A 57671-nucleotide genomic window follows, 5' to 3' on the forward strand; every position below is an offset into this window, starting at 1 on the left:
AAGGGCATTAACGAGCAGAGCCAGTCCAGCAAAAAGAGGCAGCAGCGTGGTGATGAACAGGCCTTCCCACTGGCTCAAAAAGCCCAGACCGATCGCGGCCCCCAGGCTGGCAAGGGCGGGAAAACACGAGGCGCAACCTATGGCGGAAACCAGCACGCCGACAGAACCGGCTTTGTCACCGATCCGCGTGAGCAGATTGAAAGAATTTGCCATTGGAATGCCCGCCTATTGCTTGACGCTGGACGGGTAGCCGGCGTCCTCAGTCGCCTTGGTCAGCGCCGGGGCATTGGTCTTGGTATCGTCGAAGGTGACGGTGGCCTCGCGGTTCTCGAAGCTCACCTCAGCCTTGGTCACGCCATCGACCTTGGTCAACGCCTTCTTCACCGTAATCGGGCAGGCGGCGCAGGTCATGCCGGGCACCGACAGGGTAACGGTCTGGATGGCCGCCCAGACAGGTGTGGCGACGAGAGTGGCAAGGGCGAAGGATGCGAGCAGTTTTTTCATGGCGAACTCCTGATCAGTAGAACAAGGGAAGGATGTAAGGGAAGCCGAGCGCGACCAGCGCCAATGCCGCAACCACCCAGAAGAGCAGCTTGTAGGTGGTGCGTACCTGAGGGATGGCGCAGACATCGCCCGGCTTACAAACTTGTTGCGGTCGAAAAATGCGCCGGTAGGCAAAAAAAAGCGCGATCAACGCCCCGCCGATAAAGATCGGGCGATAAGGTTCCAGCACGGTCAGGTTGCCGATCCAGGCCCCGCTGAATCCCAGTGCGATCAGTACCAACGGCCCAAGACAGCAAGTCGAGGCGAGAATCGCAGCAAGCGCCCCGGCAACAAGAGGGGCGCGCCCGTTTGATGGTTCAGACATGCATTTCTCCTTTCGAGCATTTGATCGATGGTTTAAGGTTAATCCCGTAGTCATGTACGGAATCAAGCGGTATGAAAAACAATGTGGAAAGCCTGACCATCGGCGCCTTCGCCAAGGCGGCCGGGGTCAACGTGGAAACCATCCGGTTCTATCAACGCAAGGAGCTGTTGCCCGAACCGGACAAGCCCTACGGCAGCATTCGCCGCTACGGCGTGGCGGATGTCGCCCGGGTGAAATTCGTAAAATCCGCGCAACGGCTGGGCTTTAGCCTCGAAGAAGTGGCCGGGCTATTGAGGCTGGATGACGGCGCTCACTGTGATGAAGCGCGCGTGCTCGCCGAGCAGAAGCTCGAGGACGTGCGCGGCAAGCTCGCAGATCTGCGACGGATCGAGTCAGTTTTGGAGCAACTGGTTCACGACTGTTGTGCGAGCCACGGGACTGTCTCCTGTCCGCTGATCGTTTCGCTGCATAGGAACAAAGAGCCGCGCTGACCTACGATCAGCAGTTTCGTAAGGCACCCCTGTTTGTCGGCTGGAGCTTAAAAAAAAGCGGCGCTCAATGAGCACCGCTGAATGGCCAAAGGAGCACTTGCAGAGGCCACAGATGGGTAATCTGACATTTACGCTCACGCCTTATCAGGACAAACTCACGCTGAGTCTGGTCGAGCGGAGCGTGGAGCGGTCGCTCATGTACTACCTTGCAGGTGAACAGGCGGGCTGCTCCTCGACACGGCTAGCCGCCGTGGCCCCTCGTTGCTCAATCTTCACCACCAAGGCCGCCTCAGCCTTGTCGTGCATAGAAGCGGCCCGCTCAATCGAACGATCGCTCCCGCCCTCGGCCCATATGGTGGATGACAGCAGAGTCGAACCCACTATCAGTAGCAGTCTTAGGTATTTCATAACAGCCTCCTCTCGGGTTTTCTACCCACGAGTCGACTCTATCTCCGTAGTTAAGTACGGAATCAAGCAGATGATAGAGTTGGAGTACCTGGACTATTGCGCTGAGAGGAGATGGCAGGGCTTAAGTGCACTTTCTGTTCCGTTGCTCCTCAGCCCCCAGGCTCAGATCGGCAACCCCGCTGCCAGCATCTTGTCCCGCAGCTCAGCGGCGCACCGGATCGAGCGCGTTGCTAAACAGCGCCTTGATCTCATTGGGTCTGGCGTCGAACTGATCTACCAGATCCTTGATGCGGTAACCGTGGCGCGTCAGGGTCGGTTCCAGATCATCCAGTTGACGCGACAGCACTGATTCCACCAGCTCCGCCGAGACCGGTTTCTCGCCAGTCAGGTATCCAATCAACATGGCTTTGTCCAACTATTCAGTGAGAGTCCAGTGTAGTCGGATATTGAAATCTGGAGACTGTAGCTGGATGTCAGCAATGCGGGTTTGCGCGAGGGTTGCCTGCTGAGAGACGGCCGTCCAACAAACCCTGGTTTATTGGACGGTCTGAGCGAGGGGCGTTCAGTTGCAGAAAGCGTGAGCCCATTGAGATTAAATGCAAGCCGGCGCGGCTGAATGCAAGCTCGCTCGCAGCTAATGTGAGCCCGAGGGCTTCGTCAGCCGCAGTTAATCTGAGCTGGAAATTGCATCGATTGCGAGCCCGGCCGTTTTCAAACGCGAGCCGTTACACCTAGTGGTTCTAGGTACCGCCTTTGCTGCCCCGATCTTCGGCCTCTGGCTTCTGCGCCAGAAGCTCACTTTCCAAGTGTGGGCCAGTGCAGCGCTGGGGATATCTGTTCTATCCGGGACACCTGCTTGTCCTGCAAATACTCCGGGTTGTAGCTTAGCTGCCCCCTACACAGGGCATCCAAGACCGCCGGTAATGGCACTCGATCCGTATAGATCGCGCGTTAACTTTCAAGAAACGGGAGATTCTCATCTCGAATGAGGCGAGCAGCCTCATCGTATAGAAATGGCAGGAACATATAGCGGCGACCTTTGGTTACAGGAGTGGCTTCGTGCAAAAGAGAGCACGAAAACACCACAGCCCCTCCAATTGGGGCGCTGTACTGGACTTTTCCAAACTCTGGAAAATGCAGAAAACCGCCTTCGTACTGTCCCGAATTAAGAAACAAGGAAACGGCAAAACGGCGGTGAGCCGTACCCTTCGTGGTGTTATCCCTATGGGGCCGAAAATGCCCGCCTTCCTCGCTGTTGTAGCAGGCCACCAGATAGCGCTCCATCCGCGTGGCATTGAACTGGAACGCTTTATGTAGCTCTGGAAGCAGGCGGTTGGTTATGCGCAGCGAGCATGCTTTGGATAGAGCCTCGTCCTCAATCGTGCAGTCGCGACGCTGTTTGTGGCTGTGGTCAGCGATGTGGACGGTTTTACCAGATCTATCCACCATAAAGCCGGACTCTTCCCCGCCACGTTCGCCGTAATAGCTTATTAGTGCTTTACACAGTGCAGGCTCAAATACGCGGGGAATCACTAGGACTGGTGCGTGTGGAGTGGCCACATGTGACGGCGCCAGTGCGGGCAATCTATCCAGAAAGCGCATTAGCGAGGGCACATGGTTATCAACCGGCTCCTCTATCGGGACGATGGCCAGGACGCGTAGCGCAGGATCTAGCACATAGGTCATTGGCTTGATGCTGCCGTCTAGCTGCAATGTATCGTAGAGCGCACTAACTGACCGATCAAAATCCCAGATGAAGCGCATGCCAGGTATCGAATCTTTTACCCGCTCTAGCTTTTCATCCTCTGGATCTACGGAAACACCAAAGAAACAGACGTGATCGTCATCGAACCGCTGGCGATGAGCCTGCACTCCCTCCAAAACTTTCATGGATGCAGGATCAGCCGCAGACCCCAAAAAAGAAAGCACTACATACCGACCGGCAACAGTGTCGAAACAAAAGCGCTCTCTTAGTTGAGTGCGGCAATAGAACCAAGGGGCAGGTTCACCGACTGAAAATGCTGTGGCGCGCATAACAACTCCTTGCCGGCGGGCAGTGGATTATTATTAGAAATAGATCCAAGGGACACATGCCGAGCACCGCCTCTTCTCCAAAGATGCTGCGTACAAATGGGTTTACGACAGCCGCTAGCTGCGATGCCGAAGCAGGGAGGCTTCCAAGCGGGCGACGCTCGTATGTAAAGCTAGTTCAACCAAAAAAAACGTCAATCAAGTAGCGTGCGTCCCGCCCCAGCGTACAGTGTGGCGGAAGTTCACTAGCTGATCTCGTGGCCTTGGGTGCAGTAAAGAATCGCCGGCCTGCCCCGTGGAACCCGGTCTTTCCAGCTGAACAGCGACTCCGGGGCGAGCCACCCCGCTCCAGGGATTTCCGCTGTATCGGCGAGCCCCTTACGCTCGAAAATCAAAACTCTTCGACCAACTACTTCAGCAGAGTGGAATGCAGTCTACGATGCAGCTCTGAGACTCAATGACTGGTCAAGTCGAATGCAAACAGATGGTCAGATGCAATGCAAATGGGCGGTCAAGTGGGGAGCAATTTCCCATACACAACCCGACTCGATCAGCTTTGGACTGTCAAATGCCAATAGGGGCTATCTGCCGGGCTTCTGAGTCAGAGCGACAACCTTTCCGCTGGAGACCGCTTTTAACTCAACCATTTCGAATAGCAGACGCTGGTTTACAGAAGCAATTCGGGCAAGCTCCTCTAAAAGTTGGTCGTTTTCCGCACGGAGCGCCCTGTTTTTTTCCTTCTCACTCATCAGCGCCTGGTGCTTCGAATCACGCTGGGCCCGCACCGACTTGCCCATGAGATTGCGAATTTTCTCTGCCACCGCTGGGTAGGTATTATGAATAAGACCGGGCGTAACACCTGCTGCTCGGGCAACAGCAGCGATGGAAAGCTTTTCGTTGCCTGCGACAAGACTATCAATGACCTTATCAAGCGCATTGAGGGTCTTCGATCTCGAACGAGCTGGGGCCTGATCATCAGTGGGCTTATTCGCCATTTACAGCCTCGTCCGTATCGTCGTTTATGGGAGAGAGACCCAAGCTTGTGATGACGTCGAGTGCGACTTGCAAATCGCGCTCTGCTCGCTGCCTCACGGCAGGGCCAGCGTCCTCGATTTTGATCAGCTCTTGCTGTTGGATGTAAATGTCCTGCCAGGTGCCAGCGAAGAATTCATCGATCACCGAATTTTTGCACCCTGGGCACCGAGTGGCCTCGTATAGGCCTGCGCCTCCGCAGCCCCGCTCCGTTGCAATGCACCAGCCGTGTCCAGTCGCACGGATGTTGGCATGTGGGGCCGTCTGGGCAAGTAGAGCGGCCCTATCCCTGATTGGAATTGCCCGCAATTCCACAATCTTTTCACCAGCTCCGCCTGCCAATGGCTGATCATCTAGCCATGATTCGATCAGGTCGATTTTAAACTCTGTCATCTGCTGCAAGATCTCATCGAAAAGGGTGAGGTCTTGCAACGGATTGGACGCATAGAGTTGGGTCATGCTCATGCTGCTGTGTTTGAACTGCCATTTGAGATAGATCAGTGACGTACGCCCCATGCGGGATTCTACAAAGCATCTTGCATATGTTCGCCTGCATTGATGCGTCCTCAATGGCCAATCGCTTCCAGCGGCTTTAGCTATACGATCAAAAGCGGCATTGGATGCTTGCCCGCTAAGCGCCTCAACATGTTTATCCTGAAGTTTACCGCCTTGGGCGTGCCGCCCCAAAAATAGTTTCTTCGAATCCTTGCGAGCCTTTTCCAACCTCAGAAGGTGTTCGGCGGGATTACTGGGATCGATAGTTCTTGCAAGATTTCTAATCTCTAGTTCCAGTTCATTTCTAATAGTAACCGAATATTTGGCCAAAAGATCCAGCGCATCCAGAGTCAACTCTGGAACAAGATATTCTACCCGCCCCTTACCCGTCTTATGTTCTATTGTGGATACCCAGCAAAATTTAACTCCATTTGTGACCTCTCTGCGCCAAGCGCCAACCTCAACCCCAATGGCCTCGTCATTGCGCATGCCGCTAGTGATTGAAACTATATACAGCACAGCATCTCTGCATCGAATTGACATTCGTTCATCACTAGGATGATATCCTATACCACTGACCGCTAACTCGGCTTTCATCTCCCGAACGATACTTTCGCAATAATTGAAAATTTTGGACTGTTCATCAGGAGGGATAATATCCGTCCGCCCGACGTTTTTATTGGCAGCATCCAACCCTTTTACTTTGCCAATTCCGCAAATCCGCCATAATGTCGAGTCACCCCAAGGATAACTCTGAAGGGAAAACATCGTATCAGCAGTAAATACCCAAAGGAAATCAATAACCCGCAACCGTCCATAGAGCGGGAGTGGCCTTAACTTTAACTCGTCCTTGCAATGATAAACATAATTACTGATATGGATCGGACGGACATCCGCAAACCTTGAAACTCCCAGATTGTTCAACCAACGGATAAATGGCATCACGCTTGCAACAGCGAAAGTAGTGATACCCCGTGCGATAGGAGGCTTGGAGCTAGGTAGACCTCGCTTAAACCATGCGTAAGCAACAGCTTTGCAGTCATCAATGAGCGCCCGAGGCATGCTCATATCCCAATTGATAAATTTATAGGAATGGGCAACATTGGCCTGATCAAAAAACGGACGAAGATCCCACTGCGCATCGCCAAACCTGCTAAGAACCAGCGTTTCGCCAAGTTCATTAACGATGGCACTTATCACAATAGCATTTCGTTCTGCGGGACTCAGGCCATTGGCTGTCACCGGTTGTGCGATGAGGACATCATATGCCTTCAACACCGCATTCGTGCTTCTTATGTTCAAATCCCGCCGCCCATTTTTTTCTTCATGAACTCGATCTTTTTAGCCCAGAACAAGTGCGGAGATGATTCAGCCTTGGCCTTTGCTCGCTTAACCAAAGCGGCATCAAATTTTCGTGAAGTGAACTCATTGATCAGGTTAATATAGTCAAACTGACGCTTACGCCATGCCTCCCACTCATCAGTGAGAAAATATTCGACTTCGGCGTGAAGGAACTGCTGGTAACTGAACAGCCGGTATAAGTCCTCCAATGTGCCTACAATCGCATAGCTAGGGCAACCGAGGCAGTGAATAAACTCAGAACAGTGATTTACGCCATCCTTAGGCGCCCGACTACCATAAAGGCTATCTTTGCAGCCGCCTGGCGGGGTCGGTGTGACGTGGATGCCCCGTAGCTTGCCTGGAAAAGCCTCCCCGACAAAAGTTGCCCCTTCGGTCTTAATCTCATCATTGATTTTTAAGTAGTGATTATCCGCAACTCCCGGCGTATGGCCCATAACGGAGGACACTTCTAGAATGTCTCCACCGCTCAGCTTCCACAAACGGCTTTCCATTGTCTTCCGCAGACGACTAAGCGTGACATGTAGTCGATTACCTAGATCGTCCTGGAGTGCGTGACGCTCACAAATACTTTTGGTAGACACGTATAAAGCGCCGGGTGTAAGGGTAACAATGTTGTTCGCGCCACCCCGTTGCCCTGAACGATACAACCATACATATGAACAAATCTCCTCGGATGCCAGCGCCACAAGCGGCTTGCTAATTTCAAGGGCCTTATTCAAGACTGCAACCCCATCGAGCGGAATGGCGCTGTACTCATCTAGCAGATTAGTTTGACGTATTGTTTTACTCTGCGCACCTTTGCCCCGACGCTTGATAGTAGTTATCAATCTGAGATTTGGCACAAACGGGTGAGGCTTTAGGGCATCTCTCGTCATTTCTAAAAGTGGCGTGGTATTAATACCTGACCTCGCCGCCGTGATTAGTAGCATCACTGCCATTGCCTCTGCCCCATTGCCAAGGAACGTGCCCTTATGGATAGCAACAAGGTCGGACTTTAATGCCCCGAGTAGCCTTTGCATTTCCCCCATGGTGAGCGGATCTGCGTCTTTCGTATTCTGCGCATTGTTGGGGAATGGATTTGGCGGCAAGAGATCGTCAGTATCGGTTTCTACAAATCCATAATCAGCCAGAACAATGACCAATGACTTAAAGCTGGTGTAGTAGTTCTTGGCCGTCGAGCCGTTAGGGTACTTTAGCTTTAGCCAAGAGACATAACGCTCCAAATGGCGTTTGGTCAGGCCGTTCGGCGTTGCGGGTGGCGACTCGACCGAACCTCCACCTAAGAAACTCAGAAAGAACCTCAACCCGTTCACAGAGTAACCAATCAAAGTGGCCACAGACAAGTTTCCTCCTTGCAGCAACGCCCTGATAACGTAAATACTTTGAATTGCCCAAGCGTCGAAGCCCAAACCTAGGTATTGAGAATGGTCGAGTTGCCTATGATTTCTCGGGTTTCTCGGCAAATCAATCTTGATGCTGTCTTCGGCCGCCTCGAATCCTTTCGTGACGGATTGCAGGGCCGCCTTATAGTTCTTTTGCCGGGCCAACTTAACTACCTCAGGTGCGTTTAGTGGAGTCAGCCATGAACATCATGTCAATTTCGTCCTCATGCGCAAGAACGGATTGAGCCTCCAGCTGGTTGATGAGATGCAAGTAAATCATCGTTGTTTGAACATCTGAATGCCCCAGCCTGTCTCTGACGTACAATAGCGGCTCACCTTCAAATTCTTTGCTTTTTCGAAGAGCAAGCAAAGTATAAGTCCCATAAGTGTGGCGTAGCATATGAGCCCGAACATAGAAGCCGCACTTTCGCTCATAGGACTTCATAACGTCCACTACGGAATCCTTTGAATAATGCCTGCCTTCATTAGTTAGCAGCAGCGCAGTAACACTTCCATCACCATTGGACTTACGAACCTCTCGCTGGTGAAGGGAATAAGACCACATTCTCTCCATCAGCGACCATGGCACATCGATAGTCCTGGGCCTGTCGTACTTGATATGCATGTCTAAAGGATCAAGAGCAACGCTGATCATTTGCCCTGGGCGCAGTCCCTTTTTCAACCTAGGGTTGAACACATATTTGAGAGGAAAAGACCTGGCCTCACAGGAGCGAAGCCCTGTACGCACCATGAGGTGGAACAATATCTGGTGGCTTGGATCAGTATCCAGAGCAAGGCATACCTTGACTTGATCCTTGGTCAAGAATTTGGTCAGGCGCTTTCGGTCACGCACCATCACCGAAGCCTTCGTGCTCTCGACTCCGGGTTGAGCGACATGACTGAGAAGACCGGAATGTGGAGCCACCCTGACCCTTTTCTCCCTGAAGGGCAGCACGGTTATCAGGTTGCGCTGCTTGGCCCATCGGTAGAACCTCACAATCAGGGCCAGGCGACTGTTCACCGTTTTGGGATCAAGTGCTAATTCTCCGCTAGACCAATCCCTGTACCTCGACAGGATGCTCAGACCATGGGCCGGGCTTTCCTCGTTCCAGACCAAACCATTGGCCTCCAGGAAGGCGAAGTAATCGTACAGACGCCGCCCATAGGCTTCCCAAGTCAAATCGCTTAAGGCCTCACCTGACTCGATGAGCGTGTGCCAAAGGAAGGATTGCGCTGGCTCGACTGGCCACCCCTCTGACCCGATCAGCAAAGGAAAGCCTTCAAAGGATCGACCTGCCAATGCTAGGTCTTTTGTTGCGAATACCAGCCTCATGCCGCTGCCCTAAACCATCACCTAAGGATTGCCTTTTGAAGCTGGAAACGGCTGTTCCAGAGGAGTTCAGAAGGTGGCGCGGACTCTACAGGATTTACTAACGATTTCCCCCCCTCAGATCGTTATTGCTGAGAACCACGATGGGCACCTTGGCCAGGTCCGGACGGAAGACGCGCTCGCAGCTCGCATAGAAGCTGTTGCAATCGATAAGGGCGAAGACTGGATCCAGCTTAGACATGGCTGCGCACGGTGTTGGTGATCACCCCCCAGATTGAAAGCTCGTCGCCTTCCAGGATGTAGCGCGCCGGATACTTCGGGTTTTCCGATAACAGGATGACCTATTTCCCACGCTTGCACAGGCGCTTACAGATCGGGTCATTGTTCAGCAAAGCCACCACGATGTGCCCGTGGGATGGCTCAATAGAGCGATCCACAACCGCCAGATCACCCTCAAAAATCCCCGCCCCCTGCATGCTCTCGCCGGTGATAGCGATCAGGTAAACGTGGAGCGCCCTGATATTTAGAACCTCATCCAATGAAATGTGCTGCTCGATGTGATCGGCTGCCGGCGATGGGAATCCGGCCGGTACCCGGAACGAGCAGAAAGGCAGCTTCGTGCCGCCTTCGGATATTGGACCTAGAATTGTAAAGCTCATGGCGAAGCCTTTTACATGAACTGTATGGATGCACAGTTAATGTTATAGGCAGCTTGCGGTCAATTTTCTGTAGGAAATTTCGACAGGCGGAGAGGTGCATATGTGCGGGAGGATTTCGCAGTTCAGCGACATTCGAGAGTATGTAGCCACGCTGGGCATGAAAGGCGCCCTAGTGAATTCCGTGGGTGACGCACCACTTGAGCGCTACAACGTGGCACCCACAACCCAAGTCGCCCTGCTCCACCTCCAGAATGAAACCCTGCATGCAGACCTGGTGCGGTGGGGTTGGCGGCCGCACTGGGCCAAGGATAGAGCAGCCCCGATCAACGCCCGCGTGGAGAAAGTAGCCCACGGGCCATTCTTCAGGGCGATCTGGCCGCACCGGGCAATCACGCCCGTGGATAACTGGTTTGAATGGGTCGATGAAGGCGGGCCGAAGAAACAGCCCTATCTGATCCGGCGGCGGGATGGCGCGCCGGTGCTGTGTGCGGCCATAGGCCAACTACCCGACGCAGATGAAGGCCCGGGCGAGCATGACGGCTTTGTGATCATCACCGCCGACAGCGCCGACAGCGCCGGCGGCATGGTGGACATTCACGACCGGCGGCCCGTGGTGCTAACGCCGGAGCTGGCCAGGGAATGGCTGGACCCGGCCACGCCCAAGGAGCGTGCCGAGCAGATGGTACTGCACCAGAGCGAGCCGGCCGAGGCTTTCGAGTGGTTCAAGGTCGCCATGACTGCGGACGTGTCCGGACCACTCCCGACTGCGCCCAAAGCAAGACTCAAGAGCATTAGTCAATTTTAATTGAATCAATGCTTTCCGGATCAAACTTTCCAGCCGCGGGAGACTTATTAAGTTTTTTTAGTACATAAGGGGCAATAACATTTTGAGCCAAGAACAATGATGCAATAGGTGTCAGATGCCCATAATCAAATGTTACCAAACCCAGCATTCGATCTTTTCCAAGATATGTTAAACACCCTTCCTCATTGCAAAAAGCATCTCTAGCCGACAGATAATCAAATCCTCCGGATCCACTACCATACTGCTGCTTAAGGCGCTCATCCACACTAAGTACGTCGGGAACAAAATTGGTACTTATCCTCCTAGGCATTCCCTCCCAGTACTTACGCAGAAGCAATTTATACAGCTCCGGGTCATACTGGGGGACCGGACCTAAAACCAACACATGTTCAACACCATCCGACTTGAGCTCAGCTGCAATCAACTTCAAATCATTATCTTTATCAAGGTTACTTACCTGAGCAATAATTACGACCGCCGGCTTGACCAACTTAATGGTACGCAGAGCAAACTCATTAGATTTTCTGCAATATTCTTTTATAGCAACATCTTCCCCCGGAATTCTAGCCATACATCCAGCGCCTGCAACTTGCAGAACTGAGATATCATTAGGCAGGCTTCTGCGAACACCAAAATACAACTGCTGCGCGTGAGAGTCCCCCCAAATCATCACTGAGGTTTTTGAGTTAGGCGTATAGCAAGATTCGGATATACCCGCTAAAGGCTTATCCGTTTGATGTCGAGCCCGATAACTTTCCAAATCAAAAAAATCACAATCAGTACGATATTTCTGAAAAATCCCCATCCTTTCAAAATACGACCAGCCGGGCAATGAATTTTCATAATACTGAGCAAAGCTTTCACGATCAGCCATTCTAAACGGATAACCGTTCTTTGAGTAGACTGTATAGCCGGCACAGGCCAATAGTAGTGATAACACTACCAAAGATATGCTTCCGCCGACTTTCGGCATGCCCCCTCGAAACCGTTTCTCGATCAAGATGTACGTTAGCCAAGCAAGCACAACGCTAAGCAATACGGCCAACAAAATATCAGTCTGGCTAGGAGTATCAGCACTTATAATTTTCAAGAAAGAGAGAATAGGCCAATGCCATAGGTAGAGTGGATAGCTAATCAACCCTAACCACACCATCGCTCTGGATGAGAAAAGATGACGATTGAGCCACGCAGATGGACCGGAAAGTATAATCAGAGCCGAACCAATGACGGGAGCGAGTGCCCAACTTCCAGGAAATGGCCTCCCTTTGTAAATAGTTACAAGAGATGCTACCAGCAGTAAGAAACCTAATAACGACCCTAGATCACGAACAATCTTAGAAATATAACCAATTGAAGAATTACTTAATGCAAGCTTTCCACCAATACGGGCCAGACCAATCTTATTATATAAGCTTTCATATGCGAGCAGGCTTCCCACCAATAACTCCCACGCTCGCCCTGCCGGTAAATAGAATGCTGCCTCAGGAGAGACTCTAACTTCGTAAACGCTTAGAGAAAACGACAACAACACAACCAGCAAAAGAAAATATAGTGCAAAAGACCGAACACGCCAAAGAAGCAACGCCAACACTGGAAACACCAGATAAAACTGCTCCTCAATCCCAAGCGACCATAAGTGCAGCAGCGGCTTCAACTCAGACGCAGTATCAAAGTATCCAGACTCACCAAACAAAATTATGTTTTGAACAAATCCTACTCCTGCCGCTACGTGTTTGCCGAGCGACTGATACTCCACCGCCATAAGTGAAAACCAACCGACGATCAAACAGCTTATCAGAACCAATATCAGCGCCGGAAAAATCCTACGGATTCGTCGGGCATAGAACTCAGTAAAACTAAACCCACCCTTATCAAGACTCTTAAAGATAATACTAGAAATTAAATATCCAGAAATTACAAAAAAAATATCAACCCCAACAAACCCACCACGTAATGTAGATGGGAACGCATGGAAAATCACAACTGCCAGAACAGCAAAAGCACGCAACCCGTCTATGTCAGCCCGATAAGTTATATGCTGATTGTGAGGTATGGCAACAGAAACTTTTTCTTCGCCTCCCTTTATTCCGCTAGCTCTAGCACTTACATTCATCTAAGAAAGCTCTCTAATACAAAAATAATGATTCACAAGCGATTTTTATAGTATGCGGCAAGAAATCCTGGCGCATAGTACGGACTGAACGAGATAGGTTCAACACTCATAACTAGTCTCCGTTGCGAAACGATGTCGAAACCTCAGGCAGGCTGCTGCCCTGATCAGGATTCACGCTCATAGGATCGGCAAAAACGAAGTACGATTCGACTCCAGCAGTCTTCGTCCAGGCGAAGTGGCTTCTATCGGCAAAAGATAATAGCGGCCAACAGAACGCGCTCATACCCGATTCGTTGCCGGCGTTCGGCAAGAAGCGCCCTCACCTTTAGCTCCAAGCTGTCTGACTTCCTCAGATCTGCCGTGGCCCAAAGTGGTAGCGCCACGTCACTCGTCTTACACGGCACCAATACTGGCACCTCCACACGGACGGTACGCACCTCGGGGTCTCGGGCGGCACACCCAGTCAGGATCAGTGGGAAACAGGCCAGGAATAATTTCTGGAATATTTTGCAGTGAGTTTTGTCGTTCACAGCCCCAACTCCTGATCAATGATTGCCGACGCGGCCTGAGCCGGATCGCCACCAATTCGCTCCTGCAATAACCGATTGGCAGCGGTGTAGTCTGGCCGAGACTCTTCACTAGCCTTAGCTTGGGCCCGCGCGGCATCCTGCTCCCGCTGCTCTCCAGCCTGCACCATCTCGCCCAGCTTCTTGCCCTGCTCTCCCGCTAGCGCCTCCAGGTTGTTACGCGCCACTTTTACGCTGGCCATGTCGGTGTTCGCGGTATCGAGCAATGGCCGGTAATGTCGGGCTGCCAACCAAACACCGCCGCCGGTGCCCAGTACTAGCAGTAGAAGAACTACCAGCCCAAGGCTGGCCAGCTTCTGCACGGGCGTCATCACGGCACATCCTTGAAGAAAATGTGGCGCCCGAGCCGCAACGTCTGCTTGGCCTTCGCCGCCCAGGCCGGGGCCTTGGGCATCATGGTTGCGTAGTAGTGCGTGGCCCCGCCGGTTGGATCCGGTACCGCGCCGGCCATCACCTGGTCAGCAGCGCGCTGGGCCTGGGCGAGCTGCGCGGCCGGGATCGGCTTCGCACCGCTGAGGTAGGCGTAGTTCGGGTCGTTCTGGTTCCAGCAGCTGAACTGCCACGGCTTCAAGCACACGCCGGCGTAGCCCTCACCCCACCAGGACTTGGCCTTGCCGTCGAATACGCGGTTGCGGATGGTCCAGGCCACGGCGATCTGGCCGGCCAGCCCCTCGCCACGGGCTTCACCCCACAGCGTGCGCGCCAGGATGTCCCGGTCTTTATCGGAAGTGGTCATACTTTTCTCCAGACGAAAAAAAGCCCGCGCGTGGCGGGCTTGACGTTTTGATTGGGTGCAATTAGATGACCTGGTTATCTAATTCACGATATGCGCGGAACTTCATCTAGAAGAAACGCAAGTTCACCGAGGCTCTCGATCAACCTGGAATCGAGCATCTGGCTTGTAACCGCCTCCCATTTTCAGGCCAGGGAAAACCCGCTGTCTGACCTCGTTGTAGATTATCTGACCGCCCTCGATCTTGGCGTGCACATCGTCATACCGCCACTTCTTCGGCTTCTTGTCGGCGAGCAGGTCGTATAGGTCAATGAGCTGGCAGTCGTACTCCTGAGATACCTGCTTTGCGACGTTCAGGTATCCATTCACAAAGTCCGACTTTTGCGGGTGGTATTGGCTAGGCGTGGCGGTAACCAGGACTATTTCAGCGCCAGGCTTGAGCGCCCTGACCTGCTGCACAAACGATTCAAGGTTGGCCTTGAACGTATCAAGCGGAACGCTCAGCGCCATGTCATTGGCGCCGATCTGGTAGAACACCAGGTCCGGCTTGTACTGGCCGACCATATTGTCGAAGTCTGCAAGCACCTGGTGGCTTGTCCACCCGCCATGACCGGTCATGTGGATCGAGGGGCCCGAAAGAGACACCCCTATCAGCTGAACTGCGGCCGGCGTTGCGCCACCATCTACCGGCACAATGTTCTTGAGGACTATGCTGCCGCCAGCACTTACCGGAATGCCATCAACGTTCAGTTGGTAACGCCCGCGGTAAAACCCATCATCCCCTTTCAGGCTCACCGACCGACGAAAGACGCCATCTGAATAGATGTCGAACCGGGCAATGTTGGTGAAGTCAGAAGCGCCCGTGAAGAACATGAGCCGTGCGGCGCCGGCTGTCCGCCCCCCTATACCCTCGATGGTGATGGTTCCGTTCTTGTCGGGAACCATAAACGTAGTGAGTCGACCGTTGAACGGCGCGGAGTACAGCCCGTTAACGTTGCTGTGCGTCGTTATTCCAGGTGTGAGCTGATAACTCATCGAGTCGCCGAGCAGGAAGCCCTGGCCAACTGCATAGAAGGTGTCACGGACCATATGGCCCCAACTGGCGAGGCCATAGGGGTTCTTGTAGGCATAGTCCGCTGGCAGGAGCGGCGCGGTACTGTCGAACTCGAAAGCGTTAAACGATAGAGAGTCACCGCCAATCACCACGCTGTAATCCCCAGCGTTTTCAGTTGGTTTCAGTAAACGACTGGGGGCCTGATGCAGCACGTAATACAGGCCGCCAATAGCGATAACGCTGGCGACCATTGCGAAAAAAAAAGTCCGTGAAAGCCTTAAATGCATCTGCCTGAAACCCGTCCAATCATCCGAAGCCACCCCAGCAAAGGGGTGGGCCTCGGCAATAGTATCCCGGCAAGGCCTGATCAATCACCCAAAAACAACGACCATATACGAACCAGCCAGAGTGGCCTTGCTCGTAACCAGTACAGGAGGAATCGCTAGCGCGTTTATGGTGGCGTACCGCATGGCTCCAGCCACAGCACATAAATTCCATTTCTAAATGGTGATTACTAGCCTTCACAGCGCACCAGGGATCATTCAGAACAAAATTCAGGAATTATCCTACAAATAAACTTATTAAAATTCGGGAGGCCGCTCCGCGATTGTAGGAGGGCTGATTGATCAGGGCCTCAAGCCTCTTACTTGAGTAGGTGACGTTTTGGTGGAGCATTTTCTCGCAATGAGCCCCCGCACTCTCAACGTCAATCTGACGGAGCCTTCCGAAAAATGTTTTCAAAGGAATCACAAACTCAATTAGGCGGCAGAAGAAGCTGTAGCGGGATTGAATTCTTCGAGTCAGGGCTAAATAAATAAATCAAAATATGCCGATCAAACGTTATCGACAATACTGGACAGGTAAGAGTTTACAAAACCAGTACTCATAACGGCATAGTCATAATAGGCACAAAAATTTAACGGTACTCTTAGACAGGGGGGTAATATTTCAGGACTCTGTAAACTATCCCCCTATCCGACAGGATGAACACCTGGCTCTGGGCCCAGTAAGTCATGCCCGGTAGACCGCCGAGGTGTCACGCAGCAGCGACAAGGCATCAGCCTTGCGCTACTGGTTCAGGTTGCAGATGAAACGCTGTTCCGTACCTACCGCCCTTCCCATCCAAAACCCTGTTTCGCTAGCGCCATTCATAAACCAAAACTGCTTCAGCCAGCTCGATATCGCCGGCTGTGCCCGCCTTATTCTGAGTACGCAAAACCTCGAATGCAGCCTCCAAGCTTGCACCTCGAATAGCGCCATCACTCGCGACGAAAGCTGCAGCATCATTGCGAGCTGCAACTACCTTTGGGTCGCCTTTTTTTGAACTATTCCGGCTACTTTCTTGACTGTCTTCAGTCAGCGTAACGGGGAAAAGAGTCACGGCAAGACTTGATGAAACAACCGCTCCAAAGGCCGAGACTTTGACCGGCCTGCCATCACCCGCGATTACAGGAAAACTGCACGAAAAACCGAGCATGAGTACAACAATCAGTTTGCGCAAAATTCCACCTCCCACCCCAACACTGCTCACCCTATTCCCCCCGACGCCCCAACACCCTGCAAGCTCGTGAACTCCAGAGCGACCGTAAAACGTTGCTGCTCAAGTATCACATCAATCTTCCAACCCAATTTTGCACATAACTGGCGCATCAACTGCAAACCCAGGCCGTAGCCGAAATCGCTGGATTCCTCCCCCGGCTTGGCTTCCCTGATGTGATTGGCAATCAGCAACCGGGGGTAGGTGAAGTTGATTTCTACCTGGCCTTCTTCCGCGTATTGCAGTGCGTTACGCAGGAAGTTACCGATCACGATGCGGCATGCTGTGGGAGGTAATCGGCAGGGCTCGCTGTGGATGTCGACAAGCAGTTCGATATCCCGGTTGCCGATCAGGTAGCGATGTTTGTCAATCAACTCACCCACCAACGCACTCAGGTCAATGTCTTCCTCCGGCAAGGGTTCGGGACTCTCGCGGCTCATCCACAGCAAGGTCTCAGCGATAAGCTGCATGTTCAGTACCGAGCGCTCAATACGTTGCAGGGGGGGTGGCAGGACACCACCAGACTGCAGGGTTAACAGTTCTATATTGGCCTTTAGCACCGCCAGCGGAGTTCGCAGTTCATGGCTGGTGTAGCGCAACAGGCGGCCTTCGCGCTGGCTGGCGGCCTGCACTTGCTCAACACTCTGGGCCAGGGCGTCGGCCAGCGTATTGAACTCTTTGAAGCTGAAATCAGGGCGCCCGCCGGCCATTGCGTCCGGGTTTTTCAGCGTGCTGGACCATTGGGCCAGGCGCCCCAGCGGCCGTACCAGCCACCAGACCAACAGGGCGATGATGATCAGCGCCGGCACGAACACTGCCAGGCTGATGAACGTGACGCCCTGCAGCACCTGGTCAAAGTAGGCATCGGACAGCGGCGTTTCCACCTCGCCACCCTCTTCGTGATCATGGTCGATGTCATACATGTAAAGGGTCTTGCCGTCGCCCAGAGGCTGGGAGAGGACCGCCCGGACTTCAGCGTCTTCGTCATCGGAGTCGATATCACCGAAGACCTGAACCGCGCCGAAGGACATGCTCGGCGGTGCCTTGAGCATCTCCCGCACGCTTGCCGGCAAGGCTTCCTTGCCGATGACGGCCTCGAAGAAGTAGTTGTGCGGTGGTGGCGTGGTTGGATCCTTCTTGTAGTGCCTGACGAAATACTGCGCCTCTTCTTCCATCATCGCGCTGGCGGTGTAGAGCAGGCCGCGCACGGTGTATAGCGGCAGCAACTGGCTGTAGATCAGTAACACCACAGCAATCAGGAACAGGAAGCTGCCACTGATCACCCACTTCAGGCTCAGGCCGTTACGCATGGGGTTTGACCTGAATACCGACCCCAGGCAGGGTGTGGATCAACGGCCGGTTGAAGGGTTTGTCTACCGCCTTGCGCAGCCGATGCATGTGGACTTTGAGCGTATTGCTGTCCGGTGGCTCGTCACCCCAGATGGTGGTTTCCAAGCGCTCCCTGGGGACCGGTTCAGGGCTGGCACGCATCAGGTATTCCAGCAAGGTCCAGCAGATGGGCGACAAATGCAGCTCCTGCCCGGCGCGGCTGACTTTGCGGGTGGTCAGTTCCATCACCAGGTCGTCTACCTGCAAGCGACTGGTCTGGCTGCTGCGGCGCATGCTCAGGGCGCGGATCCTGGCCACCAGCTCGGCCAGCTCGAAGGGCTTGACCAGGTAATCGTCGGCGCCGGCTGCAAAGCTGGCGAGCTTGTCCGAGAGAGCGTCCAGTGAAGTGAGCATCAGGATGGGCGTCTGGCTGCCTTGCTGGCGTAAGCGCTCGCACACTTGCTGGCCGTCGAGGCGCGGCAACATGATGTCCAGGAGAATGACGTCGTAATGATGGGCGAGTGCCAGGTTAAGACCGGCCTGGCCATTGCTGACGTGGTCGCAGACCATGCCACTGATCTCCAGGTACTCGATGACGGTAGTGGCCAGATCAAGGTTGTCCTCGACCAGCAGCAGGTGAATATGCACGGGAAAGCCCCCTCGGGCACAGGTTGCGCAGAGGTTTGAAGGATATCGGAAGTCGAGCGATTTTCCGTGGATGTTTACCTGGCGTTAACCCGGCACTGTCTAGGCTGGGCGCTTCCTATCCATGGGTCATCACCGTCATGAACCTTTATTCGATAGTCAAAGGGCTCCTGCTGGCCTTGATTTTTTTCACGCTGATGACCAACGTCCTGCCGTCTCGGGGGCAATTGGTACGCCTGGGAGGTGGCAGCTGGTTTCTGCTGGGTAAGCATATCGAACAGGCAGGCCAGTGCTGTGTCGCCCGTGCATTCTGATAACGCCGGCGCCGGCTATACCTGGCAGTTGGTGATATGCCTGGGGCTGATTGTGTGCGTGACGATTGCGATGGGTGCCTATATCGTCCATTTGAATGCACGCATTGATAAGCAGCGCGAACTGTCGCCGGTGTATCTACATGAATGTGAAAACGGGCGCGGGGGCTTTATTGTCTACCCCGACGGCAGGCGCAGCAGTGACAGCTGCTACCCAAGCGATGAAGCTGAATCGGCGGGCATCGACCAAATGCCGGACCTGTCAGGCCCACACCGCGTGCAATGGCTCAAATACATCCTGCCGCGCGTTAAGGGCCTTCGCAGTCCAGACGCCAACCCCAAGCTCCCGACAGTCTGATCAGCACCTCCTAGCCCCAGCCAGAACCCCAGCACAGCAGCCTGAATGTCGAATCTGATACGCTTTTTTCTTTATCACCTGCATCTGTACCGAACACACCACAACCCCGACAATGGCTCATCGGCAGGAACCCTCCAGCCGCCCTTCTTCCTTTTGGAGGCCCCATGGCTAAGATGGCAATTTTTCTGTTTGGGTTTCTGGCACTGACTATTGGGATCGGCCTGCTGGCCACCATCTCACCGGTCTGACACTGGGGTGTGAGGCAAAGTGCGCGTGATGCACAACAGTACTTCTGGTATTGCGTTATCAAGCGCACGGTTTGGCGTATTTTAAACCGCTACTTGATCAGTTCAAGATGGACGCTCATCAGGCTGTCTGGCTTGTCCTTCATTCCATTGCAACAAACGTAGCCATTGTGCAGATAGAGACCGGGGTATTTTTTAAAGCTCACAGGGTCGATGTTCACGTACCTGGCGTTGCTCCACCCCGAATAGGCATAGAGGTAGCTGCGGTCGGTAAACGACAGGTACTCTGCGGTATCGACAGTCATGATGTACCAGTTCCCGTCGCCATAACTGATGACCAGAAACTTCGAGGCCTGGTTGATATCCTTGGTGGTCATGACGTATCCGTTGGCCATCATCAAATACCGGGCCGGATTCACTGAGTTGTCCTTGAGATAGGCCAACTGAGAAGGTGGGGCTTTCACCCCCTCGGCAGCACCTCCGACATCAGGATTGGATTGCAACGCTTGTGTGCCCGGCGGGCTGAGTAGTTCCTTCGACATTGGGTAACACTCCATTAACTTGAGATTGATGGTTTAACGATCCCCTCCAAAAAACACCATTGGCTGGAAAGACAGAAAAACCGCAGACTGCAATTAATAGTGCGCAAGCCCCTTGCTGCTCGATACTGTCACTTCTCACAGTTCGGTAGAGTGTTTCGGGATAGGTCCAGGGTTTTATATCTCGATCCCATCAACCCAGAAAAAACATCGGGTACAACGACAGCACCAACAGCCCCGCCATCGACCAGTTGAATAGCTTCAACCAGCGCGGCTCACGCAGGACATTGCGCAAACCGGTGCCACACCCCGCCCAGACGCACACACTCGGCAGGTTGACCACTGCAAACACCACGGCGATGACCAGTACGTTAGTGAAGTAGCCTTCAGCCGGCGTATAGGTGGTGATCGCCCCCAACGCCATGACCCAGGCTTTGGGGTTGACCCACTGGAACACCGCGGCCGCGAGAAAGGTCATGGGTTTGCGCTTGCCGTGCGTGTCGTCCGACATCGCTCCAGAGTTGGCAATCTTCCATGCCAGGTACAACAAGTACGCCGCCCCGATATAACGCAACGCGGTGTACGCCCAAGGCAACGCCTTGAACACCTCCCCAAGGCCCAGGCCGACCGAAATCACCAGCACCATAAAGCCCACGCTGATCCCCAGGGCATGGGGAATCGAGCGGCGAAAACCGAAATTCACGCCCGACGCCAACAGCATGGTGTTATTGGGGCCTGGGGTAATCGAAGACACGAAGGCAAACAGCGCAAAGGCCGAAAGCAGGCTGGTGGACATGAACATGGTGCGGCATCCGGCAAATGATTGTTGCCCTGACAGTAGAGGGTTCTGTGGCGCCCTGCCCCGTACAGCTGGGGGCGGATCGAGAGATACAATTCTCTTCAATGTGCTCGCGTGCATGGCGCCCACCGTGGAAGTGCAAGCGCCCCGCCATCACCGACTCCTGGGCTTGCTATGCGGGGAACACTGGAAAAAACGGCACGATTCGTCAGGCACGCGCTACTGAACTAAAGCAGGTTTACCCCTATAAATGACCTGATCGCTACTTCTCACTGGCGTAGAATCAGGCAAAAATCACAATCATATTCAGGAAAATCCGGATAATGCTCTTCGAGAACCTCGCGCTGTTTCTATTGATTGTCGAGAAAGGCGGATTGTCGGCGGCAGGCCGCGAAGCCGGACTTTCGCCGACGTCTGTCTCGGAACGGCTCGGGGCTTTGGAAAGGCACTACGGCGCAACGCTGCTGACCCGTACGACACGCTCAATCAGCCTCACAGACGAAGGGCGAATGCTGATGGAGGGCGCCCGGCGCCTGCTGGCAGAGGCTGACGATATCGAGAGCAATATCAAACTGGGCATCGAACGTATCTCGGGGCTGATACGCCTGAGCGCCCCCGTTGACCTGGGCCGAAACCGTGTCGTGCCGATCCTCGATGAGTTTCTGCAAACTCATCCCGAGATCAGTCTCGACCTGAATCTGACGGATGGCTACCTGGATCTCGCGGGGCAAGGGATTGATTTCGCCATTCGATATGGCGCCCTATCTGACAGCACCTTGCGCGTCAGAAAACTCAGCGAGGGCCGTAGGGTCGTATGTGCATCCCCCGCCTACCTCAAGGCCCACGGTACGCCCCGACACCCATCGGACCTGGCCCATCAGCAGTGCATCCTGATGCGTTTTGGCAGCAACATCCACCGTGAATGGCAGTTCCGCGCCGATGGCCGTACGTTCAAGGTTCAGGTGTCGGGCAGGCGTATCGCCAATGACGGCGATCAGGTGCGCCAGTGGTGCCTGGCGGGTCACGGTGTCTGTATCAAGTCCTACATCGATGTGTTTGATGACTTGAACGCAGGCCGGCTGGTCGAGGTGCTGCAGACCTATTCTCTGCAGGGCGTGGACTTGCAGATCGTCTACCCTTCCGGCCACGCTGTGCCGCGCCGAGTCAAACTGCTGATGGACGAAATCTCCTTGAAGCTGGCGAACTGAGCGCGCCCCAAGGAGATTTTTGGATCTGACCTGTAGGTTTCAGCCCTGCTGGGCCCAGGCGGAAAAATCCGAGTAGCCGCGCTCAGTACCACCAAATAACTCGGCCCCCTCCAAACCGGCTAAGGGATAGCCTTTCTCCAGCCGCAGTGGCAGATCCGGGTTGGCGACAAACTTACGTCCGAAAGCGACAAAGTCTGCGTAGCCTTTTTCCAGCACCCACTCTGCGAGCTCCACATCGTACTTGCCGGCCACCACAATGGCATTGCGGAACCGCTCGCGTACGACCCGACGGAAGTCCTCGGGAAACTTGGGAGCATCATCCCAGTCCGCCTCGACCAAGTGCAGGTAGGCAATGCCCTTGTCCTGCAAATAACCAGCAGCGTCCAACAAAGTGGGCAGAATGTCCGGGCACGCCATGCCGCGGGCCGTGAGAAACGGCGCAATACGAATCGCCGCGCGGTCGGCCCCCACTTCATCAATCACCGCATCCATGACTTCTTTGAGAAAACGCAGGCGATTGTCGCGGGATCCGCCGTATTCATCCGTACGAACATTAGACGTGGTGCGCAGGAACTGGTCAATCAAGTAGCCGTTTGCTGCGTGCACCTCGACACCGTCGAAACCCGCCGTCATGGCATTGCGCGCCGCAGTACGGTAATCGTCGACGATGGCGTGGATTTCGTCGCGCTCCAGTGCCCGTGGTGTCGGGCATGGGGCCATGCTGCCGACACCCGACTCGGCATCCACCTTCCAGATACTGCCATCGAAAGGAATCGCAGAAGGCGCAACAGGTAAATCACCCTTGTGGAAGTCAGGATGCGACATGCGTCCTACATGCCACAACTGCAGGAAAATTCGCCCGCCAGCGGCATGCACCGCCTCGGTCACCAGACGCCAGCCGGCGATCTGTTCGCGGCTGTAAATCCCCGGGGTAAAGGAATAGCCCTTGCCCTGGGGTGAAATCTGCGTGGCTTCAGTGACAATGAACGCAGCCGATGCCCGTTGTGCGTAATAGAGCGCGTTCATGGCGTTCGGCACATCGCCAGGCTGGGTGCTGCGCGAGCGAGTCATGGGCGCCATGACCACGCGATTGGGCGTGTTCAGTTGACCAACAATGCCTTGGGTAAAAAGTTTGGACATCAGTGTTTCCTCGTCGATATTCAGTGGTTGCAATGACCACAGGATATCGACGAGGAATCTTTTGATAATCAACCCGACTCGGGAAACATATTGCGGTTAATCCGGATAATCCGTCCTGGCATTTTCCCAGACTCAGTGTACCTCGGGTTCGATTAGCTCCTGACGGACCTTGCCATTGCATGTCGCCACTCTGCTGGCAGACCCAATAAAAGCGCTGTACTTTGACTTTCAGCCCTATAACCCTCAAGGAGTCGAGATGTTCAGCCACGTCACCGTCGGAACAAACGATCTGGATAAAGCCGCCGCATTCTACGATGCCGTACTGATCCCACTGGGCCTGTGCCGCCGCCATGTAACCCCGGATGGCGGGCCGGCTTGCGCATGCTGGATCAGCGCCAGCAGCCCGTTGCCGCGCTTCTATGTCTACTCCCCCTACAACCGCCAGGACGCCACTGCGGGTAATGGCAGCATGGTGGCTTTCTCTGCCCCCTCGCCAGGTGCAGTAGACGTGGCCTATGCCGCTGGAATGCTGGCTGGCGGAATCGATGACGGTGAGCCCGGCCCGCGCCCGCATTATGGCGACGGTTATTACGGCGCCTATCTGCGGGATCCGGACGGGAACAAAGTGCATATCGTGCATCGTGGCGATATGCAGGCAACGGCATGAAGACCAGCCAAACCCTGTACGAGTATTCAACCTGGCCATCACGTTAAGCAACGGTCAGTAATATCCCGAAGCTCACGAGTGCGGCACCAAAAACCCGGTCGATCCACTGTCGTGCGGCCATCAATTTCTCGCGCACCCTCCCGGCGGAAAAGCACAGTGCGACCAGACTGAACCACAACACATGCGCCCCGGCGATAAACAACCCATAGGCGACTTGCACAGTGATCGCGGTGTCCGGCCGTACGACCCCCATGAACAGGCTGACAATGAAGATCGACGTTTTAGGGTTCAGCGCATTCGTGAGAAATCCCATCCGCAGCGCTTCCAGATCCGACATCACCGCAGGTGGCGCGTCCAGTTGTTCAACCGCCGGCCCGGAACGAAGCATTTTAATGCCCAGGTAGACGAGATAGGCAGCTCCAGCCAGCTTCAACGTATTGAACAGCCAAGGTGTCTGTTGCAGTACCCACCCTAAGCCAAGCAGCGTGTAGCACACATGGACCAGCACCCCCACACCAATCCCCACAGCCGTGAGGACGCCCGCCCGTCGAGACCGTAGCAACCCATTGCGAGAGACCATGGCGAAATCGGGCCCTGGACTGATGCATGCAAGGAGTGTGATGGTGATTACTACTATCCATTCGCCCATGGTGTACCCTTTGAATTATTGGTTGCGCAAGGCAATAATTACAGATCTTCTGTTTGGGTAATAACGATGATTTCTGAAGAAAATAGTGACTACAACTCACTTATTTCTGAGGCGCGCCTGCCCTCTTTGCTCGCACTGCGTTGCTTCGAATCCGCCGCACGCTTCGAAAACTTCGCCCGTGCGGCTGACGAGCTGCATCTGACCCCCGGCGCCATTAGCCGCGCAGTGCGCCTGCTTGAAGAGGATTTAGGCGCTGAGCTGTTCGAGCGGCGTAGCCGAAGGGTTTTTTTAACGGATGCCGGAAGGCGCCTGGCCAAAGCGGTGAGTGAAGGCCTCGGGCTGATGAACCAGGCCGTTCGCGAGATACGCAGCGACGCCCGGCGTGCTCGCCGACTTGTCTTGTCCTGCGAGCCAACGCTGCTGATGCGCTGGTTGATCCCGCGCTGGAGCGACTTCCAAACATGTCATCCAGGGTTAGACATTCATCTGGTTGCCGGCGGCGGCCCCTTTTCATTCAACCAGGGCATCGACCTGGCCATTCGGCGCGACGATTTCCCCCGGCCCTCCGGTTATCATGCCGAAACGCTTTTCGCAGAAAAAGTCGGCCCTGTCTGCCGCCCAGAAAAAGCTGACCTATGGTTTGGTAAAAACCGAAACGCTCTGCGCCCCTCGGCCCCCCTGCTTCAGACGACTAGCCGGCCTACGGCTTGGCAGGAGTGGGCTGCTGCAAAAGGGTTACCCACTCCGGCTATGGAAATGCAGTCTTTTGAGCATTTCTATTTCAGCATCCAGGCGGCTGTTGCAGGCCTTGGAGTCGCCATTGGTCCGTGGCACCTGGTGCGCGACGATATTCAAAGCGGTGTGTTAGTCGCGCCCTTGGGATTTGTTGAAGATGGCTCGCGCTACTGCCTGTTGTCTCCTTCTGCCCCCAAGCCAAGCAGCGTGGAAATGGCGTTGTTTAAGTGGTTGCAGGCCGCAGGCTGAGCTTTTTGGGTTGTCAGTTGCACCCGCTGCGAACCCGTCGTTTCATGCTGGCTGTCATATCTGTGATTTGCACAGCGGCATGCAACGCTCGCACAATAAGTTCTTCTTAAGAAGCCCGGCGCTTGACGCCCTTTAAAAGCGCTTATCTACTACCCCGCCGCCGAGCCAAGTGCTTTTTATATAAACACCAAGTCGAATGGGCCGCTGTCGATTGCGGGATAACCCCGATCAATAGTTTCATTCTTGCAATACAACCCAACAACCGACACCCTCCACCTGTGAGACTTCGCCAGAGCGCACAGGAGTACTTGACCGACTTTATGCCCCACAACAAAAACCACTACAACCGACACCAAGCTGACCAAGTAGTCACAACAAAACCACTCAAGTCACACACGGCTTATTACAGCCTCGCCAGCAGTGGAAAAACAATTAAAACTCATAATTATCAATCCATTACCTTCATAAAATATCTATTTCAAGAACACAAACCGCAAAGCTCACTTCCAACATTATTACCTCTGGGCGCACCCAACATTTCAATTAAGTAATGACAGGTTTCTTTCAGGTATCTGAACTTCAGTACAATCCGATCATCGGTAGTTTTTTTCAGTGCAATTTTATTTATTTATAAGTTAGGGTTGTCTGGCTCACTTATAGTCAAAGCCGATATTGACGATCGGGAGCAACCTGAACCAAACGCACAAAACAACTTCAATGCACGTTTGTTTAGCCCGACTTATCAGCCTTCATCGTCGACCATCGGTTTTGGCCGTCGGGCCATAGGAGAAAGTAAATGGCTATGTTCGATTACAAGGGGCAAGACGCCCGCGGCCTTATTTCAGATGCCTGGAACCTCGCCACCTACACCAGTGGCGTCGCCACCGTAGGCGCCCTCTACAACCTCCCTGGGCTAGTCCTGGGAGAGGGCAATACCTTTGCATTGCCCAAGGGCTGGCGCGAGATCGGTGCCAACGAACTGAAGGTTGACAAGAGCTACATCGACCTGACTGGCAGCTTTACGGGCGAGAATGTATTCGGCTCCCAGGCCAGGGTCTTCGGCCAATACGACGACAGTGACCAGTTACTGAAAATAGGCTTCTCCATTGCCGGCACCAACTCCCCGGTCGACTTGCTGGGCTGGCCAGCAATGATCGACAACTCTTATATCCGCGGCTATGACTACCTGCTCGATTCAATCAAGAACTACGCTATTGACCACAATCTGAGCGGCAAGGACGTGCTGGTCACCGGCTACAGTCAAGGCGGTTCGGTAACCAACAGCATGTACCTGGGCAAGGAAACGCTGGCAGACGGTTTCTTCAAGGATTCGGACTACTTCGGTATGGAGTCGCCCAAATCCAGCAACAGTGAGGGAATCTTCAACTTCGGCTTCGAAAATGATGTAGTCCACCGCCTCATTGGCCAGGAAACCAATGTGGGCAGCGCCATCATCGACGCTCTCAAAGGCAGCGACGCCAGCTACACCTCCACCACCGATAACATCGTACTGTTCGACACGATCTATGCTCTGCCCACCTGGCCCAACGGCCCATTCTCGATTGCCAACCTCAGTGGGTGGGCGGCTCACCTGGAGGGGATCTTTATCAATCCCATCCAGCGCATAGGCCAATCGACGTTCTACGACCACATCGAACGAGACAGCACCGTAATCATCAGCAACCTCGACCCCATCAGCCGCAGCTTTACCTGGGTGAGCGACAAGGCTACCGCCACTTCCAATCACTTCGGCACACCGGCCTTCCTGCTGGGCACCGACAGTGCAGACAAACTGCAAGACGGTCGCAGCGATGATTTCCTTGACGGGTTCAGTGGCAACGACAGCTTCCGGGTCAGCACCGGAACCGATATCGTCTCTGGGGGTGATGGCAATGACAAAGTCTTCCTCAAGGGCGCAGCCTCTTCCTACGAAGCCGTGAAACTGAGTGACGGCACCCTGTTTCTCAACGATACCAGTGGCCAGTACGGCCTAAAGGAACTGCACGGCGTCGAGCATGTGGAATTCGAAACCGGGCTGGCCAGTGCACTCGGGCAATTGCCTGTTATCGGCGGGATCTTCAGCAGTATCGGGCAGGCACTGACTCCAGCCTACACCGTCACCAGCGGCAAACTGGACTTCGAAGGCCTGTTCGGCGCCGACAAAGCCTACTCCAGAGCCGTTGAGGGCAGCCAATTGGACGATATCCTCAAAGGCACCGTCGCACGGGACCTGATATTCGGCCAGGGCGGCAATGATAGGCTCGAAGGTGGCGCCGGCAACGACCTGCTGCACGGCGGCGATGGCAACGACACCCTGCTGGGCGGTACCGAAAATGATGCGCTGTATGGCGGTAGCGGCAACGACATCCTGATCGGTGGCCTGGGCAACGACCAACTCAGCGGCGGCGTGGGTAGCGACCAGTTTGTGTTCGATCAGCGAGGGTTCGGCCAGGACCGAATCAGCGACTTCAACATCCATCAGAACGGGAACGACCTGTTGGTGTTCTCCAAATCGTTGTTTGCCACCACCGACGCTGTCCTTGGCGCCACCACCCAGAACGGCAGCGACAGCATAATCCTGGCAGGCGACAGCAGTGTCACATTGGTAGGTTTCAGCGCGGCGCAATTGAGCGCAGACATGATCAGCCTGGTTTAACGCTTATCTCGAAAGATCCAAGGTAATACCCCCCGTAGAGCATTGATCTACGGGGAGGTTCAAGAGTGGGGCAGATCACCCATTGCCACCTGCGGTGTTCTGCCCCTATTGCTTTAGGAAATGAAAACCCCCGCCCCATTCAACTGAGTCATGTCCACGCCCACCAACATCACAGAATTGTCGCCGAAGGACAGCACCGTGTTGTCTTCGAACGTCGAGGCATAAGAGCGGTAATCGTAATCCTGGCTCAGGCCAGGAATGCCCATGAACACCAGTTTATCGCTGGCCTGGTAACCCTCGATCCGGTCATTGCCAAAAAGGCCGTTGAACAGGAAGGTGTTGCTGCCACCGCCCGAAACCATCAGGTCATTACCAGTCCCGCCGACAAACACATCATTGCCCTGACCACCGATCAAGTGATCGTCGCCGCCCAAGCCGAACAACCAATCGCCAGCGGCATGAGCGGTGAGGACATTGTCCTGCGCATCGCCTTTGGCGGACGTCGCGTATTGCGTCAAGTCGGTACCGGCCAGCAGGCCGTTGCCGGTGACTTGATAAGTGATGTCATAGGAGCCCCAGGGGATTGAAGTCCACGGTATATAGGACACTTCCTTGCTCACCAGCGCACCAATATCGCGGGTCATACTGATGCCGCCATAGGCGTCGTTGATGTACAGCGTGCCATCGCCGTCGTTGGCAAAGCTGAAGGTGGCCAGTGACTTTTGCAGTTCCAACACGTTATCGCCTTGGCCGCCCAGGATGATGTTGTAGCCACCGTCATCGCGAAAACGGTCATTGCCGGCACCACCCTCCAGGAAGTCATTACCAACTCCGCCCTTGAGCAGGTCGTTTCCCTCGCTACCCATGATGAAGGTATTGCCAGTGTGTTTTTCAGCGTAGCGGTTCAGGTCTTGCACCCAGGTGGTTTCACGCGCGACCTCTGTAAGGCTGGAGACGACGATGGTCGAATCCTTGCTGGTCAGGTCGTAGAAATCCGAGGACGCGATACGTTCCATGCCTTGGATATAGCCGACCAGGGAGTGAGCCTTGGCGACTCCCCAGTTGAGACTATTGGGTAAATGTGCCGAGAACGAGGCGTAATTATCAGTGAAGCTGACCAGGTTGTTGGCGGCCGAATCCCAAGCCCTATCGTTACCCCAGAACAGTGCCGAGGTGTTGATGCCTTTACCATCAATGGCCTTGAACACCGGGTCATTCTCGTAGCCGATATTCAAGACCGGTGTATCACCCGAGCCTTGAGTGGGTGAGGCAAAGGTCACGTAGTTTGCATCCTGATAGAAGCCACCCCAGTGATCGCGGCTCAAGGTTGCCAAGCTGTTGGCCCCTAGTGCGCCGAGGCTATGGCCGGTGACCAGAATATCCTTGCCGGTCAAGCCCTGGCTCGTGGCGTAGCTGGCGACGTTTTCCAACAAGGCACTGAAGGCGTACTTGGCGTAATTGGCGGCGTATCCGGGAAGTGCGGCGGCAGCCAGGTCGCTGGCCACGTCCCCCAATCCATCCCAAGTCAGGGCAAAGGAAGTGCCACGAAAGGCAATCCCCATGGCAATCAGCTTACCAACGCCATCGTACTGCCCCAAAATCTCGACATTGGCGGAAGGCGCCAATGCGGTCTCACCCCAAAAGGTGCCTTGCTTGTCCACTTTCTGCGTCACGCCCAGGGCTTGCGCACCAATAGGCGCCCAGCCACCGGTTGCCAGAGGTTGGCCGGTGGAGTCATAAGCGTATTCGGATAAAGCCAAGGCGTCGTTCAACAGCGCCTTGGCGTGCTCGCCTGTCATGCCCTTGTAGTCGAAAACGCCCATACCCTTTGCCCCTTTTCAGATGACTGTCTATGTGGCTTCAGCTCGGTTGGCCGGGATAAATTGAGGGCGGAATGGGGAAGGCAGTCAATCGTTACCTAAAAATCGAATAGTTGCAAAATCAAACATCAAGCTTGGAGTGTTCGAATGACGAGTAGGCTTGCTGGGCATGCAGGAGGTCAGCATGCAGAACAGAAAACTCTTTCTTGTCAGCCGCCTTCCATGGATCAGGAACACGCTGAAGAAAGTCTTCCAGACACTTCCCCACGCTGGAAACTTTCCGAACTAAATCAGCTACTTCATTCCAGTAAGCGCTCATGAGAACCCTCCTTTACTTGCTGACAAGCGAACAAACAAGTAGCGAAGCGCCGAGCCCGAGCAGGACCGGCCATGTGAAAAACAAACCAAACACCAAAGAAGGGATGCCCACCAAAAACCATGGATCTATAAAAACACTCAACTTCATCAATGCTCTCCGGGGCAGGCGATGAAACTTGCTAAAGACGCTAGCCCATCAACCAAGTCAAAGCGCTCACCCAAGCCGGAAGCAATTCCCCCGGTAAAGGCTGCTATGAAAATCCCGGCTGAGCGAACGGCATAAGGTTAGCTGCCTTTTGATAGCTGCGTCCCTTTCGACTTTCTGAACAATTCACTCACTGCACTTGGGTTTGCCGAACAGCTTTGGCCTGGTCGTCGACGGGGATGTTGGTGACCACAATCTTCATGGGCGTACACCGGGGGCAAGGGGTGTACCAGCAAGTAAAGAAGGTTCGCGGTGGCTGACCAATGTCGGGGCACGGCAATCGCAGGACAAGCCCGCCCCCACGAGCCTTCGCCTGCTTTTCTTCAGGACTGCTACGGCGCCAGGTTCACGCCGTTACAGCGACCCTTGATGGAGAAGTCGCTGATCTGTCGCGCCTTGTCCACCGTCATCAGGATCGTGCAGCCGCCAGGATGGGTCACGTCGTCCCAGTAATTGGTATGGACCATCACATTGCCTTGCCTCTCGGCGGTGCTGCCGACCACCTCCTGGCGCACATAGGTGGTGTCGCGGTACCAGCCCAACTGCACCCCACCGCCACTGGCCAACGGCTCCATGCGCCCGGGCGGGCCGAAGAAGTCGATGGCCTCCTTGGCGTCGCGCCCCTGCCATTGGTGGCTGGCGCGCAATTCCGGCAGGGTCGGGATGCAGCCGACCAGAGTCGGCAGCAGAAAGCTGAGAAGCAGCAGAGGACGTGCGCTCATCGGGCGCTGCTGCCCAGCATGTCGTCCAGTTCTTGCACCGCCTGGCTGTTGGCTTGAACACCGATCAACTGAATGAACATGGCCTGAATGGTGGCGACCATTCGCGCCGCCGGCATCTTGCCGATCGGCAACATCTGGTTGCGCGTGCGGTTATCTGGGGCGCAGACGAAGGCAAAGGTGCGTTGCAACCAGTAGTCCTTCGGTGCGACCCAGCCGTGGATATTGGTCTTCACATCCTTCACGGCACCGTCGAAGCGACGTATCGCCCGGGCGCTATCCAGGCGGATCTGGCGCTGCTTGCATTTGACCTGCACCTCATAGGCGGCGAGGGTCGGGAAGGCCGAGTCTTCGAACAACTGCATGACCTGCACCGATTGCACGCCACCAGGCTTTTGCATGATGCCGGCGGCATCGGCGACGTACACCTCGTTGTGCAGGCGTTCCCCTTTACCGTAAATGATCCAGTAATCGCCCGAGGCTTGTTCGGCCATGACCGGGGTACTGCAGGCCATGGCCAAGATAGCCAGCCATCGACAAGGGGGTGGAAGTCTGTAGCCCATGGAGGTCCTTTCCCGATTTCTGTAATTCAGGAGGAATAATATGAGCCGTGGGTGGGCAGGATCAAATAGCACGCTTGTGCTAATGGCCAAACGCCTTCAACCCTTAGGCGTTGTACGAAAAAGGCCTGTGCGACGAGCATACTGCGTTGAAAACAGGCTCGGAATGCTCATTTGCAACCAACCAACTCGTGCGTGACTCCGACCATTGTTCCTCGCCTGTTTTCGGGTGGCGCCACTGGCACCACACGCCGAATGTCTTACGGATCGCCCCATTCTGTCCCTTAACCGATCAGGCATCGTTCGCTGCTCGTCGCCTCAAACCGCGCACCGCCACCTCCTCGATTACTGTCTGCAAGCGAAACGGGTGTCGGATAAATAAATCCGTCCCCTTTATCCCCGGGGCAGCCCAGTACGACCATTTATGTCCGTCAGCACCTCACGGTGGGTAACGCACCTTGCCAGCCAGGTGAAATGATTTGAATCCAGCGCGCGCTTTCTGGACAATCCCCGCCTTTGGCTCGAAAGGATGCGTGCGATGAAGTTCGAAGGGACTTTCCAATACATGGGCAATCACGGGATCGTGTTCAACGTCTCGCAGATCACCCTCACCGACAGCGAACGCGGACGCCTGCGCGAGCTGCATTTTGGCGAAGCAAAAAGCGCCCACTACGAGGTCAACCGCAAGGTCGTCGAGGTGTACGACAAGATGCTTGCCAAGAACCTGCCGTGCCTGATGATGATCGGCATCTCCAAGCCGCTGACCCGGCAACAGGGCGATGTTCTCAACACCCAACGCACCAAAATCGCTAACCTTGCGGCCTCGGCGTTCGCTGGCGCTACCTCTTATGTTGCCTCCCCCTACGTGGGTGCCCCTGTCGGCGCCGGTGTGCGCATGTATGTGAATGAAACCCTGCCCACCTATCATGCAGGCGACGTACTGGTGAGCATTGAGGCGCAGGTGAATGGCGGCATCGGCCCGCAACGCACCGCCTCGACACTGATCATCAAGACCTGACGGGAGAAACACATGTCTGACATTACCCAACTGGTCGTTGCTCTGGTGCTGTTCTTTCTGCTGGATCGGTTTCTTAAGTCGTACCCGCTTCGTAAATGGTTAGGGGTACTGCTGATAGCGATAGGTGCAGCTGGCTGCGTTGCAGCGAGCCAAATCCGCTTGTTTGGGTTTGACCTGGGGTTGCTGTCGATCTTTGCCGTTGCACTGGGGGTGGGGTTGTTCCTGAAGCGGCGGCGGTTCGAGCAGGTGGGTTGAAGGTGGCAGGAGTTTTAAGCGAAAAGGGGACGGATTTATTTTTCTAACATGTCCCGTCCTGCCGACCGAACACAACTCGCAAACAAGCCAGCTTCACGATTACCAGTATGAGATTTACAGATAACCCACTCTCAGCTCCCCCGGCTATTTTGACCAATGAGTGCCGGCATCCCCGAAAACAAACTCAGAAATGCCTTATGTTCACGACTCCGAGTGGTCGCTAAAGTCTGCAGCTTACGAGTTAGAACCCGGACAAAAACTTGACTAATATCAATAACTTAACTATAATAGCAGCCAGCAGCCAGCAGCCAGCAGCCAGCAGCCAGCAGCCAGCAGCCAGCAGCCAAAGTCGCGCCTACTAGCACAATTTAATATTGTGGCCGCGATAGCGCTTGCATATTCATCAGGCACATTAGCTGCAAGCTGCCGCTTCAGCTCTGGCTCTCTATTCACAGCAAATTTTGGGAGTACGCTAATTAACTTGACGATCCCTAGGGATGCTCCTATTGGAATGATTGTTTATCAGGAGTCCATCACGGCGCCGCCGAAGGGATTTAGCTGCACTTCAACCCCCTCCTTTATTTTTGCCCTAAACCCAACACTAGGTAGCGTCTCAACTGGAAATGTTTTCCCCCTCGGAAAAACAGGACTTTCTCTTAAAGTTAAGTATCAAGACTTCGACTACCTTTCAGCAAACTATGTCTTGCCGGGGATTGCCTATAGCGACCCTGCTCGAAACTATACGATTGAAATAATTAAAACAAGCGAGCAACCAGTAAACAACATCGTTCCTGCTGGTTTATTGGGAACACACCAAATTGGAAACCTAGACCTTGTAAAACTTAATCTAGTGAATCCAATCACTCTGAATTCTTCCTCCTGTCAAACCCCTGAGGTTTCAGTTCGAATGGGCGACGACTATCAACTACAGGAGTTCAGTAAAGTCGGCGACACACCCCGCACGATCAAGTTCAATATTGGGCTCAATCAGTGCCAGACAGGGATTCAAAAGGTTACCTATTCGCTCAAAGCAACCTCTCAAGTAATAGACCAGAAGAATGGAGTCGTGGCACTAAACTCCAGCTCAACAGCAAAAGGACTCGGCTTGAAACTGATGAATGAGGCAGGTCAACCTATCGCCCTGGGTACCACTTACACATTCAACGGGTTCAATACCAGTGGGTCAAGCTTTCAGATACCATTATCTGCTGCTTACTACCGCTTGGCAGACAAACTAGAAGCAGGTACTGCAAACGCATCAGTCACTTTCACAGTGAACTACCTGTAACACACTCACAACCGAGGGATCATACTTCGGCTTAATCCTTGGAATCGAACTACATGAAGAGTTCATCAAGCTGACGCTTGCAGTGATGATGGCGCCAGAATGACAAGCGAGTGGAGCAGAATTACACAGCGATTCTCAATGGGTAGTGGTAAGTAGCAAAAACCAAAACGGCCTGCACGCAATTGCAGCGATCGCCAGCTCGATGAGAGCGATCAAGCCCTTCCACGGCACCACTTGATCCATCTCGATCAAGAACAACTCCTTGCGGGCCTGCTTGCGCTTGCCAGCGTACTCGGCGTCGGCGAAGGTCATCTGCTTCAACGGAAAACTCGGGCAAGCGGATCGACGTATTTCACCAGAAACGGAAAGTTAAATTCAGAGTTTCCTTAGCTTGATCGTGACTTTGTGCAAAAACTTTTGAGGATATGGTAGTTATGAGGTAAATGGTCACCGTAATAAGAGACCACATCTCCAACAACCATAAACGGTGTAAATCCTTCATAACCACCTTCTGCGCCTTTATAATTCACATACCCACAGACCCCTTCATAGCTTTTACCGCTAGCGAAGCGCCCCTTGAACTTGTAAATAGTTTCAAATTTCGCGGAGTCGGGGTCTGATATACGCCTGAGCAGCTTCCTTTTTGCATCGGCGATTTCGGTCTTGCTTGCAATAGAGTGCTCGACTGTGGGGGGAGCGGGTGGCGCTGGAGGAGGGAGAAGTCCGCAACCTGTAAGTGCAAGAGTGAAACCAGCTATGGTTATTTTCTTTAACATTTTCCAAAATCCTTTTTCTAGTGCTTTAGCGCCGAGTCAGCATCGTAATGTGCTAATTCGATGCGTCGATAGAGATGCACAGCACCGCTTTATCGAATCCTGCTTGGGAATCCATACTGCGACAAGAGTCGTGTTTTTTTGTTCCTAGTTAGTTGCCGAAGCGTATGGTCGACTGTATCACGATGGTATTGGTGTAGAAGTCTCTTATGAATAGTACGAATGTGCTAGATGGCCCTTTGCCTCACATCCAGAGTGTGAAGCTATTGTCTTCAAAAATAACGGCAAAGGACCGCTCCTATGATCGCTTTTACAAGGCATCTCTTGCCTGCCGCATTACTGTGTAGTGCCCTCGCTGCCCAGGCGAGCGAAGTGCTGAAGGGCGACTTCTGGGTCGTTCACTACCAGGGTACCTTGGGCAAGAATCAGGTGTTCATCGCAGACGGCGACCCCGCTCACATCGTCAATCGTCCAGGTGGCGCGAAGTCATTGGGTGTCTATCAACTTTACGAAGAGCCCGGTAAACCCAACTTCACCTCTTACGATGTCGAAATCGATTGTACGAAGAACCGCGTGCGAATAATGGGTGCAGCGGATTTCCGCAGCGTGTTCAATGAGTTTCGCAATGCGAAGTATTCCAGCCAATGGCAGAGCAAACCTGATGCCTGGCTGATGCAAAGCCGTGACTTTGTCTGTAAGCCGACTGAACGCCAGGCCAAGAAGATGGAGCACTTGGGTGTGATGCCCGCGTCGCAAATGAGCAAGGCAGGGCCGCACTTCTTCGAGATATTGAACCGCGAGGCCGCCAAGACGGCCATCATGCAGAAGATAGATGAAGGGTTCGCGCAGATGCCCGCCAAGTAACGCGACCTTCAGGGAGAAGACCTTATGAACCGATTGTTTATGTTGGCCCTGCTCGCCACCTTGCTCAGTGGCTGTGCATCATTGTCGGCCAGCAGTGCCTGGAAAGATCGCCCGGTGGGCGAACTGATCGACTTCTTCGGTGTGCCAAGGCAGATCATGGTGGTGCCGGAGGAAGATATGGTAGTGCTTAGGTATGTACGCGACAGTAGCTATGTCTCACGTGAAGCAGCGGGTACTTACACGGGGCCGCAGAACGGGCAACTTGTGCACGCAGAATATTGGGAAGACGTACAGCACTCAGGCAGCTGCGAGATCAATGTGTTTGTCAACAGAGCACGACTGGTGCAGAAGGTGCGTACGAAAGGGCGTTGTGTAGCGGTCGAGATGGCACCAGCAGGGTAGCGCATGGGCCACTGGCGAGAAGAGTGGCGGATCTTCATCCTCACTACGGAAGACGAGTTTCCCTGCCGGAACGTTGATCTCAAGTAGTGGCCGCCCTTGCGAGTCAACCGCTGGAGACCGCATGTTCATCCCTAGGATGATCTCCTGAATAAGCGCCTTACTGATGATTGCTGTGTTGAACACAACCTGATTGTTCTGGACAACAAACATCGGAATGACTGTTCCGTCGATCTCGTTCACGACTGCAAATCGCGGCGCGAAGATCAGAAACTCCGACTGCTCACCAGCCTTCAAAATGAGATAGTTTCGGAACTCCAGCACTTTCCTACAGGCAATAAAAAACCCCGTAGACGTTAATCTACGGGGCTTTCAAGAGTGGAGGCCGAGGTCGGAATCGAACCGGCGTAGGCGGATTTGCAATCCGCTGCATAACCATTTTGCTACTCGGCCTCAAACGATCAATGCCAAAACCACCGACATTCACCGCATATAAACTTGAGTGGGCTATGTGAAGCCTGCCTCTACTCTATCTCATTGAAAACATTGAAGTTTTTTATGCCTCAGTGCGTTCGATGGCGGCAATTATGTACTGATTTGCCGAGGCTGGCAAGCCCTTGATTTCAAAAAATATTCTTCTGTGAAGCACAGCAGGGGCGGCTGGCCCCTGCCCTGCCTACGCTTAGTAGCCCAGCGACAGCCCGGTATTGCGCCGTGGGTCGTTGGCGCCGTAGAAGCGGTTGTTGCCCACAGGCTTGCCGTCCAGGGACGGGGCGCCGACGAGGATGGCGGCCAGGTGGTTGGCGTCTTGGGGGCCGGCGAATTTGTGGCCCCAGCTTTCGAGGATTTTCTGGGTGTCGGGGCTCAGGGCGAAGGTTTCGAGGTTGGTGCTGTCGGGCATCCACTGTTGGTGGAAGCGTGGGGCGTTGACGGCTTCCTGGATGTTCATCTTGTAGTCAATGACGTTGAGGATGGTCAGCAAGGTGGCGGTGATGATGCGGCTGCCGCCCGGTGTGCCGATGACCATCACGGCTTTGCCGTCCTTGGTGACGATGGTCGGGCTCATGGACGACAGTGGCGCCTTGCCTGGGGCGATGGCGTTGGCTTCGCCCTGGACCAGCCCGTACATGTTGGGTACGCCGACCTTGACGGTGAAGTCGTCCATTTCGTCGTTGAGGATCACCCCGGTCTTACTGGCCATGACGCCAGCACCGAACCAGTCGTTGAGGGTGTAGGTCACCGAGACCGCGTTGCCCCATTTGTCGACGATGGAGTAATGGGTGGTGTTGCTGCCTTCATGGGGCGCGACGCCGGGCTTGATGGCCATGGAGTCGCCGGCCTTTTGCGGCTCGATGGCGGCGCGCAGTTTGGCGGCGTAGTTCTTGTCCAGCAGGTGTTCAACCGGGTTTTGTACAAAGTCCGGGTCTCCCAGGTAGCTGTTGCGGTCCACGTAGGCGTGGCGCATGGCTTCGATCTGGTAATGGGTACCCTGGGCCGAGCCATAGCCCAGTTCGGCCATCGGGTAGCCTTCGAGGATGTTCATGATCTGGCAAATCACCAAGCCGCCCGAGCTCGGTGGCGGCGCCGAGACCACGTGGTAGCCGCGATAGTCGCACTCGATGGGCGCCAGTTCGCGGGTCTGGTATTTGTCCAGGTCGGCCTGGGCGATGATGCCCTTGCCGGCCTGGCTGGAGTCGACGATGGCCTTGGCCACCCAACCTTTGTAGAAGCCATCGGTGCCCTTGGCGGAGATTTCCCGCAGGGTGCGGGCCAGGTCTTTTTGCACCAGTTTCTGCCCGACCTGCAGTGGCTCACCCTTGTTGAGGAAGATGCCGCGCAGGTCCTGGTCTTTTTTGAACTCTTCGGTAGCGCTGTGCAGCATGTCGATATCGCCCTGGTCGAGGGCAAAGCCGTTTTCTGCAAGTTTGATCGCCGGCGCGATCACTTGGGCGCGCTTGAGGGTGCCGTATTTGCTCAGGGCCAGTTCCATGCCGGAGACGGTGCCGGGTACGCCGACGGCCAGGTGGCCTTTGGCGCTGAGGCCGGGGACGACGTTGCCGTCCTTGTCCAGGTACATGTCGGCGGTGGCCGCCAATGGGGCTTTTTCACGGAAGTCGAGGAAGGTCTTGCGCCCGTCCGCCAGTTGCACGGTCATGAACCCACCACCGCCGAGGTTGCCCGCTGCCGGGTAGACCACCGCCAAGGCGTACCCCACGGCAACTGCCGCATCCACGGCGTTGCCGCCAGCCTTCAAGACATCGACGCCCACGTGGGTTGCCAGGTGCTGGGCGGTCACCACCATGCCGTTTTCACCGGCCACCGGGGCCTGGGAGGCCGCCTGCACACCGCTGAATGTCAGGACCAGGGCCGTCGCGATCAAGGTTCGGGTAAAGGGTTGGTAGTTCATCCGTGGATACTCTGTTTATTGGAAGCGTTAAACGTAGCTGCTTTCGCACAGCAACCCCAGCCAGGTGGCGCGTTTCAGACAGAGCTTGTCGGTGCCGGAATGCTATATTCGCCCCGCCCTACTCATTGCCCATGAGACACACCGATGCCCACGGTCGCCGACCCGATCCACGCGCTGTACCACAAGATCACCTGGAAGCTGATTCCCTTCCTGTGCTTTTGCTACCTGGCTGCCTACCTGGACCGGATCAATATCGGTTTTGCCAAGTTGCAGATGCAAGACCAGTTGCAGTTCAGCGAAACCGCGTTCGGCCTGGGCGCCGGTCTGTTTTTTGTCGGCTATATCCTGTTTGAAGTGCCGAGCAACCTGATCCTGGAACGCGTCGGCGCGCGGATCTGGATCGCCCGCATCATGATCACCTGGGGCCTGCTCTCGGCCTGCACGCTGCTGGTCACCTCTACCACCCAGTTCTATGTGCTGCGGTTTTTGCTGGGTGTCGCCGAGGCAGGATTCCTGCCGGGGGTGTTGTATTACCTGACCACCTGGTTCCCCACCCATCGCCGGGGGCGGGTCATTGCGCTGTTCATGATCGGCCTGCCGCTGTCCAGTGTGATTGGCGGGCCGTTGTCCGGCTGGATCATGAGCCACTTCGACCAGATGGGCGGCCTGCGCGGCTGGCAATGGCTGTTCCTGCTTGAAGCGTTGCCCAGCGTACTGTTGGGAGTGCTGGCATTCTGGGCGCTGCCCAATACCTATCACCAGGCCAAATGGTTGTCCGCCGCAGAAAAGGCCTTGCTGCAAGAGCAGTTGCGCGCCGATGACAGCCACGCCAGCCACAGCCCACGGCGCTTTCGTGATGGGTTCTTTAACCTCAAGGTGTGGATGCTCGGCGGCATCGACTTCTCGATCCTGCTCAGTGCCTATGCCATGGGTTTCTGGATGCCGACCCTGATCCGCAACGCCGGGATCAGCGACACCTTCCATATCGGCCTGCTCACCGCCCTGCCCAGTGTCGCCGCGCTGGCCGGCATGCTGCTGATCGGCGCCAGCTCCGACAAATACCGCGAGCGCCGCTGGCACATTATCGTGCCCTTTCTGGTGGGTGCCGTGGCCATGGCCAGCAGCACCTTCTTCAGTCATAACGTGGTCGCCACCGTGGCCCTGTTTGCCGTGGCTTCGGCGGCGATCCTCGGCGCCGTGCCGGTGTTTTTCAGCCTGCCGGCGACGTTCCTCACCGGCACCGCGGCGGCCACCGGCTTTGCCCTGGCCTGTTCACTGGCCAATATCGCCGGCTTGGTCAGCAACTCGTTGATGGGCCTGGCAATCGACGTGACCGGCAGCAGCGCCGGGGCGATGTGGTTCTTTGCCGGGAGCCTGGTACTGAGCTGCTTGCTGGTGATCGCCTTGCCGGCGAAGTTGGTCAACCGGTAGGAGCGCTCCCACAAGGGGATGCAATATCAGGACAACATCAATGGCCGCTATGGGACATGCCTGCCGGCTGCTGCAACAGCGCCAGATCTATCTCCTCAAAGCGCAGCACCCGCCCGCCGGTATCCGCCGCGACTTTCTGTGCCACCGCCTGCTCGGCAAACGAGGCCAATACCACGCCCATGGCGCCCTTGAGCCCGGTACCGAGCACGTAGTAAGCGGTCTTGGCGTCGATCAAATGTGCATCATCCGGAGTGTCCCAATGGCTGCGCCCCATGTCATGCACGTACAGCTTGGACGGCGTGTGATGATTTTCCGGCTGCAACCACCAGCCGAGCATTTCTGCCGTGGAGCAAAACTTCTTCGCCGCCCCCTGCTCCACCACCTCGCCCTTGGGCCCCGGGAATTCGCTGATCACCATGCCGCACACATGGCACTCATCCGTCGGATGAAACGCCACCGGCCCATCACCTACGCCCGCCGCCACCGGCTTTTCACACCCGACCAACAGCAGGCTCAACAGCAACACCAACCCGATTTTCATGCTCATCTGCTCCACTAATAAAAACTCAGGCTGCGCGCCGCCCAAACAGCCAATAGGCCCAGGCCAGTGGCCCTGCAACCCATGCCGCCAGGCACAGCCACAACATCGCCGCTGGCACCGCCAGGTCGCCGCCCAGGGCCATCACGCCCACCGACGCCGGGCCGGTATCGAAGCCCGACAGGTTGATCAGCCGGTACACATCCGCCGGGTTGAACAGCAATAGCCAGGGCAACAACGTCGGGCTGAACTGACCCTCGCTAATGACCAGCAGCGCCAGCAATGCCAGGTCGAACACCAGGACAAAAAAGAACCACACGCCCAGGGCCAGCCCGGCCGCCGTGGACTTCTCTGCCGAGACGGCGCTCAACACATACGCCAGCCCCAGAAAGCCCCAGCCGAGCAAGGTCGAGGTCAGCATGAATCGACCAAAGGCCCAGAGCAGCAGGCTGAACTCGACATCATCCACCAGCAGCGCAATGGCGAGCATGGCGCAGCCGAATCCAATAAAGGTCGCCAGGGCCAGGATCAACCCATGGCCGACGAACTTGCCCAGCAGGATCTGCCCTCGCCCCAGGGGATAAGTAAGCAACAGCAGCAAGGTGCCGCTTTCGTCCTCACCGACAATCGCGTCATAGGCCAGCAACAACGCAATCAACGGCATCAAGAAGGTTGCCAGGCTGGCCAGGCTGGCGATGGTCGCCGGGATCGAGGTAAAGCCCAGTTGCCCGGACGCCGCCGCGCCCAGCCAGGCAATGCCGATGGCCAGCACCGCAAACAACAGGCTGATCGCTAACAACCAGCGATTGCGCAGGCCGTCGCTGAACTCCTTGCGGGCCATGTTCCAGATCGGCGTCATTGGGCGTACTCCACGGGGTTGTCCATGTAATGGCGGTACAGGTCCTCCAGCGACGGCACGATGATTTCCACATCGCTGGGGCTGTCCTGATCCAGCAACTGACGCAGCAGGTCCAGCTTGTTGCCGTTGAACGCGGCCACTTGCAGGCCTTCCACACCCCAGCGCCGCGTGACGTGGCCAGCCTCGCTCCAGCGTTTTTGCAAGAGCGCCGCACGCTGCAGGCCACTGCTGCGGATCAGGGTCGGCAGCCCGGCTTCTTCGCGCAAGGCCGCCAGCGTGCCAAGAGCCAGCAATCGGCCCTGGGTGAGGATCGCCGCACGGTTGATATGCGCCTCCACGCCCGGCAGCACATGGGAGCAAAGGATGATGCTGGTGCCCTGCCCGCGCAGGCGGTCGAGCAAGCGATACAAATCCTGGGTGGCGATCGGGTCGAGGCCCACGGTGGGCTCGTCGAGCAACAGCAAGCGTGGTTCGCCAAGCAGGGCCTGGGCCAGCCCGAGGCGCTGGCGCATGCCCTTGGAGTAGGTCTTGACCCGCCGCCGTGCCGCCGCCGTCAGGCCGACGTCTTCCAGCAGGGTCGCGACCTGGCTCATCGGCGCGCCCTTGAGCCGGGCAAAATGCTGCAAGGTCTCCAGGCCGCTGAGTTGCGGGTAAAAGGTCACGTTCTCGGGCAGATACCCAAGCATGCGGCGCACTTGAGGATCGCTGGGCGCGCGGCCAAACACCCGTACCTGGCCGCTGCTTGCCTGCAACAAACCCAGGATCAGCTTCATGCTGGTGGTCTTGCCCGCGCCGTTATGACCGAACAGGCCCAGCACCTCCCCCGGCGCCAGGCTCAGGTTCAGGTCATGCAGCACAGTGGCGTGCCCATAACGCTGGGTCACACCTTCGATTTCGACGACAGGCATCATGCGGGCTCCTTGAGCAGGGATAGCGTGGGGTCTTTCATCAGCGGATGACTGTCCATCACCCCCGGCGACTTGATCACCGGAAACGCCCGCTGCACCCAGCGCAGCAACTCGATGCCGGGGCTGTTCATCAACAGGCGCACCTGGGGGTACAGCCACAGCAGGCGGTCGACGTTATCGTTAGGCTCATAGGCCACATCCCCCAGGCCATCGTTATTGCGGTCCCAACCCAGGTAGTCGCTCCAGAAATTACCGCGACCATCCGCCGACCACTCCTGCAAGCGCGTGGCCACGTACTTGACCTGGCGCTGATTGCCGACAAAGGCGTTGCCCGCAATCCGGTTGTCTTCGGAGCCGGCCGTGAGGTGAATGCCCACTGCGCTGCGCCCGAAGTGGTTGTGTTCGATGCTGTTGAACAGCGAGTTGTAGATAAACAGCGCCTTGCCTTCGGCACCGGTGATCATGGTGTCGCCAGTGGTACCGTCGCGCACATCGTTGACGACGTTGTCGCGCAGGGTGGAATAGGTGATGTAGTTCATCAGGATCCCGTAGTTCTGGTCCTGTTCGGAGCGATTGCCAATCACCGTCAGCTTGCGGCTTTGCATCAGGGCGTAGCCAGTGCGGGTGCGGCGGGTGATGTTGCCCAGCACCTGGTTGTCGTTGGCGAACATGTAGTGGATGCCGTAGCGCAGGTCTTCCAGGGTGTTGCCTTGCAGCAGGTTGCCGTTGGAGGTGTCGATGTAGATGCCATCGCGGGCATCGCGCACCTGGTTGCCAATCACCCGCGCGCCCTTGACCGCGTACAGGTGGATGCCATTGCCCCGGTCCTGGGAGCGCATCGCCGGGTCGCCCTGGATCTGGTTGTTGATCACGCTCACATCCGCCGTGCCATCGACCCACACACCAAAACCCTGGCCGCGCATGTGGTTGCCCTTGATCACGGCACCGTGGGCCTTGGGCTGGATGAAGATCGCCGCATTCATCGCGGTGAGGTCATGGCCCCAATCGAGGAAGGTACAGCCCTCGACGGTGACGTCGGGCGCGTTGATCAACAGGCCGTTGCCCAAGCCCTGGCTATGGATCACCGCACCGGGTTCGCAGGTCAGTTGCAGGGCTTGGTCGATGCTGAAAGAGCCCTGGTAGTCGCCGGCGGGCAGGCGCCAGTGGTGCGGGCCTGCGGCGACCAACGGCAAGTCGGTGATGGGCAATACAGCGGCACTGGTTATGGCCGAAGACAGCAGCCACACAAACCCGGTCAATAACGTGAGGGGTCGAGCCACGGAGTATTCCTTTTGATCAAAGCCCAATCTATGGAGCGACACAGATCTAGTGTGGGAGCGGGCTTGCTCGCGAAAGCGGTGGGTCAGTCAAGTAATTCCTGGCCGGCACACCGCTTTCGCGAGCAAGCCCGCTCCCACATTGGTGGGCGCTCGCCGTTAGGTCCGCTCGACCAACATCCGCCCTACCATCTCCATATGCAGCGCATGGCAGAACCAACTGCAGTAGTACCAATGCAGCCCCGGCTTGTCGGCGATGAAGGTGATGGAGGAGGTCTGCTGCGGGCTGATTTCCATGCTCACGCCATGGTTGGTCATGACAAAGCCGTGGGTCACGTCCTCGATCTGGTCGATATTGGTGATGGTCACGGTGACTTCATCGCCATGCTTGACGGTGAACTCGGTCAGGCCGTAGGTCGGCGCCATGGAGGTCATGTACACCCGCACTTTCTTGCCGTCACGGATCACCTTGTTATCGGTCTCCAGCTTGATCCCGTCCTTGGCCGCGATGGCCACGGTTTCGGCAAAGAACGGGTCGTTGCGTTCCCAGATCTTCTTGGTCTTGATCTGGTCGCGCCGCGCCATTACGCAGTCGTGGGGTTCGGCGAAGGTCGGACCGTCGTGGACCAGTTTCATTTCATCGCCCGAGATGTCGATCAACTGATCGTTTTCCGGGTGCAACGGGCCGGTGGGCAGGAAGCGGTCCTTGGAGAACTTGCTGAGCACCACCAGCCATTGGCCGTCGGCGTCCCGGGTTTCGGTCAGCGAGGCGTGGTTGTGGCCTGGTTGGTAGTGCACATCGAGCTTCTGCTTGATGTAGTTGACCTTCTCGCCGCCATAGGCGCGGATGGCTTCGGCGATGTTCCACTTCACCACCTGGCTGTCGATAAACAGCGTGGTGTAGGCAAAGCCCCGGCCATCGTAGGTGGTGTGCAGCGGCCCCAGGCCCAGTTCCGGCTCGCCGACCACCACGCCGCGCGGGTCCTTGATCTTGTCGCTGAACAGGTCGTCGAGCTTGTCGATGGCGATGATGGTGCAAGTCGGTGACAGCTTGCCGTTGGCGATAAAGTACTTACCGTCCGGCGAGGTGTTGCAGCCGTGGGGGTTCTTCGGCACCGGGATGTAACGGGTGAATTCGCTGTCCTTGCCATCGTCGCCCTTGCGCCCGTCCACCACCGGCACCTTGACACCATCGAGGTTGATGAACTTGCCGGCCTTGATCGCCGCTTCGATGCGCGGGATGTTGAACACCACTACCCAGTCACGCTCGTTGCGCATCATGCCACCCAGGTCGGACGCCTTCTCCGAGTTGTAGCAAGTGGCCGCGGCGTATTTGCCGGTGTAGTCCATGTCGGCGTTGTCGAGGTTGCCGTCGACGATGACCTGGAAGGCCATTTCCATTTTTTCCGCGTCGATGGCGTTGAACATAGTGAAGCTGTTTTTGTCTTGCAGGTCGAAGGTGTGGCCGTCATTGGGGTGCGGGATGATGAACTCGGCGTTGCAAAAAACGTACTTGGTGTACGGCACTTTTTGCAGGCGCAGGCCGTGGATCGCCTGGGCGTTGGGCACCGTGACAATCTTGTCGCACTTCATGATGTCCAGGCGGATCCGCGCCACGCGGGTGTTGGCCTTGTCATTGATAAACAGGTATTTGCCGTCGTAGCGGCCATCGGTGGTGGACAAGTGCGGGTGGTGGCAGTCGCCGTTCTGGTACTTGGCACCCTCGCCTAAGATGCGCTTGCTCTCGTTGGTCAGGCCCCAGCCAGTGGCCGAGTCGACGTTGAACACCGGGATGCGCATCAGTTCGCGCATCGACGGCACACCCAGCACCCGCACTTCGCCTTGGTGGCCGCCGCTCCAGAAACCGTAGTACTGGTCCAACTCACCCGGCCCCACGTGGATCTTCGACTTGGCTTCCTTGGCCGCCGCCGCAAAGGACTCGCGGGTAAATACCGTGCCGCCAAGGGCCGTGGCCCCGGCCAGTACTGCACCGGTGACTGCGCCAGTGCCAAGGAAACCACGCCGGCTCAGGCCTTCGGGTTCCGGGGTGGCCCCGGCTGTTTTCGATTCGCTGTCGTTCATGATGTGCTCCAGAGGGGAAAAGTGGGTGCCCAAGGCCGTCATTCAGGCACCGCCACCTGCACCACCGGGATCAATTGCCCGGTGGTGGGTGCGGCCTTGTTGCGTTTTTTGCGCTTGTTGATCAGGGGCGGGCATTTGTGGTCGTTGTGCCAGGTCATCTGGCAGTCGAGGCAGTAGTGGCATTCATTGGCGTTGATATGACCGTCGGGGTGGATCGCCTGGATCTCGCACTCCTTGGCGCACAACTGGCACGGATCGCCGCATTCCTTGCGCCGCTTGAGCCAGTCGAACAGGCGGAACTTGCTTGGGATTGCCAACGCCGCGCCCAGCGGGCAGACATAGCGGCAATAGACCTTGCGCGTGAAGATGTTGATCACCAACAGCGCCAGTGCATAGGCCACGAACCACCACTGGCGGTCGAAATGCAGGGTAATCGCGGTCTTGAATGGCTCCACTTCGGCAAAGCGTTCGGCGGTGGCCATCGACTCCAGGGACAGGCCAAACAGCCCCAGCAGGATCAAATACTTGATCGCCCACAGCCGCTCATGCACGGCAAACGGCAGCTCGAACTGGCGCACCTTGAGCTTGCGTGCCGCCTCGTTGATCAGCTCCTGCAAGGCGCCAAATGGACACAGCCAGCCACAGAACACCCCACGCCCCCACAGCAGGATGCTCGCGGCGGTAAAGACCCAAAGCATGAAGATCAGCGGGTCGGTGAGGAACAGCTCCCAGCGGAACTGCTGGAACAGCGCATGCACAAAGGTCAGCACATTGACCACCGACAACTGCCCCAGGGCGTACCAGCCGATAAACACCACGGTAAACAGCAGATACCCGCGACGCACCCAGTGCAGCAGGCGCGGGCGCCGGGCCAGGCTGTCCTGCAGGAACAGAATCACCGTCAACACCGCCAGGGCAGCGCCCAGCACCAGGATCTGGAACTGCTTCTGGTACCAGATCGTCAGCCACATCGGCCGGTTGGCTTCGTCGATGGCGGCCTGTTCAGCGGCGGTCGGCAAGGGCCGCTCCAGATAGGCCTCGGGCATCTGGTAGGGCAATTCAAAGCTGGTGAAGGTGCCGCTGACCGGACCGGTCTGGCGCCGCACCAGCAGCTCCAGGGTCCAGGCCGAACCCGGATCGAATTTCGCCTGGGGCCGCACGATAAACAGCGACATTTCATCGAACTCGGGCATGCCCTCGGCAAACAGGTCGTACAGCCGCTGGTGGTCCATATCGCGAAAGCTGATGACATTGCCGAACTGGCGCAACTGCACCCGATCAAAAATCCCGCCGCGCACGTAGCCCGAACCCTTGAATGAAAACAAGCCTCGCCCCAGCACCACGATGGCCTGCTCACCAGGCTTGAGGCCCTGCATCAACACTCGGTATTGCGCCTCGCCCAACAGGTTGCGGCCAATACTCGGTGCGTTGAGATCAGCGACATACAAGTCGATAAACGTCTCGTCGCCCTGCCCCGGCCCCGCCACCTCGACGCCCTCAGCCTCGGTGCCCTTGAACGCCTCATCCACCTGCCCACGCGTCAGATGCAGGCGGCGCACTGCGCCATTGCCGGTCAACTGTGCCCAACTGGCGGGTTCGAACAGGTCGCTGCGTACCAGGGCGATTTTCTGCGCAGTGCTGGTCTTGTCCTCGATCAGCTTGAGCGACACCGCCACTTCATGGGCCGCCCGCATGATCACTTCATTGACCACCATCGCCGTCACCGTGGCGCCGGCCACCGCATCCACGGTCACCGCCTGGCTGTCGCTGGAGCGACCCACCACCACCCGCTGCTTGACGTTGATCCCGCTGTAGCGGGCGGTGAAATCATGCAACTTGACCTCGGGAATGCCGATCAGCAGGATCGGTTCGTGGTGCTCCAGCACATAGGCATCACGGATCACCCCGGCCGGATCGAGGATCACCTGGGTGTTGATCGGTTTACCGGAATAGGCCGGGATATCCACCACATCCAGGCTCTGGAACACGTAGCCAATGACCACACCTTTGGCCGACAGCGTGCGTACCTTGAACTGGCCTTCGGGGCCGGAGATGGCGTCTGCCTGCGGGAAGATCTTGTCAATGCGCTGCTGCTCGATCGCGCCGTAGGACTTGGCCTGGGCCGGGCCAGCCAGGCTGAACAGCAGTACCAGCACTACCAGCCAGGTGACAGGACTTGCAGCCAGAGTAGCGAGGGTCGAGGGCTTGGGGCGGTTCATGGGCTCACTGACTTCAACGGCCGGAATATGAAGTCGATGGTAGGTGGCAGGTGGCCAGTGAGCCCTTGATTGAAATCAAGTCTGGGGAGGGTGCGGCGTTAGGGCGCGGGGCTACATCCCCAACCAACCCGGCAGCGCCAGTGAGATAAATGGCACGTACGTCACCAGGATCAGGAACGCCAACAGGATCATCAACCACGGCATCGCGGCGCGGATGGTCTGGCCCAGGGTCAGGCCGGTCACCGCCGAGGTCACGAACAGGTTCAACCCTACGGGTGGGTGCACCAGGCCGATCTCCATGTTCACCACCATCACAATCCCCAGGTGAATCGGGTCGATGCCCAGCTTCATCGCAATCGGGAAGAAGATCGGCGCCAGGATCAGCACAATCGCCGATGGTTCCATAAAACTGCCAGCGATCAATAGCACCACGTTGACCATCAGCAAAAAGCCAATCGGGGTCAGCCCTTCGGAAATGACCCAAGCCGTGATTTCCTGCGGGATCTGCTCGGTGGTCAGGACATGGGCAAACAGCATGGCGTTGGCGATGATGAACATCAGCATGATCGACAGGCGCCCAGACTCCAGCAGTACTTTGGGGCAGTCCTTGAGGCGCATGTCCTTGTACACGAACAACGCGACAAACGCCGAGTACACCGCCGCCACGGCTGCCGCTTCAGTGGGGGTGAACATCCCGCTGTAGATACCGCCCAGGATGATCACCAACAGCAACAGGCCCCAGAACGCGCGGCGGGCACAGCCCAGCCACTGGCTGAACGTCGCCCGGGGCTGGGCCGGCAGCTTCTTGATCCGCGCCACGATGTAGATCGCGATCATCAGCATCAGGCCCAGCAGCAAGCCCGGGATCACCCCGGCCATGAACAGTTTGCCCACAGAAGTTTCCGTCGCCGCCGAGTACACCACCATCACGATCGAGGGCGGAATCAGGATCCCCAGGGTCCCGGCATTACAGATGATCCCGGCACCGAACTCCTTGGGGTAACCAGAGCGCACCATGCCGGCCACGGCAATCGACCCCACCGCAGCCACCGTCGCCGGCGATGAACCGGACAACGCGGCAAACAGCATGCAGGCCAGTACTGCCGCAATCGCCAGGCCACCGCGGATATGCCCGACACAAGCGTTGGCAAAATCGATCAGGCGTTGCGCCACCCCACCGGTGGTCATGAACGCCCCCGACAGCAGGAAGAACGGAATCGCCAGGAAGGTATAGGCGTCGCTGGTTTCGAACAGCTTGATCGCCAGGGAACTCAAGGAATCCTGGCTGAACATCAGGATCGACATCGCGCCCGACAAGCCCAGGGAAATGGCGATGGGCACGCCGAGAAACATAAACACCAACAGCAGCAAAAACAGGCAGAGAACGGCCATCAGTCACGCTCCTCATGGCTGCCGGCCAATTTGCTGGCTTCACCGGCTTCATCGGCCAACCCCAACCCGACCTGGCGGTGGGTAAACAGGCGGTAGAAAATTTCCAGGTAGCGGATCAGCACCAAGGCGAAGCCAACCGGCACGATCAGCACGATATGCCCGACCTCCAGGCCAAAATGGTCGAGGTCTTCGGCACCGATCCCGGCCGTCATCACCGCACTCACCCACTTGTAGCTGGCAACCATGAACAGCCCGGCGTAAGCCAGGCAGCACAGGCACGCCAGCATCCCCAGCAGGCGCTGGACCCGGCGTGGCGTCAGGCGTACCAGGGCATCCACGCCCAAGTGGCCGGCGGTGCGCACGCCATAGGAAATACCGAAAAAAATCAGCCAGCCAAACATCGCCTTGGTCAGCGCGACGCTCCAGGTCATGTCCTGGGCCCAGGTCATGGTGCCGTCGCCCAGGGCGTTGAAAAAGCCACTGCTCCAGGCCCACTTGTCAGCCAGGGCAAAAAACAGGGTGTAGATGTTATTGAGCATGACGTAGACAAACGTCACCAAGGTCATGGCGGCCAGCAGGAAGGCGATAAAACCTTCCTCCAGATGCTCCCAGACGCGCCTTAGGGATTGCATGGCAAAACCTCGCGAAGCAGAGATGGATGGTCGGGTGGTAACCGGGTCAAAATGTGGGAGATTGGTACACCCCGAAATCACTGGTTGGCAGCGTCCGCGGCCTTGATCAGGTCAGCGCCAATCGGCCCCTCGAACTTCTGCCACACCGGGCGCATGGCTTCGCGCCATAGCTGGCGTTGCTCAGGGGTCAGCTCGATGATTTCGCTGGTCTTGGCGTCGATGATTTTTTGCTTGGCCGACTGATTCAGCGCTTCGGCCTGCTTGTTCACCTCGACGGTGACTTCGACCATGACCTGCTCCAGGACGGTGCGGATCTCTGGCGCCAGGCCATTCCAGAACTTGGCGTTGGTGATCACCATGTAGTCGATCAGGCCGTGGTTGGACTCGGTGAAGTACTTTTGCACCTCGTTGACCTTCTGGCTTTCATAGTTCGACCAGGTGTTTTCGGTGCCATTGACGGTGCCGGTCTGCAACCCCTGGTAGACCTCGGCAAAACTCATCTTGCGCGGGTTGGCGCGAATCGCCTTGAACTGTTCTTCCAGCACACTGGAGGCCTGCACGCGAAACTTCAGGCCGCGGGCATCCTTGGGTTCATGCAAGGCCTTGTTGGCCGACAGTTGCTTGAGCCCGTTGTGCCAATACGCCAGGCCGAGGATGTTCTTGTCCTGCATCGACGTCAGCAGTTGCTTGCCCTCGGCGGCCTGGAAACGGTCGACGGCGGCCAGGTCATTGAACAGGAATGGCAGGTCGTAGATCTGCACTTGCTTGGTGTATTGCTCGAACTTGGCCAGGGACGGCGCCAGCATCTGTACGTCGCCCAGCAGCAGCGCTTCCATTTCCTTGCCGTCGCCAAACAGTGACGAGTTGGGATACACCTCGACCTTGACCTTGCCCGGCAAGCGTTCTTCGACAAGCTTCTTGAACAGCAGCGCGCCCTGGCCTTTTGGGGTGTTTTCGGCAACCACGTGGGCGAACTTGATGACGATCGGATCCGCCGCCTGGGCCAGGCCTGCGGCAAACAACGTGGCGGCGCACAACAGCGCCCGAGAAAGCTTGAGCATGGGAATCACCTTTTTATTGTTGTGGTGGTGTCAGGCAAGGTGCCTGATGTCACGCGTGTAGTGAATTTCAAATATTTGAACCCTGCGTTCGGCCAAGCCGAACGCCAACCCTAGGAACAATGCAGCTCCAGCGCCTACATTCAGATCAGGCTTGGTCAGTCAGAGCTGGGCTGCCAGCAGCCTTTGCGCCCGCAACAACACCGGCGCATCCACCATCTGCCCATCGATCTGATAGGCCCCTGCCCCATGGGCACCGGCATCCACTACCCGCTGGGCCCAGGCCAGGTCCGCCGCACTCGGCGCCAGGGCGGCATGGATCACCTGCACCTGTTTGGGGTGGATACACAGCGCCCCGGTAAAACCCATTTCATAGGCATGTCGGATCGAGTGGCGCAGGCCCTCGGGGTCGTCGATGGCCGGGTGTACGCCATCTAGCGGAGCCTCCAGGCCGGCGGCGCGGGAGTGCACGATCAGCGCCAGGCGCGCCTGATCAAGGGCAAAATTCGCCGCCGCCGAGTGGCTGCTCAGGTTCAGGTCCAGCGCCAGGTCCAGCCCCCCAAACGACAGGCGCTGCACCTGTGGTGCATGGGCGATTTCGGCAATAGCCAGCAGGCCCTTGGCACTTTCGATAATCGGCCAGATCAGCTTGCCAGCGGCGGCCACTACTGCCACCTGCGCCGCACTTTCCACCTTCGGTAGCAGCACGCCTGCGACGTTTGCATGGGTTTTGCAGAACGCCACATCCTCAAAGTGTTCATCATGCTCCGGTGCGTTGATCCGTACCCACACCCGGGCGTCAGGATGAGCTTGCAAGAATGCGCCAAGGTTGTCCCGCGCCTGGCGCTTGAGCGGCTCTTGCACCGCGTCTTCAAAATCCACAATCACTGCATCAGCGCCACTGGCCAGGGCCTTGGCAAAACGCTCAGGGCGGCTGCCCGGCACGAACAGCGCGGAGCGCACAATAGAATGCTTCATAACTGACCTTCCTGTTTTCACCCCTCCTGTAGGAGCCGGTTAGATGATGCCGCGAGTATTCAGGGATTCGATGGCCTCACGGGTGTAACCCAAGCGCTGGAGAATCCCTTGGTTGTGTTGCCCCAGCGCAGGCACAGCGTCCATGCGCGGGGTAAATGCGCTATTGCGTCCCGGCGGCAACAGCGACGGCAAGGGCCCGGCCGGGCTGTCGACTTCACGCCAGCTGTCACGGGCCTTGAGTTGCGGGTGATCCCACACGCCTTGCATATCGTTGACCCGCGCACTGGCGATCTGCGCGCCTTCCAGGCGCTGGATCACAGCGTGCGCGTCGAGTTGGGCAAAACTTGTGACAATGATCTGGCGCAGCACTTCGCGATTGGCCGACCGCTTGAAGTTGGCCGAGAAGCGCTCATCCGTCGCAAGCTCAGGCGTGAGCAGCACCTTGTCGCAGAACGCCGCCCATTCGCGCTCGTTCTGCAAACCGAGCATCACGGTGCCGCCGTCGCCCGTGGGAAACGGCCCATAAGGGTAGATCGTCGAATGCGCCGCGCCGGCACGCGGTGGCTGGGGAGCGCCCTCGAAGGCGTAGTACATCGGATACCCCATCCACTCCACCAGGCTTTCCAGCATGCTCACGTCGATGCGGCTGCCCTTGCCGGTCTTGCCGCGCAGCAGCAGGGCCGAGAGGATGCCGCTGTAGGCATACATGCCGGCGGAGATATCGGCAATGGAACAACCGGCCTTGGCCATCTGGTCTTCACCGGGGCCACCGGTCACCGAAAGAAAGCCGCCCTCACTCTGGATCAGCAGGTCATAGGCCTTCTTTTTTTCGTAGGGCCCGCCTTCGCCATAACCGGAAATATCGCAGACAATCAGCCGTGGAAAACGCACCTGCAGCGCCTCGAACGACAGCCCCATACGCGCCGCAGCTCCGGGCGCGAGGTTCTGCACCAGTACATCGGCATCGCCCAGCAACGTGTCGAGGATTGCACCGGCCTCATCCTGCTTGAGGTCCAGGGTCAGGCTTTCCTTGGAGCGGTTGGTCCACACAAAATGCGAGGCCAGGCCGCGCACACGCTCGTCATAGCCACGGGCGAAATCACCGCTGCCCGGGCGTTCGATCTTGATCACGCGCGCGCCTAGGTCGGCCAGTTGACGGGTACAGAATGGCGCCGCAATCGCGTGCTCCAGGCTGACCACGGTAATGCCGTCCAGCGGCCGTTGATTAGCAGTCATGACAATTCCTCAAAGCCAATGGGCCATGGACACGGCATTGCGCAGGTTCCAGATTTTTTCGATCAAGGCGCTGGCCTGGGCCGGCGTGCGGGCACCGCTGAACTGGCAGAGGCGCTGGAACTTGTCCGCCAACTGCCCACGGCTCAGGGTGTTGCCCGGGTCACCCTTGGGCTCGTCAATCGCGCCGTGCAATGTGCGGCCATCGACGCAAGTCACGGTGACGCGGCCCAGCCAGCGTTGCGGATAGGCGTCGTCGACTTCGCGGTCGAGGGTCATGCAGACCTTGTCACGAAATTCAGCGACGGCGTGATCGCTCAAGGCCAACTGGTGAAACTCGGTGAGCCCGGCCTTGCCATGCACGGCGATCAGGCCGAGCACGGTGCCCATGGAGAATTTGGCCTGGTGTACGCTGGCCGGCACCGTCACGCGGCCGAGTACATCGATGGCGCCCTGATGCACACGCGTCTGGACCTTGGCGATATCCGCAGCGGCCAGTCCTTCGCGCTGCATCAAGTCCAGCAACGCATCGGCGGCCGGGTGGGTATGGCGGCACGAGGCGTGGAACTTGAACGAAGTTTCCAGCAGCGCCCAGCGGCTACCGAGGCCAGCCGACAATTTGCTCGGCTGCGCGTCGGTGGACATGCCTGCTGCCAAACCCTGGTCGCCTTCAAGGATATTGCGCGCACCGCTCAGGCCATCCGCCGTCAGGTACGCGGCAAGCAAGCCATCCGCAGCGGCCTTGGCCGTGTGCAATTGCTTGGAGTCGGCAGCATCGCGCAGGAACTCCCAGAGCCCGGCAGCCTGGGTGCCGGCGCTGCCGAGCAGATTGATAAACTGCTCCTCGTTGAACGCCAGCAACTTACCGACCGCCACCGCCGCCGCCAGGGTGCCGACCGTGGCCGTAGTGTGGAAGATGCGGTAGTGGGAACGGCCCATGAATTCGCCGATACGAATCCCGGCCTCATAACCGGCCACCGAGGCCAGCAACAACTCGCGACCGGATTTGCCGAGGTCTTGCGCAGCGGCCAGGGCAGCGGGGAACACCACAGTCGCCGGGTGCAACACCGAGCTGTTGTGCAAGTCATCCTGCTCCACCAGGTGCGATGAGGCTGCGTTCACCAGCGCTGCGAAATATGCACTGCTGCTGCCTGCGTTGACGATCACTTGCGCAGGTCCTGTGGCCGGGCCCATCTTTTGCGCATAGCGCTCAAATAATGGAATCGGGTGCGCGCCTTGGCTGGCCAGCGCCGAGGCCAGCCAATCCAGGTAAAGATCTTCGGTACGTGCCAGCACCGCCTCGGGCAACTGCGGGTAATTCAACTCGGCAAGGAACCGACACAAGGCTTGGGTATGACTCATGTTCAGGCCCTCAAAAGCTGCGTGGCAGTTCGAGCAAATGCTCGGCCACGTAAGACAGGATCAGGTTGGTGGAGATCGGTGCCACCTGGTACAGGCGCGTTTCGCGGAATTTGCGCTCCACGTCGTACTCGCAGGCAAAACCAAAACCACCATGGGTTTGCAGGCAGGCATTGGCCGCTTCCCAGGACGCCTTGGCCGCCAGGTACTTGGCCATGTTGGCGCTGGCCCCGGCATTCACGCCGCTGTCGTATTCCTCGCAGGCACGCCAGCGCATCAGGTCCGCCGCTTCGATCTCGATATGGGCTTGGGCTATCGGGAACTGTACGCCCTGGTTCTGCCCGATAGGCCGGCCAAACACCACGCGATCCCGGGCATAGGCGCTGGCCTTTTCGATAAACCAGCGGCCATCGCCGATACACTCGGCAGCGATCAGCGTGCGCTCGGCATTCAAGCCGTCGAGGATGTATTTGAAGCCTTTGCCCTCCTCGCCGATCAAACTGTCCAGGGGCAATTCCAGGTTGTCGAAGAACAACTCGTTGGTCTCGTGGTTGACCATATTGGCGATGGGTTGCACGGTCAGGCCGTTGCCGATGGCTTCGCGCAGGTCCACCAGGAAGATCGACATACCTTCGGACTTTTTCTTCACCTCGGCCAGCGGCGTGGTGCGCGCCAGCAGAATCATCAGGTCGGAATGCTGCACCCGCGAGATCCACACCTTCTGCCCATTGATCACGTATTTGTCGCCACGCTTGATTGCGGTGGTCTTGATCTTGGTGGTGTCGGTGCCGGTGGTGGGCTCGGTGACAGCCATGGATTGCAGGCGCAATTCGCCGCTGGCCAGCCTGGGCAGGTAGAAGCGCTTTTGCGCCTCGCTGCCGTGACGCAGTAGGGTGAACATGTTGTACATCTGGCCATGGACAGTGCCGGAGTTGCCGCCGCAGCGGTTGACTTCCTCAAGGATCACCGAGGCTTCGGCCAGGCCCAGGCCGGAGCCGCCGTATTCCTCAGGAATCATCGCCGACAGCCAGCCAGCATCGGTCAGGGCCTTGACGAAGGTTTCGGGAAAGCCCTTTTCTTCATCGACTTTGCGCCAGTAAGCGGCATCGAATTCAGCGCACAAGGCCCGCACGCCTTCGCGGATGGCGTTGAGTTCTTCGTTGTCATTGGGGTTCATAAACGGCTCTCCGCCTGTTGTTCTTGGATTATTCGAAATGCACTTCAGCTTGCTGCGCCAGGCCGTCGGCGTTACCGGCCCATAGCTGGGCAACACCGGCCGCCATCACCCGCCCGCCCACTTCAAACGGCTGCGGCGCAATCAACGGCCGCACGCCGCGATAGGCGAACCGGCGCAAAGTCGCGTCGGGATGCGCTCGGCAAAAGGCACGCAGGCTCAAGGTGGCAATCAGCGGCCCATGCACCACCAGCCCCGAATAGCCTTCGGTGCCGGTCACGTAGGGGTAGTCGTAGTGAATGCGGTGGCCGTTGAAGGTCACGGCGCTGTAGCGAAACAGCAGAGTCGACGTGGGTTCGATCACCTCAAGCCACTCGCCCCGGACCAGGGCATCACCGCTGCCCGACTTGGGCGGCGTGGGCTCGCGGTAGACGATATCCTGCTCTTCGCGGATCGCCAGGCGGCCGTCCTGGGAATAGTCGTGGCGCACGGTGACGAACAACAACGAGCCACTGCGACCGGTCTTTTCCTCGACCTGGGTGATGGTCGACACGCGGGTTGCCGCCTCACCGGCACGCAGGGCATGCAAAAATTCGATACGCCCGCCGGCCCACATGCGGTTGCGGTTATCGGCCGGCGGCAGGAACCCGCCCCGGGCCGGATGGCCGTCGGCACCCAGGGCGGTTTCCGGCAACGGGTCCTGGAAGAAGCACCACTGCCATAGCGGTGGTAAATCCGCTCCGTCGTCCGGCACCGCCTCGCCGAAGGTGGTGGCAATACGCTTGAGTAGGTTACAGCTCAAATGGTCACGGGTGGTTTCGCTTCGGCCGATCCAATCAGTGGCGCTCATCGGGTGCAGGTCCTCGGGCAGTGGGTGTCTGCCCGGATCATGCAAGCGCCTGGCCGTTCTGAGAATTTGCATTTCAATAAACCAGCGTTCGGTTATGCTGAACGCCGCCGTCTTTACCCGGGAGCCTTGCATGCACTTCGACCTGGCCGACCTGCGCCTGTTTATCCATATCGCCGAATCCCCCAGCCTGACCCAGGGCGCCAAACGCGCATTTCTCTCGCCGGCGGCTGCCAGTGCCCGGATCAAGGCCCTGGAGGGCCAACTGGATACGCGCCTGCTGTACCGTGACAGTCGCGGCGTGGAAATCACCCCGGCCGGCGAGCGACTGCTGCATCACGCACGGCTGATCATGCGCCAGGTCGATTACCTGAAAAGCGAATTCACCCAATATGGCGCCGACTCCGCCGGGCATATCCGCATCTTCGCCAACACCACGGCGGTCACCGAGTTTCTCCCGGAAATCCTCGCTGGCTTCCTCTCCCAGCGCCCGGGTGTAACGGTCGACCTGCAAGAGCGCCTGTCCCGCGACATCGTGCGCGGCGTGCTCGACGGCACCAGTGACATGGGCATCATCGCCGGCCCCGTGCAGGCACCGGGCTTGCAGGTATTGCATTTCAGCACCGACCACCTGGTACTGA

General features: G+C 56.9%; 56 protein-coding genes, 1 tRNA gene and 3 pseudogenes (2 of these 60 cut by a window edge). 14 read left to right on the forward strand and 46 right to left on the reverse strand.

Features of this window, described 5'->3' with window-relative positions:
- The 3 genes in view from merC to merT are tightly spaced (at most 13 nt apart) and all read right to left on the reverse strand, a layout consistent with a single transcriptional unit that may run on beyond the window.
- Positions 1-213: the 5' end (the start) of an organomercurial transporter MerC gene (merC, locus tag H097_RS15415; protein WP_032860804.1), read on the reverse strand. 222 nt of this gene lie to the left of the window's left edge; the window shows 213 of its 435 coding nt (coding positions 1-213); the start codon lies at positions 211-213; its stop codon lies off the left edge, out of view.
- 12 nt (positions 214-225) lie between these two features.
- Positions 226-504, reverse strand: a complete 279-nt coding sequence (gene merP / locus H097_RS15420; protein ID WP_019819715.1) for a mercury resistance system periplasmic binding protein MerP — start codon at positions 502-504, stop codon at positions 226-228.
- A 13-nt stretch (positions 505-517) separates the two neighbouring features.
- Positions 518-868, reverse strand: a complete 351-nt coding sequence (gene merT / locus H097_RS15425; RefSeq protein ID WP_032860806.1) for a mercuric ion transporter MerT — start codon at positions 866-868, stop codon at positions 518-520.
- 71 nt (positions 869-939) lie between these two features.
- On the opposite strand from merT, the gene merR reads away from it, so the two are divergent.
- The gene (merR, locus tag H097_RS15430) at positions 940-1359 is read left to right on the forward strand and encodes an Hg(II)-responsive transcriptional regulator (protein ID WP_032860807.1); all 420 of its coding nucleotides are present in this window, start codon (positions 940-942) and stop codon (positions 1357-1359) included.
- A gap of 201 nt (positions 1360-1560) precedes the next feature.
- Here the strand turns inward: merR and H097_RS29025 are convergent, their stop codons facing one another.
- The 9 genes and pseudogenes from H097_RS29025 to H097_RS15470 all read right to left on the reverse strand — a co-directional run bounded on the left by H097_RS29025 (position 1561) and on the right by H097_RS15470 (position 10058).
- Positions 1561-1767, reverse strand: coding sequence for a co-regulatory protein PtrA N-terminal domain-containing protein (locus H097_RS29025; RefSeq protein ID WP_010466038.1), 207 nt, complete (start codon positions 1765-1767; stop codon positions 1561-1563).
- Between the two features lie 162 nt (positions 1768-1929).
- Positions 1930-2236: pseudogene (locus H097_RS15440) on the reverse strand (AAA family ATPase); the annotation flags it as partial.
- A gap of 482 nt (positions 2237-2718) precedes the next feature.
- A complete protein-coding gene (locus H097_RS15445; protein ID WP_032860809.1) occupies positions 2719-3801 on the reverse strand; it encodes a 2OG-Fe(II) oxygenase in 1083 nt (360 codons plus the stop codon).
- 578 nt (positions 3802-4379) lie between these two features.
- Positions 4380-4793 (reverse strand): TetR family transcriptional regulator, encoded by a 414-nt coding sequence (locus H097_RS15450; RefSeq protein WP_191982825.1) that lies wholly within the window; start codon positions 4791-4793, stop codon positions 4380-4382.
- Complete coding sequence (locus H097_RS28770; RefSeq protein ID WP_241495434.1) at positions 4783-6603, reverse strand: tyrosine-type recombinase/integrase; 1821 nt, start codon at positions 6601-6603, stop codon at positions 4783-4785. Before H097_RS28770 ends, H097_RS15450 begins: the two co-directional genes overlap by 11 nt.
- Positions 6604-6623: 20 nt before the next feature.
- Entirely contained in the window at positions 6624-8234 is a 1611-nt protein-coding gene (locus H097_RS15460) for a hypothetical protein (RefSeq protein WP_032860811.1), read from the reverse strand.
- Positions 8235-8244: 10 nt separating this feature from the next.
- Positions 8245-9402: a tyrosine-type recombinase/integrase gene (locus H097_RS15465; RefSeq protein WP_032860814.1), complete on the reverse strand. Its 1158-nt coding sequence runs from the start codon at positions 9400-9402 to the stop codon at positions 8245-8247.
- Between the two features lie 97 nt (positions 9403-9499).
- Positions 9500-9640 carry a hypothetical protein gene (locus H097_RS27805; RefSeq protein ID WP_082445603.1) on the reverse strand — a complete coding sequence of 47 codons (141 nt, stop codon included), beginning with the start codon at positions 9638-9640 and terminating at the stop codon, positions 9500-9502.
- Positions 9633-10058, reverse strand: a pseudogene (locus tag H097_RS15470) (S24 family peptidase). The gene H097_RS27805 and the pseudogene H097_RS15470 overlap by 8 nt, the downstream one beginning before the upstream one ends.
- Positions 10059-10158: 100 nt before the next feature.
- Here H097_RS15470 and H097_RS15475 point away from each other — a divergent pair.
- Positions 10159-10863: an SOS response-associated peptidase family protein gene (locus H097_RS15475; protein ID WP_032860815.1), complete on the forward strand. Its 705-nt coding sequence runs from the start codon at positions 10159-10161 to the stop codon at positions 10861-10863.
- Here H097_RS15475 and H097_RS15480 read toward each other — a convergent pair.
- From H097_RS15480 to H097_RS15515, 7 genes are all read right to left on the reverse strand, one after another.
- Complete coding sequence (locus H097_RS15480) at positions 10850-12976, reverse strand: acyltransferase family protein (protein WP_082445604.1); 2127 nt, start codon at positions 12974-12976, stop codon at positions 10850-10852. The genes H097_RS15475 and H097_RS15480 overlap by 14 nt on opposite strands.
- Positions 12977-13502: 526 nt before the next feature.
- A complete protein-coding gene (locus tag H097_RS15490; protein WP_032860816.1) occupies positions 13503-13874 on the reverse strand; it encodes a hypothetical protein in 372 nt (123 codons plus the stop codon).
- A complete protein-coding gene (locus H097_RS15495; protein WP_032860817.1) occupies positions 13874-14299 on the reverse strand; it encodes a cell wall hydrolase in 426 nt (141 codons plus the stop codon). Before H097_RS15495 ends, H097_RS15490 begins: the two co-directional genes overlap by 1 nt.
- A 123-nt stretch (positions 14300-14422) precedes the next feature.
- Positions 14423-15601 carry an SGNH/GDSL hydrolase family protein gene (locus H097_RS15500; protein ID WP_032860818.1) on the reverse strand — a complete coding sequence of 393 codons (1179 nt, stop codon included), beginning with the start codon at positions 15599-15601 and terminating at the stop codon, positions 14423-14425.
- Between the two features lie 887 nt (positions 15602-16488).
- Positions 16489-16851, reverse strand: coding sequence for a DUF2388 domain-containing protein (locus H097_RS27810; protein WP_223820030.1), 363 nt, complete (start codon positions 16849-16851; stop codon positions 16489-16491).
- Between the two features lie 26 nt (positions 16852-16877).
- A complete protein-coding gene (locus H097_RS15510; protein ID WP_032860820.1) occupies positions 16878-18197 on the reverse strand; it encodes a HAMP domain-containing sensor histidine kinase in 1320 nt (439 codons plus the stop codon).
- On the reverse strand, positions 18190-18864 hold the full coding sequence (locus H097_RS15515; RefSeq protein ID WP_032860821.1) for a response regulator transcription factor: 675 nt from the start codon (positions 18862-18864) through the stop codon (positions 18190-18192). The genes H097_RS15510 and H097_RS15515 overlap by 8 nt, the downstream gene beginning before the upstream one ends.
- 300 nt (positions 18865-19164) lie before the next feature.
- Between H097_RS15515 and H097_RS15520 the strand changes: the two genes are divergently transcribed.
- The gene (locus H097_RS15520; protein WP_223820031.1) at positions 19165-19530 is read left to right on the forward strand and encodes a hypothetical protein; all 366 of its coding nucleotides are present in this window, start codon (positions 19165-19167) and stop codon (positions 19528-19530) included.
- Between the two features lie 337 nt (positions 19531-19867).
- Here the strand turns inward: H097_RS15520 and H097_RS15525 are convergent, their stop codons facing one another.
- Positions 19868-20317, reverse strand: a complete 450-nt coding sequence (locus tag H097_RS15525) for a hypothetical protein (RefSeq protein ID WP_032860823.1) — start codon at positions 20315-20317, stop codon at positions 19868-19870.
- 190 nt (positions 20318-20507) lie between these two features.
- A complete protein-coding gene (locus H097_RS15530) occupies positions 20508-21116 on the reverse strand; it encodes a LysE family translocator (protein ID WP_032860825.1) in 609 nt (202 codons plus the stop codon).
- A 320-nt stretch (positions 21117-21436) separates the two neighbouring features.
- Between H097_RS15530 and H097_RS15535 the strand changes: the two genes are divergently transcribed.
- A complete protein-coding gene (locus H097_RS15535) occupies positions 21437-22321 on the forward strand; it encodes a LysR family transcriptional regulator (RefSeq protein ID WP_032860826.1) in 885 nt (294 codons plus the stop codon).
- Between the two features lie 39 nt (positions 22322-22360).
- Here the strand turns inward: H097_RS15535 and H097_RS15540 are convergent, their stop codons facing one another.
- Entirely contained in the window at positions 22361-23461 is a 1101-nt protein-coding gene (locus H097_RS15540) for an alkene reductase (RefSeq protein WP_032860828.1), read from the reverse strand.
- A gap of 256 nt (positions 23462-23717) precedes the next feature.
- Here H097_RS15540 and H097_RS15545 point away from each other — a divergent pair, with 256 nt between their 5' ends.
- Positions 23718-24128, forward strand: coding sequence for a VOC family protein (locus H097_RS15545; protein WP_032860829.1), 411 nt, complete (start codon positions 23718-23720; stop codon positions 24126-24128).
- Between the two features lie 43 nt (positions 24129-24171).
- On the opposite strand, the gene H097_RS15550 is transcribed toward H097_RS15545, so the two are convergent.
- A complete protein-coding gene (locus H097_RS15550; protein ID WP_032860830.1) occupies positions 24172-24777 on the reverse strand; it encodes a LysE family transporter in 606 nt (201 codons plus the stop codon).
- A gap of 66 nt (positions 24778-24843) precedes the next feature.
- Between H097_RS15550 and H097_RS15555 the strand changes: the two genes are divergently transcribed.
- Positions 24844-25761, forward strand: coding sequence for a LysR family transcriptional regulator (locus tag H097_RS15555; RefSeq protein WP_032860831.1), 918 nt, complete (start codon positions 24844-24846; stop codon positions 25759-25761).
- 796 nt (positions 25762-26557) lie between these two features.
- Positions 26558-28417: a calcium-binding protein gene (locus H097_RS15560; RefSeq protein ID WP_032860834.1), complete on the forward strand. Its 1860-nt coding sequence runs from the start codon at positions 26558-26560 to the stop codon at positions 28415-28417.
- Between the two features lie 113 nt (positions 28418-28530).
- Here H097_RS15560 and H097_RS15565 read toward each other — a convergent pair whose 3' ends face one another.
- From H097_RS15565 to H097_RS15580, 4 genes are all read right to left on the reverse strand, one after another.
- Complete coding sequence (locus H097_RS15565; protein WP_032860836.1) at positions 28531-30240, reverse strand: polyurethanase; 1710 nt, start codon at positions 30238-30240, stop codon at positions 28531-28533.
- A 118-nt stretch (positions 30241-30358) separates the two neighbouring features.
- Complete coding sequence (locus H097_RS15570) at positions 30359-30556, reverse strand: hypothetical protein (protein ID WP_032860837.1); 198 nt, start codon at positions 30554-30556, stop codon at positions 30359-30361.
- 536 nt (positions 30557-31092) lie between these two features.
- Complete coding sequence (locus H097_RS15575; protein WP_050593372.1) at positions 31093-31482, reverse strand: hypothetical protein; 390 nt, start codon at positions 31480-31482, stop codon at positions 31093-31095.
- On the reverse strand, positions 31479-31994 hold the full coding sequence (locus tag H097_RS15580; RefSeq protein WP_156356805.1) for a hypothetical protein: 516 nt from the start codon (positions 31992-31994) through the stop codon (positions 31479-31481). The genes H097_RS15575 and H097_RS15580 overlap by 4 nt, the downstream gene beginning before the upstream one ends.
- A gap of 583 nt (positions 31995-32577) precedes the next feature.
- Here H097_RS15580 and H097_RS15585 point away from each other — a divergent pair.
- The 3 genes from H097_RS15585 to H097_RS28780 all read left to right on the forward strand — a co-directional run bounded on the left by H097_RS15585 (position 32578) and on the right by H097_RS28780 (position 34600).
- Positions 32578-33057 (forward strand): hypothetical protein, encoded by a 480-nt coding sequence (locus tag H097_RS15585; RefSeq protein WP_032860840.1) that lies wholly within the window; start codon positions 32578-32580, stop codon positions 33055-33057.
- A 12-nt stretch (positions 33058-33069) separates the two neighbouring features.
- Positions 33070-33312 (forward strand): hypothetical protein, encoded by a 243-nt coding sequence (locus tag H097_RS15590; protein WP_032860842.1) that lies wholly within the window; start codon positions 33070-33072, stop codon positions 33310-33312.
- Positions 33313-33823: 511 nt separating this feature from the next.
- Positions 33824-34600, forward strand: a complete 777-nt coding sequence (locus H097_RS28780; RefSeq protein WP_082445606.1) for a fimbrial protein — start codon at positions 33824-33826, stop codon at positions 34598-34600.
- A gap of 198 nt (positions 34601-34798) precedes the next feature.
- Here H097_RS28780 and H097_RS27820 read toward each other — a convergent pair.
- Both H097_RS27820 and H097_RS28220 read right to left on the reverse strand, forming a co-directional pair.
- Positions 34799-34921: pseudogene (locus H097_RS27820) on the reverse strand (IS5/IS1182 family transposase); the annotation flags it as partial.
- A 65-nt stretch (positions 34922-34986) separates the two neighbouring features.
- Positions 34987-35376 carry a hypothetical protein gene (locus H097_RS28220; RefSeq protein WP_141562839.1) on the reverse strand — a complete coding sequence of 130 codons (390 nt, stop codon included), beginning with the start codon at positions 35374-35376 and terminating at the stop codon, positions 34987-34989.
- A 297-nt stretch (positions 35377-35673) separates the two neighbouring features.
- On the opposite strand from H097_RS28220, the gene H097_RS15600 reads away from it, so the two are divergent.
- Together H097_RS15600 and H097_RS27825 are read left to right on the forward strand one after the other, a co-directional pair.
- The gene (locus H097_RS15600) at positions 35674-36237 is read left to right on the forward strand and encodes a hypothetical protein (RefSeq protein ID WP_032860844.1); all 564 of its coding nucleotides are present in this window, start codon (positions 35674-35676) and stop codon (positions 36235-36237) included.
- Between the two features lie 24 nt (positions 36238-36261).
- A complete protein-coding gene (locus tag H097_RS27825) occupies positions 36262-36639 on the forward strand; it encodes a hypothetical protein (RefSeq protein WP_082445608.1) in 378 nt (125 codons plus the stop codon).
- Here the strand turns inward: H097_RS27825 and H097_RS29030 are convergent.
- The 3 genes from H097_RS29030 to ggt all read right to left on the reverse strand — a co-directional run bounded on the left by H097_RS29030 (position 36535) and on the right by ggt (position 39043).
- Positions 36535-36960 carry a DUF1983 domain-containing protein gene (locus tag H097_RS29030; protein WP_032860845.1) on the reverse strand — a complete coding sequence of 142 codons (426 nt, stop codon included), beginning with the start codon at positions 36958-36960 and terminating at the stop codon, positions 36535-36537. The two genes, H097_RS27825 and H097_RS29030, sit on opposite strands and share 105 nt — an antisense overlap.
- Positions 36961-37015: 55 nt before the next feature.
- Positions 37016-37089, reverse strand: a tRNA-Cys gene (locus H097_RS15610).
- Between the two features lie 229 nt (positions 37090-37318).
- Positions 37319-39043, reverse strand: coding sequence for a gamma-glutamyltransferase (ggt, locus tag H097_RS15615; RefSeq protein ID WP_029294859.1), 1725 nt, complete (start codon positions 39041-39043; stop codon positions 37319-37321).
- Between the two features lie 144 nt (positions 39044-39187).
- Here ggt and H097_RS15620 point away from each other — a divergent pair, with 144 nt between their 5' ends.
- Positions 39188-40474: an MFS transporter gene (locus H097_RS15620; RefSeq protein ID WP_032860847.1), complete on the forward strand. Its 1287-nt coding sequence runs from the start codon at positions 39188-39190 to the stop codon at positions 40472-40474.
- Between the two features lie 37 nt (positions 40475-40511).
- Here the strand turns inward: H097_RS15620 and H097_RS15625 are convergent, their stop codons facing one another.
- From H097_RS15625 to H097_RS15690, 14 genes are all read right to left on the reverse strand, one after another.
- Complete coding sequence (locus H097_RS15625; RefSeq protein WP_223232693.1) at positions 40512-41015, reverse strand: nitrous oxide reductase accessory protein NosL; 504 nt, start codon at positions 41013-41015, stop codon at positions 40512-40514.
- A gap of 25 nt (positions 41016-41040) precedes the next feature.
- A complete protein-coding gene (locus tag H097_RS15630; RefSeq protein ID WP_032860851.1) occupies positions 41041-41871 on the reverse strand; it encodes an ABC transporter permease subunit in 831 nt (276 codons plus the stop codon).
- Positions 41868-42779, reverse strand: coding sequence for an ABC transporter ATP-binding protein (locus H097_RS15635; protein WP_032861110.1), 912 nt, complete (start codon positions 42777-42779; stop codon positions 41868-41870). The genes H097_RS15630 and H097_RS15635 overlap by 4 nt, the downstream gene beginning before the upstream one ends.
- A complete protein-coding gene (locus tag H097_RS15640) occupies positions 42779-44026 on the reverse strand; it encodes a nitrous oxide reductase family maturation protein NosD (protein WP_050593383.1) in 1248 nt (415 codons plus the stop codon). Before H097_RS15640 ends, H097_RS15635 begins: the two co-directional genes overlap by 1 nt.
- Before the next feature lie 189 nt (positions 44027-44215).
- Positions 44216-46138, reverse strand: a complete 1923-nt coding sequence (gene nosZ / locus H097_RS15645) for a TAT-dependent nitrous-oxide reductase (RefSeq protein WP_032860854.1) — start codon at positions 46136-46138, stop codon at positions 44216-44218.
- Between the two features lie 38 nt (positions 46139-46176).
- On the reverse strand, positions 46177-48357 hold the full coding sequence (locus H097_RS15650; protein ID WP_050593373.1) for a NosR/NirI family protein: 2181 nt from the start codon (positions 48355-48357) through the stop codon (positions 46177-46179).
- 111 nt (positions 48358-48468) lie between these two features.
- On the reverse strand, positions 48469-49749 hold the full coding sequence (gene dctM / locus H097_RS15655) for a C4-dicarboxylate TRAP transporter large permease protein DctM (RefSeq protein WP_032860855.1): 1281 nt from the start codon (positions 49747-49749) through the stop codon (positions 48469-48471).
- Positions 49749-50381: a TRAP transporter small permease gene (locus tag H097_RS15660; RefSeq protein ID WP_032860857.1), complete on the reverse strand. Its 633-nt coding sequence runs from the start codon at positions 50379-50381 to the stop codon at positions 49749-49751. The genes dctM and H097_RS15660 overlap by 1 nt, the downstream gene beginning before the upstream one ends.
- A gap of 77 nt (positions 50382-50458) precedes the next feature.
- Positions 50459-51442 (reverse strand): TRAP transporter substrate-binding protein, encoded by a 984-nt coding sequence (locus H097_RS15665; RefSeq protein WP_032860859.1) that lies wholly within the window; start codon positions 51440-51442, stop codon positions 50459-50461.
- 159 nt (positions 51443-51601) lie between these two features.
- Positions 51602-52417, reverse strand: coding sequence for a CoA ester lyase (locus tag H097_RS15670; RefSeq protein WP_032860861.1), 816 nt, complete (start codon positions 52415-52417; stop codon positions 51602-51604).
- Positions 52418-52456: 39 nt separating this feature from the next.
- The gene (locus tag H097_RS15675; protein WP_032860863.1) at positions 52457-53653 is read right to left on the reverse strand and encodes a CaiB/BaiF CoA-transferase family protein; all 1197 of its coding nucleotides are present in this window, start codon (positions 53651-53653) and stop codon (positions 52457-52459) included.
- Between the two features lie 9 nt (positions 53654-53662).
- Complete coding sequence (locus H097_RS15680; RefSeq protein WP_032860864.1) at positions 53663-55012, reverse strand: MmgE/PrpD family protein; 1350 nt, start codon at positions 55010-55012, stop codon at positions 53663-53665.
- Between the two features lie 10 nt (positions 55013-55022).
- Positions 55023-56186, reverse strand: a complete 1164-nt coding sequence (locus tag H097_RS15685; RefSeq protein WP_032860865.1) for an acyl-CoA dehydrogenase family protein — start codon at positions 56184-56186, stop codon at positions 55023-55025.
- A 28-nt stretch (positions 56187-56214) separates the two neighbouring features.
- A complete protein-coding gene (locus H097_RS15690; protein WP_032860867.1) occupies positions 56215-57033 on the reverse strand; it encodes a MaoC family dehydratase N-terminal domain-containing protein in 819 nt (272 codons plus the stop codon).
- A gap of 130 nt (positions 57034-57163) precedes the next feature.
- Between H097_RS15690 and H097_RS15695 the strand changes: the two genes are divergently transcribed.
- Positions 57164-57671, forward strand: partial view of a LysR family transcriptional regulator gene (locus tag H097_RS15695; RefSeq protein ID WP_032860868.1) — the 5' portion only. Its footprint extends 386 nt past the window's final position; 508 of the gene's 894 nt are visible here — the first part of the coding sequence; its start codon is at positions 57164-57166; the stop codon falls past the right edge of the window.

This window comes from Pseudomonas sp. FH4 (genome assembly GCF_000510915.2).
In the GTDB taxonomy this organism is placed as follows: domain Bacteria; phylum Pseudomonadota; class Gammaproteobacteria; order Pseudomonadales; family Pseudomonadaceae; genus Aquipseudomonas; species Aquipseudomonas brenneri.

Bases quoted from the DNA above. Each gene is read 5' to 3' on its own strand.
- merP (WP_019819715.1), bottom strand. From the start codon at position 504: ATGAAAAAACTGCTCGCATCCTTCGCCCTTGCCACTCTCGTCGCCACA.
- merT (WP_032860806.1), bottom strand. From the start codon at position 868: ATGTCTGAACCATCAAACGGGCGCGCCCCTCTTGTTGCCGGGGCGCTT.
- merR (WP_032860807.1), top strand. From the start codon at position 940: ATGAAAAACAATGTGGAAAGCCTGACCATCGGCGCCTTCGCCAAGGCG.
- H097_RS29025 (WP_010466038.1), bottom strand. From the start codon at position 1,767: ATGAAATACCTAAGACTGCTACTGATAGTGGGTTCGACTCTGCTGTCA.
- H097_RS15445 (WP_032860809.1), bottom strand. From the start codon at position 3,801: ATGCGCGCCACAGCATTTTCAGTCGGTGAACCTGCCCCTTGGTTCTAT.
- H097_RS15450 (WP_191982825.1), bottom strand. From the start codon at position 4,793: ATGGCGAATAAGCCCACTGATGATCAGGCCCCAGCTCGTTCGAGATCG.
- H097_RS15465 (WP_032860814.1), bottom strand. From the start codon at position 9,402: ATGAGGCTGGTATTCGCAACAAAAGACCTAGCATTGGCAGGTCGATCC.
- H097_RS27805 (WP_082445603.1), bottom strand. From the start codon at position 9,640: ATGTCTAAGCTGGATCCAGTCTTCGCCCTTATCGATTGCAACAGCTTC.
- H097_RS15475 (WP_032860815.1), top strand. From the start codon at position 10,159: ATGTGCGGGAGGATTTCGCAGTTCAGCGACATTCGAGAGTATGTAGCC.
- H097_RS15480 (WP_082445604.1), bottom strand. From the start codon at position 12,976: ATGAATGTAAGTGCTAGAGCTAGCGGAATAAAGGGAGGCGAAGAAAAA.
- H097_RS15490 (WP_032860816.1), bottom strand. From the start codon at position 13,874: ATGACGCCCGTGCAGAAGCTGGCCAGCCTTGGGCTGGTAGTTCTTCTA.
- H097_RS15495 (WP_032860817.1), bottom strand. From the start codon at position 14,299: ATGACCACTTCCGATAAAGACCGGGACATCCTGGCGCGCACGCTGTGG.
- H097_RS15500 (WP_032860818.1), bottom strand. From the start codon at position 15,601: ATGGTCGCCAGCGTTATCGCTATTGGCGGCCTGTATTACGTGCTGCAT.
- H097_RS15510 (WP_032860820.1), bottom strand. From the start codon at position 18,197: ATGCGTAACGGCCTGAGCCTGAAGTGGGTGATCAGTGGCAGCTTCCTG.
- H097_RS15525 (WP_032860823.1), bottom strand. From the start codon at position 20,317: ATGTCGAAGGAACTACTCAGCCCGCCGGGCACACAAGCGTTGCAATCC.
- H097_RS15530 (WP_032860825.1), bottom strand. From the start codon at position 21,116: ATGTTCATGTCCACCAGCCTGCTTTCGGCCTTTGCGCTGTTTGCCTTC.
- H097_RS15535 (WP_032860826.1), top strand. From the start codon at position 21,437: ATGCTCTTCGAGAACCTCGCGCTGTTTCTATTGATTGTCGAGAAAGGC.
- H097_RS15540 (WP_032860828.1), bottom strand. From the start codon at position 23,461: ATGTCCAAACTTTTTACCCAAGGCATTGTTGGTCAACTGAACACGCCC.
- H097_RS15545 (WP_032860829.1), top strand. From the start codon at position 23,718: ATGTTCAGCCACGTCACCGTCGGAACAAACGATCTGGATAAAGCCGCC.
- H097_RS15550 (WP_032860830.1), bottom strand. From the start codon at position 24,777: ATGGGCGAATGGATAGTAGTAATCACCATCACACTCCTTGCATGCATC.
- H097_RS15555 (WP_032860831.1), top strand. From the start codon at position 24,844: ATGATTTCTGAAGAAAATAGTGACTACAACTCACTTATTTCTGAGGCG.
- H097_RS15560 (WP_032860834.1), top strand. From the start codon at position 26,558: ATGGCTATGTTCGATTACAAGGGGCAAGACGCCCGCGGCCTTATTTCA.
- H097_RS15565 (WP_032860836.1), bottom strand. From the start codon at position 30,240: ATGGGCGTTTTCGACTACAAGGGCATGACAGGCGAGCACGCCAAGGCG.
- H097_RS15570 (WP_032860837.1), bottom strand. From the start codon at position 30,556: ATGAGCGCTTACTGGAATGAAGTAGCTGATTTAGTTCGGAAAGTTTCC.
- H097_RS15575 (WP_050593372.1), bottom strand. From the start codon at position 31,482: ATGAGCGCACGTCCTCTGCTGCTTCTCAGCTTTCTGCTGCCGACTCTG.
- H097_RS15580 (WP_156356805.1), bottom strand. From the start codon at position 31,994: ATGGCCTGCAGTACCCCGGTCATGGCCGAACAAGCCTCGGGCGATTAC.
- H097_RS15585 (WP_032860840.1), top strand. From the start codon at position 32,578: ATGAAGTTCGAAGGGACTTTCCAATACATGGGCAATCACGGGATCGTG.
- H097_RS15590 (WP_032860842.1), top strand. From the start codon at position 33,070: ATGTCTGACATTACCCAACTGGTCGTTGCTCTGGTGCTGTTCTTTCTG.
- H097_RS28780 (WP_082445606.1), top strand. From the start codon at position 33,824: ATGATTGTTTATCAGGAGTCCATCACGGCGCCGCCGAAGGGATTTAGC.
- H097_RS28220 (WP_141562839.1), bottom strand. From the start codon at position 35,376: ATGTTAAAGAAAATAACCATAGCTGGTTTCACTCTTGCACTTACAGGT.
- H097_RS15600 (WP_032860844.1), top strand. From the start codon at position 35,674: ATGATCGCTTTTACAAGGCATCTCTTGCCTGCCGCATTACTGTGTAGT.
- H097_RS27825 (WP_082445608.1), top strand. From the start codon at position 36,262: ATGAACCGATTGTTTATGTTGGCCCTGCTCGCCACCTTGCTCAGTGGC.
- ggt (WP_029294859.1), bottom strand. From the start codon at position 39,043: ATGAACTACCAACCCTTTACCCGAACCTTGATCGCGACGGCCCTGGTC.
- H097_RS15620 (WP_032860847.1), top strand. From the start codon at position 39,188: ATGCCCACGGTCGCCGACCCGATCCACGCGCTGTACCACAAGATCACC.
- H097_RS15625 (WP_223232693.1), bottom strand. From the start codon at position 41,015: ATGAAAATCGGGTTGGTGTTGCTGTTGAGCCTGCTGTTGGTCGGGTGT.
- H097_RS15630 (WP_032860851.1), bottom strand. From the start codon at position 41,871: ATGACGCCGATCTGGAACATGGCCCGCAAGGAGTTCAGCGACGGCCTG.
- H097_RS15635 (WP_032861110.1), bottom strand. From the start codon at position 42,779: ATGCCTGTCGTCGAAATCGAAGGTGTGACCCAGCGTTATGGGCACGCC.
- nosZ (WP_032860854.1), bottom strand. From the start codon at position 46,138: ATGAACGACAGCGAATCGAAAACAGCCGGGGCCACCCCGGAACCCGAA.
- H097_RS15650 (WP_050593373.1), bottom strand. From the start codon at position 48,357: ATGAACCGCCCCAAGCCCTCGACCCTCGCTACTCTGGCTGCAAGTCCT.
- dctM (WP_032860855.1), bottom strand. From the start codon at position 49,749: ATGGCCGTTCTCTGCCTGTTTTTGCTGCTGTTGGTGTTTATGTTTCTC.
- H097_RS15660 (WP_032860857.1), bottom strand. From the start codon at position 50,381: ATGCAATCCCTAAGGCGCGTCTGGGAGCATCTGGAGGAAGGTTTTATC.
- H097_RS15665 (WP_032860859.1), bottom strand. From the start codon at position 51,442: ATGCTCAAGCTTTCTCGGGCGCTGTTGTGCGCCGCCACGTTGTTTGCC.
- H097_RS15670 (WP_032860861.1), bottom strand. From the start codon at position 52,417: ATGAAGCATTCTATTGTGCGCTCCGCGCTGTTCGTGCCGGGCAGCCGC.
- H097_RS15675 (WP_032860863.1), bottom strand. From the start codon at position 53,653: ATGACTGCTAATCAACGGCCGCTGGACGGCATTACCGTGGTCAGCCTG.
- H097_RS15680 (WP_032860864.1), bottom strand. From the start codon at position 55,012: ATGAGTCATACCCAAGCCTTGTGTCGGTTCCTTGCCGAGTTGAATTAC.
- H097_RS15685 (WP_032860865.1), bottom strand. From the start codon at position 56,186: ATGAACCCCAATGACAACGAAGAACTCAACGCCATCCGCGAAGGCGTG.
- H097_RS15690 (WP_032860867.1), bottom strand. From the start codon at position 57,033: ATGAGCGCCACTGATTGGATCGGCCGAAGCGAAACCACCCGTGACCAT.